The sequence below is a fragment of the Buchnera aphidicola (Brachycaudus cardui) genome, from assembly GCF_005081945.1.
GTDB classification, from domain to species: domain Bacteria; phylum Pseudomonadota; class Gammaproteobacteria; order Enterobacterales; family Enterobacteriaceae; genus Buchnera; species Buchnera aphidicola_AN.
Map to the genome: position 1 here is coordinate 1 of NZ_CP034879.1, position 57,671 is coordinate 57,671.

Genomic DNA, 57,671 nt, shown 5'->3' on the forward strand with positions numbered 1-57,671 from the left:
TTCTTTTATTATCAATGCTACAGACTACTTATCCACAGATTTTGTCTTCACTAATAATAATAATAATTATCATTATATTTTTTTATTTTTTAATAAAGAAATTATAAAAGAAAATAAAAACATCTTTTTTAATATCTTATGTTTAATCTTAACATGTGTTATCTTTAATTAAATATTAGTATTTATATAAAATAATTTTAAATGTACTAAAAAAGGTTTTTTATATGTGTAATTTAAAAAATTTTGATGTAATAGTTATTGGTGGAGGACATGCTGGTACTGAAGCAGCAATGGCTTCATCAAGAATGGGTTGTAAAACTTTATTATTAACTCAAAAAATAACAGATTTAGGCACGTTATCATGTAATCCAGCTATTGGAGGGATAGGAAAAAGTCATTTAGTAAAAGAAATAGATGCATTAGGAGGTATAATGGCTGAGGTTATTGATTATGCTGGTATTCAATTTAGAATTTTAAATTCTAAAAAGGGTCCAGCTGTTAGATCTACTCGAGCTCAAGCTGATAGAGTGCTTTATCATAAGCATGTAAAAAAAAGATTACAAACACAAAAGAATTTGTTAATTTTAGAAGAAGAAGTAAAAGATTTAATTTTTAAAAATTATACTGTTACAGGTGTATTAACAAAAAATGAAGTTAAGTTTTATTCAAGAACAGTTGTTTTGGCTACAGGTACTTTTTTAGATGGTAGAATCCATATTGGATTAAGTAGTTATTCTGCTGGAAGAATGGGAGATAAATCTTCTATGGATTTGTCTATTCGTTTAAGAGAGTTATCTTTAAGAGTGAATAGATTAAAAACTGGCACACCACCTCGAATTGATATTAACACTATTAATTTTAATGATTTATTTATTCAGCATGGTGATGTCCCTACTCCAGTTTTCTCATTTATGGGAAATGTTTTACAGCATCCTAAACAAATACCATGCTATTTAACACATACAAATGAAAAAACACATGAAATTATACGTAATAATTTAGATCAAAGTCCTATATATACAGGTTTTTTAAAAGGTTTAGGTCCTAGATATTGTCCTTCTATTGAAGATAAAATTGTACGTTTTCCTGATAGAAAAGCACACCAGATTTTTTTAGAACCAGAAGGATTATCTAGTGTTAAAATTTATCCTAATGGTATTTCAACTAGTCTTCCTTTAGAAGTTCAAGAAAGAATAGTAAGGTCGATTAAAGGTTTAGAGAAATCTAAGATTATAAGTCCTGGATATGCTATTGAATATGATTTTTTTGATCCCAAAGATTTAAAACTTACTTTAGAAAGTAAATTAATTAAAGGTCTTTTTTTTGCTGGTCAAATAAATGGTACCACTGGTTATGAAGAAGCAGCTTCACAAGGGTTATTAGCTGGTTTAAATGCAGCATTGTATACAATGAATACTGATTCTTGGTTTCCTAGACGCGATCAAGCATATTTAGGTGTATTAATAGATGACCTTACTACACAGGGTACACAAGAACCGTATCGTATGTTTACTTCACGTGCTGAATATCGATTAATATTAAGAGAAGATAATGCAGATTTGCGTTTGACTAATATTGGTCGTAAGCTTGGTTTAATTAACGATACAAGATGGATCCGTTATAATGAAAAAGTTCTAAATATTACTAATGAGACTAATCGTTTAAAAAGAATAAAAATAGATCCTTTATCATCTGATGCTAATGTTCTTAATCAATTATGGAATATACATTTAATAAAAGAAACTAGTGTAATTGAATTATTAAAAAGACCAGAAATTACATATAAAAAATTAAAATCTTTAAATATTTTTCAAGAAGGTATTTATGACTTAGAAGCTATTGAGCAGATAGAAAATGAAATTAAATATGAAGGCTATATTAAAAGACAATCAGAAGAAATCAGTCGACAGATAAAAAATGAACATACCTTTTTATCTTCTATTCAAGATTATAAAAAAATAAAAGGTTTATCTAATGAAGCTGTTATGAAATTAAATGATTATAAACCTCTTTCTATTGGTCAAGCATCGCGTATTTCTGGTATTACACCAGCATGTATATCAATTTTATTGATTTATTTAAAAAAAGAGTCTTATAGAAATTTGTTATAATATATAATTATTCAATGAATTATGCTTATTTAATATTTCTATCGTTTATAAAAATTAAAATTTGATTTTAATAAATTTAAAATACATAATAATTGTGTATTAAATATTAATTTACTTTTTTTGAAAAATTTAAAAAATATTTTTTAATTTTGTAATGTTTGTTTTATTGTATAATCTTTTTTAAAATTATAAAAAATGAGAAAATACTATGATTTTAGAAAAGATATTAGATCCTCAAAAATATATTAGTCATCATTTGAATCATTTACAGATAGACTTGTGTACTTTTAAAATTATTATGCCAGGAACATTTTCTTCTCATTTTTGGGTTTTAAATGTTGATTCAATATTTTTTTCCTTCATATTAGGAAGTTTTTTTTTAATTATTTTTTATATAATAGGAAGAAAAGTTACTCAGAATGTGCCAAGTAAGTTACAAACTTCTATTGAATTAATTTTTGATTTTATTAGTACGAATGTGAATAGTATGTATCAAGGTAAAAATGCTCTTATTGCACCTTTATCATTGACAGTTTTTGTTTGGGTTTTTTTAATGAATCTAATGGATTTAGTTCCTATTGATTTTTTTCCTTTTATTTCTGAAAAAGTATTTAAATTACCAGCTATGCGTATTGTGCCTTCTGCTGATATTAATATTACATTATCAATGTCGTTTGGTGTTTTTATCTTAATTCTGTTTTATACTATTAAAATGAAAGGTTTTATAGGTTTTTTAAAAGAACTTACTTTGCAACCTTTTAATCATCCTATATTTTGTATTGTTAATTTAATATTAGAATTTGTCTCATTGTTATCTAAACCAATATCTTTAGGATTACGACTTTTTGGAAATATGTATGCAGGGGAAATGATTTTTATTTTGATTGCAGGATTACTTCCATGGTGGTCTCAATGTTTATTAAATGTACCATGGGCTATTTTTCATATTTTAATAATTTCATTGCAGGCTTTTATTTTTATGGTTTTAACTATTGTTTATTTGTCAATGGCTTCATCAAAATCTCATGAAAATTAAAATATTCTATGAATTTATTAAAAACTGGAGTGTATAATGGGAAATTTAAATGTTGATATGCTTTATATAGCTGTAGCTATAATGGTAGGATTAGCGTCAATTGGAGCTGCAATTGGAATTGGTATTTTAGGTGGTAAATTTTTAGAAGGAGCAGCTAGACAACCTGATTTAATCCCTTTATTAAGAACACAGTTTTTTGTTGTTATGGGATTAGTTGATGCTATTCCAATGATTGCTGTAGGTTTAGGTTTATATATGCTTTTTGCTATTTCATAATTTTGTACTTTGTTTTTTAAATCAATATTATTTTGATTTTCGAGTAGAATCTTTACGTTTTTTTGAATAACGTAAAGATTAATTTTATTTTAATATAGAAAGGTGCATTGCTGTGAATCTTAATGCGACAATTCTTGGGCAAGCGATATCATTTGTTTTTTTTGTCTGGTTTTGTATGAAGTATATTTGGCCTCCTATTATTTTAGCTATTGAAACTAGGCAAAAAGAAATTAAAGAATCTTTATTTAATGTCCAGCAAGCTCAAGAAGAATTATCTATAATTCAAAAATCAATAGATAAAAAAATTAAAGAGGCAAAAGAAAAAGCATTTAATATTGTTAATGAAGCTAATGAACAAAGATTATTAATTTTAGAAGACGCAAAATCAAAAGCATTGAAAGAAAGTCAAAAAATTCTTATAAATACTCAGTTAGAAATTGATATGAAAATTTTAGATGCACGTAAAAATTTACATAAAGAGATAGTTAATTTATCTATTTCTATGGCTGAAAAAATTATTAAAAAAAATATTGGTAAAGATGAGAATCGCGATTTAGTAGACGAATTAATTACTTCTTTGTCAGAGGTAAAACATTAATGTCTGTAGAAAATACTATTGCTAGACCTTATGCCAGAGCAATTTTTAATATAGCTATTTGTCAGAATTCCATTCAAGAATGGAAAGAAATATTAATATTTCTTAATATGATTGCTTCTTGTCCAAAAATCAGAAGATTTTTATCAGGGTCTCTTTCACCTAAATATTTATCATCAGTATTTATTACCGTTGCTGGTGATATAATTAATAAAAATGCAAAAAATTTAATAAAATTATTAGCTGAAAATCAACGTTTTAAAATACTAAATAATATATTAGAACAATTTTTACAGTTAGAAGCATGTTATAAAAAAATTTTAATTGTTGAATTAAGAACAGCATTTCTTTTAAAAGAAAAACAGATTATTAAAATACGAAAAGTACTAGAAAAATCTTTGTCAAGTAAAATTAAATTTATATATAAAATTGATTGTTCTATACTTGACGGTATTATTATAAAAGTTAATAACATCGTTTTCGATTTATCTGTTAGAAGTTATCTTAAACAATTATCAGATGCTTTAAATTTTTAAGAGAAAAATAATATATGCAATTAAACTCCACAGAAATTAGTAAATTAATTCAAGAAAGAATAGCTCAATTTGAAGTATTCAATGAATCTTATAACGAAGGTACTATTATTTCTGTTAGTGATGGTATTATAAGAATTAATGGTCTATCTAATGTAATGTTAGGTGAAATGATTTCATTACCTAATCATGAATATGCTATCGCTTTTAATATTGAAAGAGATACAGTTGGTGCAGTAGTTATGGGGCCTTATATTCATATTACAGAAGGTATTAAAGTAAAGTGTACAGGAAGAATTTTAGAGGTTCCTGTAGGTGTTAACTTATTAGGACGAGTAGTAAATGCTTTAGGTAGTCCTATTGATGGTAAAGAGTCTATAAAAAATGATGGTTATTTTCCAGTAGAAGCTAATGCACCTGGTGTAATTGAAAGACAGTCTATTAATCAGCCAATACAAACAGGTTATAAAGTTATTGATGCACTAATTCCTATTGGTCGAGGACAGCGTGAGTTAATTATTGGTGATAGACAAACAGGAAAGACTGCACTTGCTATTGATACGATTATCAATCAAAAAAAATCTAATATTAAATGTATTTATGTTGCTATTGGACAAAAACTTTCTACAATTATTAATGTTGTTAAAAAGTTAGAAGAAAATAATGCTTTATCCAATACAATTGTAGTTGTAGCTTCTGCTTCTGAAGCCGCTGCTTTACAATATTTAGCTCCATATTCTGGTTGTGCAATGGCGGAATATTTTCGTAATAAAGGACAGGATACATTAATTGTTTATGATGATCTGACGAAACACTCTATAGCTTATCGTCAGATTTCTTTATTACTACGTAGACCACCAGGTAGAGAGGCTTTTCCAGGAGATATATTTTATCTGCATTCGCGTTTATTAGAGCGAGCGTCTCGTATTTCTTTAAAGCATATTCAAGATATTAATAAAAATAAAAATATCAGACAAACTGGTTCTATTACAGCTTTACCTATTATTGAAACACAATCTGGAGATGTTTCTGCATTTGTTCCTACCAACGTGATTTCTATTACTGATGGTCAAATATTTTTAGAATCGAACTTATTTAATTCAGGGATTCGTCCTGCAGTGAATCCTGGCATATCTGTCTCTCGCGTAGGTAGTGCAGCGCAGAGTAAAATTATAAAAAAATTATCTTCTGGAATTCGAACAGCATTAGCTCAATATCAAGAACTTGCAGCCTTTTCACAGTTTTCATCTGATTTAGATGAAGTTACTCGCAAACAATTAAATTATGGTCAAAAAATTACAGAACTATTAAAACAGAAACAATATTCACCTTTATCTATAGCTGAACAAGGACTTATGCTATTTACTGCAGAAAATAATTTTCTTGATGATATTTCTGTTGATCAAATTCTTACATTTGAAAAATCAATATTGCTTTATGCATATAATCATTATTCTGATTTAATGAAAAAAATTAATGAAGTGGGTGATTTTGATATGAGTATACAAGAAGAATTTATAAAATTAGTTACTAATTTTAAAGACAAGCACTTTTAATGAAATATTTTAATATGTTAAAAAGAGAAAATAGTGACAAGTATAAAAGAAATCAGAAATCAGATAATAAGTGTCATTAATACTAAAAAAATCACCAAGGCTATGGAAATGGTTGCAGCATCTAAAATGCGAAAAACTGAATATAGAATGCAATCAGGTCGGCCATATTCTGATATTATCAGAAAAGTAATTGATCATGTTGTACAAGGAAATTTAGAATATAAACATAGTTATCTAGAAAATAGAGTTGTTAAACGTATTGGAATCATTGTTGTTTCTACTGATAGAGGTCTATGTGGTAGCTTGAATACTAACCTTTTTAAAAAGGTTTTATTTAAAATTCAAAAATTTACTACAACTGATATTCCTTGTGATTTAGTTTTATTTGGTTTAAAAAGTTTATCAGTTTTTAAATTATGTGGTACTCGAATTCTTTCTACAAAAACTCATTTAGGAGAAAATCCTAATTTAGTAGAGTTAATTAGTTCTATAGAAGTGATATTAGATGCATATAAATATAGGCGTATTGATAAAATTTTTATTGCTTATAATAAATTTTATAATAAAATGTTGCAAAAACCTAAAATTATTCAATTATTACCTTTATCTAGATTAAATAGTAAAAACATAAGTAATAAAAAATGGGATTATCTATATGAACCAGAATCTAAGTTGATTTTAGATATATTATTTAAGCGATATATAGAATCTCAAATTTATCAAAGTATTTTAGAAAATATAGCAAGTGAACAAGCTGCTCGTATGATTGCTATGAAAACAGCAACAGATAATAGTGGAAATCGAATTAAAGAATTACAATTAGTATACAATAGAGTACGTCAAGCTAATATTACACAAGAATTAACTGAAATTGTTGCAGGCGCATCAGCAGTTTCAACTAATTAAAAATCAGTTAGAGGTTGTAAACTATAATGGCTACTGGAAAGATTATCCAAATTATTGGTGCCGTAGTTGATGTGGAGTTTCATCAAAATTCAGTTCCAAAAATATATAATGCCTTAGAAGTAAAAAATAAAGAACAAAAACTTATTTTAGAAGTACAACAACAGTTAGGAGCAGGTATTGTTCGAACAATTGCTATGGGTTCTTCTGATGGTTTAAAAAGAGGTTTAGTTGTTGTTGATCTTGAACATTATATAAAAGTACCAGTAGGAGAAGCAACATTAGGACGTATTATTAATGTATTAGGTGAAACGATTGATAATAAAGGTTTATTAAAAAATAAAAATAATAGTTCTGATATAGAATATTGGGAAATCCATCGTACTCCTCCCAGCTATCAAGAACAAGCAAGCTCTCAAGAAATATTAGAAACGGGTATAAAAGTTATTGATTTAATTTGTCCTTTTTCAAAAGGTGGAAAAGTTGGTCTATTTGGCGGTGCAGGTGTGGGTAAAACAGTAAATATGATGGAATTGATTCGTAATATTGCAATAGAACATTCTGGTTATTCAGTTTTTACTGGAGTAGGAGAAAGGACTCGTGAAGGAAATGATTTTTATCATGAAATGAATGATTCTAAAGTATTAGATAAAGTTGCTTTAGTATATGGACAAATGAATGAACCACCAGGCAATAGATTACGAGTTGCTTTTACAGGTCTTACTATTGCAGAAAAATTTCGTGATGAAGGAAAAGATGTTCTATTATTTATTGATAATATATATCGTTATACATTAGCTGGTACTGAAGTTTCTGCATTACTTGGACGTATGCCATCTGCAGTCGGATATCAGCCAACTTTAGCAGAAGAAATGGGTTTATTGCAAGAAAGAATCACTTCTACTAAAAAAGGTTCAATAACTTCTGTTCAAGCTGTCTATGTTCCTGCTGATGATTTAACGGATCCTTCACCGGCAACAACATTTGCACATTTAGATTCTACAGTCACTTTAAGTCGTCAAATAGCATCATTAGGTATTTATCCTGCTATTGACCCTTTAAATTCTACAAGTCGTCAATTAGACCCTTATATAGTTGGTGAAGAGCATTATAAAACAGCATTAGGTGTCCAATCTATATTACAGAGATATCAAGAATTAAAAGATATTATTGCTATTTTAGGAATGGATGAACTATCAGAACAAGATAAATTATTAGTATCAAGAGCACGTAAAATACAGCGCTTTTTATCTCAGCCATTTTTTGTAGCAGAAGTATTCACTGGTTTTCCAGGAAAATATGTTTCATTAAAAGATAATATTCGAGCTTTTAAAGGTATTATAGAAGGTGAATTTGATCATCTACCAGAGCAGTCATTTTATATGGTAGGTTGTATTGAAGAAGTTATAGAAAAAGCTAAAACTTTATAATATTTTTTATAAAAAATTTAGGATATATCTATGAATTTTTATTTAGATGTAGTTAGTGTTAAAAAACGTATCTTTTCTGGATTAGTAAAGAAAATACGAGTATCTGGAAGTGAAGGAGAACTTGGAATTTACCCGGGGCATGTCCAGTTATTAACTATAATTAAACCTGGTATGGTGTGTATTCTTCATAAGAATGGAGAAGAAGAATGTATTTATATATCTGGTGGTATATTAGAAATTCAACCATCTGTTGTATCTATTTTATCAGATATTGCTATTCGTGCAATTGATTTAGATAAAAAATCTATTTTGCAAGCTAAAAAACATGCTGAAAAAAATATGAAAAATGACAGTATTAAAATGAATAAGAATGAAATATTATTAGAAATTTCTAAAGAAATTGCAAAATTACGTGTTCTTGAAATGATGGATAAATCTAAATGAAGAAAAATTTTTCGCGGCTGGTTGTTTCCTGCCGCAAGTATTTTAAAAAATTTACTAGTTAAGCAGTATTTTTTAAATATCAATATTTTCTACTTTTAAAGCATTTTTTTGTATAAATTTTCGTCTTGGTTCTACAGCATCTCCCATAAGAGTATTAAATAAATCATTAGCTGAACTTGCATCTTGAATAGTTACTTGTAACATATTTCTAGTTTCTGGATTCATTGTTGTATTCCATAATTGTTCCGGATTCATTTCCCCTAGTCCTTTATAACGTTGTATAAATAAGCCTCGTTTAGATTGTTTAATTAACCATTCCAATGTATTTTTTATATTATCAATTGGATAGATACTACCTCCTTTTTCTATAAAAACTTTATTTTGAAAAAGAGTATTAAATTTTTCACCTAAATTTGTTATTAATAAATATTCTCCACTTGTTAAAAAATCTTCTTTAAAGTCATATTTTACATGATATGAGTATCTAGATATTTTTATAGTTGGTTCAAAGATATTTTTATTAATATTTTTAATTATTTCTACAGAATAATAATTATTGTTATAATTTTTTTTATTTAACTTGTCTACTAAGGTATTTATCCAAATTTGAACTATTTTTATGTTTTTTAGATTATATAAACGTGGATGATAAATTATTTCATTAAATATTTCTATTGGGAAGTAATATTTACTTTGTTTCATTATTATTTCAATAGAATTATATTCAGATATTATTTTTTTAAATTTTTTAATATTTTTGTTAATATCAAGATCATTATGACTTTTTAATGTTATATCTTTTAAAGCAGTTTTAATTTGATATTTATTCATTTCTTCATCATTTTTAATATATTCTTCTTTTTTTCCTTTTTTTACTTTATATAATGGAGGTTGTGCAATATAAATATGTCCTTTTTCAATTAATTCAGGTAGTTGACGATAAAAAAAAGTTAAAAGCAATGTACGAATATGTGCACCATCTACATCCGCGTCTGTCATTATAATAATATAATTATATCTTAATTTATCTATATTATATTCATTTTTACCAATACCACAGCCTAATGCAGTAATAAGAGAAGAAACTTCTTGAGATAAAAGCATTTTTTCAAATTTAGATTTTTCAACATTTAATATTTTTCCTTTAAGCGGTAGTATTGCTTGATTTATGCGATTTCTTCCTTGTTTTGCAGAACCACCTGCAGAATCACCTTCAACTAAATAAATTTCTGATAGTTTAGGATCGTTTTCTTGGCAATCAGATAATTTTCCAGGTAATGTTCCTAAATCTAGTATTCCTTTTTTTTTGTTTATTTCTTTAGCACGTCGTGCAGCTTCTCTTGTTTTTGAAGCATTAATAATTTTTTGGATAATAGATTTTGTATCATTTGGATTTTCTAAAAGATATTCAATAAGATTTTCATTAATTAACGATTCTATGACTGCTCTTGCTTCAGATGACACTAGTTTATCTTTAGTTTGAGAAGAGAATTTTGGATCGGGTATTTTAATTGATATAATAGCTGTTAGTCCTTCACGTACATCTTCTCCTATAATAGTGGATTTATTTTTTTTATTATATCCTTCTCTTTCTATATATAAATTTAATGTTCGTGTCATACCGGAACGAAAACCAGATAAATGTGTACCACCATCTTTTTGTGGTATATTATTAGTAAAACATAATATATGTTCTTTATGAGAATCATTCCATTGCATAGCAATTTCTAATTCTATTTCATCTTTTATAGAACGAAAATAGAATATACGTGAATGAATTACTGTTTTTTTTATATTTAAAAATTTAATAAATGCTTTAATACCTCCTTTATATTGATAATGATTTTTTATATTGCTTCTGTTATCTTGTAAATAAATAGAAATATTTGAATTAAGAAAAGATAGTTCGCGTAAACGTTTAGATAATATTTCATATTGAAATGTTGTATTATTAGTGAAAGTTTTATAACTAGGCCAAAATCTGATATATGTTCCTGTTATATTAGTTTTTCCAATAATAGAAAGGGGTGTTTCTGGTTTTCCATATTTATATATTTGTTGATATTTTTTATTGTTTTTATAAATTATGAGTTCTAATTTTTCTGATAAAGCATTGACAACAGATATTCCGACACCATGTAATCCACCTGATATTTTATATGAAGAATTATCAAATTTACCTCCTGAATGTAATACTGTCATAATGACTTCTGCAGCTGAAATATTTTCTTCAGGATGGATATCGGTAGGAATACCTCTACCATTATCTTGTACAGAGACTGAATTATCTGAATGAATAATGATTATAATTTCTTTACAATAACCTGACAATGCTTCATCGATAGAATTATCTACGATTTCAAAAACCATATGATGTAAACCACTACCATCATCTGTATCTCCAATGTACATGCCTGGGCGTTTGCGAACTGCATCTAATCCTCTTAAAATTTTAATATTAGAAGAGTTGTATGTATTTATCATAGATGTTCCTATTAATCTAATTAATTTTTAAAAAAAATATTTTAATTAAGATATTATCGTAAATAAATTTTTTTAGCGTTTTAATAGCATGATAATATATAAAGTTGAAGCATCATTTTCTGAATTTATTTGAATAGAATTATTATATTTATTTATAAATAAAAAAATATTATCACTAGTAATAGTATTTAATACATCTAGCATATAATAAACATTAATAGATATTTCTATTTTATTACCAGAATAATTAATATTAAATTTATCTTCTGCTGTTTCTTCTTCTTGATTATCAGAGAGTACTTTAAATTGATTATCTCTAATATGTATTTCTATACCACAAAATTTTTCATGAGATAAGATAGCGACACGTAGTAATGATTGTTTTAATAATTTACAATTCAATACAATAGGATCATTTTTTGTGTTTAGTAAAATGCTGTTATAATCAGGATATTTCCCTTCAATTAATTGACTAGTAAAAATTGATTCTTCTATATATATTCTAATATTATTTTGACCAATTAAAATTCGTATTAATTGAGCTGGAATATTCAATAATTTGTATAATTCAATGATACTTTTTCTTGGAATAATTATTGAAAAAGGAACTATATTTTTTTGTAAAGGAGCTTGTGCCATTCCTAAACGATATCCATCTGTTGCTACAGTATATAATTGTGTACCATTGTGTTCTAATAACATACCATTTAAATAATATCGTACATCTTGTTTACCCATAGCAAATTGAGTTTTTTCTATCATTTTTTTTAAGATATCTGAAGATATAACAAAATCAGAAATATAATGGAAATTATTATGATTAGGAAAATTATCAGCAGGTAAAGTAGTTAATATATAATTAGTATTATGAGAAGCAATATGCATTTTATTTTCATGTAATTGCATATTTATTTCTGATGATCCTAAAGAATTTCGACAAATATCTAAAAGTTTTCGACCAGAAATTGTTGTGGTTCCTGGCGTGTATTTTGTTGATATTTTAATATTAGAAATTAATTCTATTTCTAAGTTGGTTGTTGTTAATGATAAAATTCCATTTTTAATTGTTATTAATATATTTTCTAAAATAGGAAATGAAGTATTTTTAATAATTAAGCGGTTTATTTTTTGTAAATGTTTAATTAAAATATTATTTTTAATATTAAATTTCATATAATTACACTGATAAAGTTCGGATTAAATTTGAAAAGTCTTCTTTAATATCATGACTTTCTTCTCGTAATTGTTCGATTTTACGACATGCATGTAATACAGTTGTATGATCTCTTCCACTAAAAGCATCGCCAATTTCAGGTAGACTATGATTAGTCAACTCTTTTGCCATTGCCATCGCCATTTGTCTGGGACGAGCTACTGAACGTGAACGTCTTTTAGATAGTAAGTCTGCTACTTTAATTTTGTAATACTCTGCTACTGTTTTTTGAATATTATCTATTGTAATTAGTTTTTCTTGTAAAGCTAGTATATCGCGAAGTGCTTCACGAACAAAATCTACAGTAATAGTACGATGTGTAAAATGAGCATTGACGATAACTCGGTTAAGAGCACCTTCTAATTCACGTACATTAGAACGTAGTCGCTTTGCAATAAAAAAAGCTACTTCGTCAGATAATATAATATTATTTTCATCAGCTTTTTTTATAAGAATTGCAACTCTAGTTTCTAGTTCTGGTGGATCTATAGCAACAGTAAGACCCCATCCAAACCTTGATTTAAGACGATCTTCAACGCCATTTATTTCTTTAGGATAGCGATCTGATGTTAAAATAATTTGTTGGTTACCTTCTAATAAAGCATTAAATGTATGAAAGAATTCTTCTTGTGAGCGTTCTTTATTAGCAAAAAACTGAATATCATCAATTAATAATGCATCAACAGAACGATAATATAATTTAAATTTTTCAATAGCATTGTTTTGAAGAGCTTTTACCATGTCTTGTACAAAACGTTCAGAATGCATATAAATAATTTTAATATTGTATTTATATGCTAAAATTCCATTACCTATTGCATGAAGTAGGTGTGTTTTTCCTAAACCTGTACCACCATATAAACACAATGGATTATAAGAATTTCCAGGATTATTTGCTACTTGAGATGCTGCAGCACGTGCAAGTTGATTAGATTTTCCTTCTATAAAATTTTCAAAATTATGTTTTTTGTTAATATTAGAACGATAAGATAATTTTTTAAATACTGGTATCTCGTCCCAAATTGATTTTTTATTTTTATTATTAAAGCTATTCGAAATATTCTTTTTAAACTTTTTCTCTTCGGAATTCTGATATATGTTAAATTTTATTAATGGAATATTAGAACCACAAAATTCTTTTAGTATTATTTTAATATGAATTAAGTACTTATCTTTTACCCAATCTAACACAAATTTATTTGGAGCATATATTTCTAATATGTTATTGTTTAGCTTGGCTTTAAGAGAGCGTATCCACATACTAAACTCTGTAGTTGGTAGCTCATCTTGCAACCGGTCAAGACACTGTTTCCAAAGACAAAGTGACACAGTAGACTCCAATCGAGCAAAATTAATAAAAAATAAAATTTGAAAAATTATTGTTTTTTATATGTTAATTTTGATATACATAATTGTATGTAAACAATGTATATAAAATTATATTTTTTTTACATTAAAAGTTATACAAGCTAATATGGGTGAGTATAACGAAAAGGATGTAATATATTATTGAGATATTTTATTTATCTAAAGAAGTGATTTTTAGATGTATAGTTTATTTTTTTAAAATAAACATAGTTATCATAACAGAATACAATATTAAAAATATTTTTTTAGATAAGTTAATTTAAAATTTATTTCATTAGTAGATGTATTCTAAATAAGAATTACTTGTTAAATCATATTTTTTAAAAGTTTAATTGACTATGTGATTAAGAATATTTACTCTTATCGAAAGTAAATGTTATAAATTATATTTAATAAAAAATTATTAGGTAAATATTAAAATGAAACGAACTTTTCAACCATCAGTATTAAAACGTAATCGATCACATGGATTTAGAATTCGTATGGCAACAAAAAATGGTCGTTATATTTTATCACGTAGACGTGCCAAATTAAGAACACGTTTAACTGTTTCTAGCAAATAGCAGGTTAGTATTGTGTTTGATTATTTCTTTAAAAAAAAATTACGATTATCTAATTCTGTAAATTTTCAATATGTTTTTAGTAAGTCTTCTAAAAAAAATACCTTAGAAATAAGTATTTTAGGACGTTCAAATGTACTAGGATATCCTAGATTAGGTCTTAGTATACCTCGTAAAAATATTAAGAATGCTCATAATCGAAATTTAATTAAACGATTGGTTCGAGAAACATTTCGTTTATTACAACATCAATTAATTTCTATGGATTTTGTTGTTATAGCAAAAAAAAATATTCTTAATTTAGATAATAAAAAGATAATAGATATGTTAAAGAGCTTATGGGCGCATTACCATCGATAATTATTTTAGTTATTTAATTAACAGTTATCTTATAATGCATGTCATTAAATTAATGTCTTTATGCTATATATTTTCATAATACATTATTTCATTTTTTATATCGTTTTAACGATTTATTTTTTATTAAGATAATGTCTTTTAATAGTAGAAAGATATAATTATTTACCTTAAAGTATTAAAGATAATAGTGAATATTAATTATGGAAGTACAACGCAATTTTTTTATTTTAGCTTTTTTATTTGTGTCTTTTTTACTTTGGCAAGCATGGCAAAATCAATCATTTTTTAGGGATAAAGAAAATAAAAAAATGGAGCCTATATTTCATTTTATTGATACAAAAACACATAAAAATCAAATTCTGATTAAAAATGAAGTAGTTAGTTTACTCGTGAATATGTATGGAGGAGATATAGAAGAAGCTAATTTACTTACATATAAAGAAAAATTGCATTCATCTAAACCTTTTAGATTACTTGAAACTACATCTGATTTTGTTTATCAAGCACAAAGCGGATTAATTGGAAAAGATGGTCCAGATAGTTCGATACATAATACTCGACCATTATATCTTGCTGATAAACATGTTTTTGAATTAGAAAAAAATCAAAAAGAATTACGTGTTCCAATACAATGGAATAATAAAAAAGGTGTAATTTATACTAAAACTTTTATTCTTAAACCTAATAGATATGATATCGAAGTAGAATATGATATTTTTAATTCAAGTGAAAATATGTTACACATGAATATGTTTGGTCAAATTAAACAAACGATCAAGTTACCTGAAAAACGTAATATTTATAGTGGAAATTTTGCTCTTCAAACTTTTCGTGGTGCAGCTTATTCTAGTGTTGATAATAAATATGAAAAATATAAATTTGATTCTATTATAAATAATAAAAATTTAAATGTGATGACACAGAATGGATGGATTGCAATGTTACAGCAGTATTTCGCTGTTGCATGGATTCCTGATAATAGAGGTCAAAATACAATATATACTTCTAGTCTAAATGACGGTGTTGCAGCCATTGGTTATACATCACCTTCTATTACTGTTTCACCACACTCAAAATCTTTTATAAAATCAAAATTATGGATTGGTCCTGAGATACAAGAAGAAATGAAATTAGTAGCACCAAATTTAGATTTAACAGTAGATTATGGTTGGTTATGGTTTTTATCTCAACCATTGTTTAAATTGTTAACTATTTTATATAATGTTGTAGGTAATTGGGGAGTTGCTATTATTCTAATTACTTTTATTATGAAAATGATTACGTATCCTTTAACAAAATCACAGTATATTTCTATGGCAAAAATACGTTCATTACAACCTAAAATACAAGAAATAAAAGAATCGTTTGCAGATAATAAACAACGTATTAGTCAAGAAATGATACTTTTATATAAAAAAGAAAAAATTAACCCATTAAGTAGCTTTTTCCCTATTTTTATTCAAATGCCAGTTTTTTTATCTCTTTATTATATGCTTATAGGTTCTGTTGAATTACGTCATGCTCCTTTTATATTATGGATTGAAGATTTATCTAGTCAAGATCCATTCTATGTTCTACCCATAATAATGGGTTTAACTATGTTTTTTATTCAGCAAACATCATCTAATAATATTTCTGATCCTTTTCAAAGAAAGATTATGAATTTTATGCCTATTATTTTTACAGCATTTTTTTTATGGTTTCCTTCAGGATTAGTTTTATATTATATTATTAGTAATTTAGTGACTATTATACAACAAAAGTTTATTTTTTCTAATTTAATAAAATAATTATCTAAAAATATTTTTTTATTTTTATTAAAAATATCAATTTTTAAACTTTTAGTATCTATTTTTAAGAAAAATTTTTATGATTCGTAATGAAACTATTGTTGCTCAAATCACTTATCCAGGAAAAAGTGCTATTGGAGTATTAAGAATATCTGGATCTAAAGCGAGAATAGTTGCCTTAAAGATTTTAGGAAAAGTTCCTCGTGCAAGATTTGCTACTTATTCTAAATTTTTAGGCCAAAATAATATAGTATTAGATCAAGGTATATTTTTATGGTTCCCTAGCCCTTTTTCATTTACAGGTGAGGATGTATTAGAATTTCAAGGGCATGGTAGCCCAGTAATTATGGATTTATTGATTAAAAGAATTTTATCTATTGATAAATTAAGAATGGCTAGACCTGGAGAATTTTCTGAACGTGCTTTTTTGAATGGAAAAATAGATTTAATTCAAGCAGAAGCAATAGATGATTTAATTAATTCAGAAACAGAATTATCTATTCGTGCATCTTTAAATTCTTTACAGGGAGATTTTTCTCGTTATATACAAAAAGTAATAGCTGTACTTATTGAATTACGTACTAATATAGAATTAAGTATAGATTTTTCAGAAGAAGACATTAACATTAATCTGAATAATTTAATTAATAAAAAATTCGTAGAACTACATCGTAAATTTATAAAAATACAGAAAATAACTTCAGAAGGCAGTTTGTTAAAAGAAGGAAAAAAAATAGTAATTATTGGCCCTCCTAATGCAGGAAAATCTAGTTTATTAAATATTTTATCATGTTCTGATAGAGCTATAGTAACTGATATTCCAGGCACTACAAGAGATCTTCTTTATGAAAATATTGTTATTAATGGTATTTCATGCCAATTAGTCGATACAGCTGGTTTACGTGATACAAACAATAAAATAGAACGTCTTGGTATTATCCGTGCTTGGGAAGAAATTCAAAAATCTGATCATATTCTTTTTGTCATGGATAAAACGATGATTGAATCAGAACAAAAAAAAATACGCAATGAATTTATAAAAAATATTTCTAAAAATATTTCTAATAATATTCAAATAACTTTTTTGTTAAATAAAAATGATTTAGTACAAGATGAATATGGTATTAAGATAATAGAGGGTTTATCATGTATTAATATTTCAGCAAAAACAGGTCAGGGTATTGATATACTACGAAATCATATTATAAATATTTCTATTAATAGTAATAAAGAAAGTATTTTTATTGCTCGCAGGCGTCACATTAAGCAAATTGATTTGGCATACAACGAATTTTTAGAGGCTGAAAAAAATTGGAAAGTTTCTAGAAGCTTTGAATTATTAGCTGATTCACTTAATATAATCCATAAATTTTTAGGAGAAATTACAGGTCAATTTACTTCTAGTGACTTATTGAAACATATTTTTTCTAATTTTTGTATTGGAAAATAATTTTTTATAAAAATTATTTTTTTAATATGCCCGGAGGCGGAATTGAACCACCGACACGGGGATTTTCAGTCCCCTGCTCTACCGACTGAGCTATCCGGGCTTTTTTATATTAAATCATCAAATATGAAGTATTGTCAATATTTTTTTATTACCATAATATCACTATATTTATTGAATATTTTTTATTGATGAGTAATTCATTTTGTTTAAACATAATAAAGTTAAAATACAAATAAAAAATAAAAAATAAAAAATAAGATTTACCCTTGAAAGTTGTAATAAAGAACCCTATATTTAAAAGTAATAGAACATATTAGATTAAAAAATAATTTTTTTTAAAATAATTAAGCAAGATTATTGACAGGAGTATTATCATATGAAAATTCGTCCGTTGCATGATCGTGTGCTAGTTAAGCGTCAAGAAGTTGAATCAAAATCTGCAGGTGGTATTGTATTAACAGGTTCTGCTGCAGGGAAATCTACTCGAGGCACAGTCATTGCTATCGGTAAAGGTCGTATTTTAGATAATGGAAATATTAAACCATTAGATGTTCAAGTTGGCGATACTGTTATTTTTAATGAAGGTTATGGTGCAAAAACAGAAAAAATTGATAACGAAGAATTATTAATTTTAACTGAAAGTGACATTTTAGCAATTGTTGAATAGTAAAATATATGCTATATCCATTGAAAAATTTATTTAAGGGAATGTTAAAATGGCTGCTAAAGATGTAAAATTCGGTAACGAAGCCCGAATTAAAATGCTTCGTGGAGTTAATGTATTAGCGGATGCAGTTAAAGTAACTTTAGGGCCAAAAGGTAGAAATGTTGTTCTAGATAAATCTTTTGGAGCACCTAGTATTACTAAAGATGGTGTATCAGTAGCTCGTGAAATTGAATTAGAAGATAAATTCGAAAACATGGGAGCTCAAATGGTCAAAGAAGTTGCATCAAAAGCAAATGATGCAGCAGGTGATGGTACTACAACAGCAACATTATTAGCACAATCTATAGTAAATGAAGGTTTAAAAGCAGTAGCTGCTGGAATGAATCCCATGGATCTGAAACGTGGAATTGATAAAGCTGTTATTAGCGCTGTAGAAGAATTAAAAAATTTATCTGTACCATGCTCTGATTCTAAAGCTATTACACAAGTAGGAACTATTTCTGCGAATGCAGATGAAAAAGTTGGTGCTTTAATTGCAGAAGCAATGGAAAAAGTTGGTAATGATGGAGTTATTACAGTAGAAGAAGGAACAGGATTACAAAATGAATTAGAAGTTGTTAAAGGTATGCAATTTGATCGAGGATATCTATCGCCTTATTTTATTAATAAGCCAGAAACAGGTATTGTCGAGTTAGAAAATCCATACATTTTAATGGCTGATAAAAAAATATCTAATGTGCGTGAAATGTTACCAATATTAGAATCTGTTGCAAAATCAGGAAAACCTCTATTAATTATTTCAGAAGATTTAGAAGGTGAAGCTTTAGCTACATTAGTAGTTAATTCTATGAGAGGTATTGTAAAAGTAGCAGCAGTAAAAGCTCCTGGATTTGGAGATCGTCGTAAAGCAATGTTACAAGATATTTCTATTCTAACTGGCGGTTCTGTAATTTCTGAAGAATTAGCTATGGAATTAGAAAAATCTACTTTAGAAGATTTAGGTCAAGCCAAACGTGTTGTTATTAGTAAAGATACAACGACTATAATTGGTGGTGTTGGAGAAAAACATACAATTCAAAGTCGCATTAGTCAAATTCGTCAAGAAATTCAAGAAGCTACTTCTGATTATGATAAAGAAAAATTAAATGAGCGTTTAGCTAAATTATCAGGAGGGGTTGCAGTACTTAAAGTAGGTGCAGCTACAGAAGTAGAAATGAAAGAAAAGAAAGCTCGTGTTGAAGATGCATTACATGCAACTCGTGCAGCTGTAGAAGAAGGTGTAGTTGCAGGTGGCGGTGTTGCATTAGTTCGAGTTGCAGGAAAAATATCTAATTTACGTGGTCAAAATGAAGATCAAAATGTAGGTATTCGAGTAGCTTTACGTGCAATGGAAGCTCCATTACGTCAAATTGTTTCAAATTCAGGTGAAGAGCCTTCTGTAGTTACTAATAACGTTAAAGATGGTAAAGGTAACTATGGTTACAATGCGGCTACAGATCAATATGGTGATATGATAGATTTTGGTATATTAGATCCTACAAAAGTTACACGTTCTGCTTTACAATATGCTGCTTCTGTTGCTGGTCTAATGATAACAACAGAATGTATGGTTACTGATCTGCCAAAAGAAGATAAAGCTTCTGATTCTAGTTCCTCTCCTGCAGGTGGAATGGGTGGAATGGGCGGAATGATGTAATAAATTATTTTTGATTAAAGTCATTTTAAATTATTTTAAAAATATCTTTCCTCAGACTGAATAATTCTGAGGAAAGTTTTTTATTTTTAATTAATATTTTTTATTAAAAGTGAAAAATGCTATTTAAATGATAATTAATTTATTATCTTTTGATCCAGTATCACATACTAATTTAGGAACTAGATAACCAGATATCATTTTCATCAAATGTTTCATAATAGATTTAGCTTTTGTTAATGATACTGCAAAATGCATTGTACCAGTAACTTGATCTAAAAGATGTAAATAATATGGAAGAATATTATTCTCACATAAAAGATTACTTAATTCTGCTAAAATAGTAGGATCATCATTAATATTTTTTAATAAAACGCTTTGATTAAGTAAAATTACACCAGATTGCTTTAATTTTAATAAACTTTTACTTAAATGATTATTTATTTCTTGTGGATGATTAATATGAGTTACTATAATAATTTTTAGACGAGATTGAAGAAATATTTTACAAAGATTAGATGTTATACGATTAGGTATAACAATAGGTAATCTAGTATGAATTCTTAATCTTTTTATATGATTTATGTCAGATATTGATGTAATAAGCCATGATAATTCATGATCTTTAGCTATTAATGGATCTCCACCTGATAGAATTACTTCATTTAAGTTTTTATTATTTTTTATATATTCAAGTGATTTAATCCAATTTATTTTACTACCTTGATTTTTTTCGTATGGAAAATATTTTCGAAAACAATATCTACAATGAATTGCACAATTAGTTTTTACGAGTAATAGTATGCGGTCATTATATTTATGTAATAATCCTGGTAAAACAATATTTTTTTTTTCTTTTATAGGATCATGAATATATTCTGAAGAATGTAAAAATTCTTGATTATTTATAATTACTTGTAATAACAATGGATCTTTCGGATTATTTTTTTGCATTCTTGATACAAAAGAATATGGTACACGAAATGGAAATAGTGTGTTTGATTTATAGTGATGATATTCAGGATGTTTTTTTAAATTTAAAATTTGTAATAATTTTTTAGGTTCAGTAATAGAATTCGATAATTCATATAACCATTGATCTTTTAAAATTACATTTTTTACTGTTATTAGTTTCATATATTTTATAGCAAGAGAGGTGGACATGATAGTATATCATAGCAATAATTTTCGTTCAGGTTGTAAGATTATATTTGAAAATGAACCTTGTTTGATAGAATCTAGTCAGTTTGTTAAACCTGGAAAGGGTCAGGCTTTTGTTCGTGTAAAATTAAGAAAATTATTAACTAAACAATTGATAGAAAAAACATTTAAATCTACAGATTCTTTAGAAATAGCTGATGTTATAGAGTATATATTATCTTATTTATATAATGATGGTCATTTTTGGTATTTTATTAACAATAATACTTTTGAAGAATTATCAGTAGAAAAAAAAATTATTGGTACTCATAAAAAATGGCTATTAGAACAAGATACATGTATTGTAACTTTATGGAATAATCAACCAATTTCTGTTACACCTAATACTTTTGTAGAAATAAAAGTCATACAAACAGAGGCTACTTTAAAAGGTGATACAGTTAATACTGGGGTGACTAAATTAGCTGTATTAAGTACAGGTGCTGTTGTAAGAGTCCCTCTTTTTGTTCAAGTAGGATCATTAATTAAAGTAGATACTCGATCTGGTGAATATGTATCTCGAATTCAATAAAAAAATTTTATATAGTTTTTAATATTCATTACCTTTAACATATTGTCTATAACTGTCCCATTCAAAAGTTAGCCATAAACTATTACCTAGGCGCATTCTATCGATAACTCGTTCACCTAATAAAGTTTTCATTCCTTTATGGTCTAAATTAGATAACATCCCAGTAGAGCGTTTAGATGATGATCGTCTATCAACTATTTGATTAATAATTACTTTTTCATAACGTGATTCTGTTTGCATGCCAATTTCATCTATCATTAACAAATCAACACTGCTAAGATTATGTAATAATTTTTCTTCAGTAATATTACTAGTACCACTAAATGTTCCTTTCATATTAGACATTAAATCAGCTACTGTTACGATTAAAATACTTTTTCCGTGTAGAATCAAGTAGTTTCCAATAGCTGATGCTAAATGATTTTTACCAGTTCCTGGTTTTCCTGAAAAAATAAAACTAGCAATGTTTTTATTAAATTCTTCTGCATATCGTTTAGATGCTTCTAGTACTTTTCTTTGACCGTCATGTTCAATTTTATAATTATCAAATGAGCAATTCATATATAGTTCTCGAATACCTGATCTTCCTAATACACGTTGCATTTTCATTGCTTTATTTTCTCGTAATATAGATTCAGAAGATAGTCTACCTTGTTCTTGATTCCAAGATAATAAATCTTCGTCATTATCAAATTTTGGTTTGATATGATTAGGCATAAGACGTTGAAGTCTTTTAAAGAATTCAGTATAGAATGTCATTATTTGCCTCTAAATCCACTTGGTACAGTTTTATCAGGTGTTGGAATATAAGTGATATCGCGTTTTTTTTGTGAAAATTGATTCAGAGATCTACTTTTCTGTAAACTTCTAGCAAATTTTTGTTGCCATTGTATATGATGAAAAAAACAACCTTCAGCTTGCCAATAAGTAATAAAACATGCTAATTCTGATTTTGATATTTCTTCAGTTAATATAATTCCCCATAGTGCAGATTTACGAATAAAATCTTTATCAGGTCTCCAATTTTGATGCATGGAAAATTTTTTATATGTGTTTTTTTTTAGTCTATCTTTACATGATAGATTATATTCAACATCAAAAATTTTTTGTAAAAAACATGGCGTAATTGCATAAAATACAGCCTTATTGTCTTTTAAAATTTCTATAATTCCATTATTTGATGTTTCTAATATTTTAATAGGATTTTTACAAAATAAATCAAGATTTGTACTAGTAGAAAGTAGAATTTTCATAAATATTTTTTACCTTTTTATTTTAAATATATTAATTATTATATAATATGAAATATTTGAATGTAAAATATTGTGATAATTATTCATTTTAGGTATTAAAGATATATAGATAACATTCTATGTGATTTGTAGTTTTTTTTTTATATAAAATCCAATGTTTTGGGATTATCAAATCTTGATTTTTTTCTTTTTCTATATAAATTATAGATGTTTTTTTAATCCATCTTTGTTTTTCTAGTACAACAATAGTTTTTTCAACTAATCCTTGATGATAAGGTGGATCAATAAAGATTATATCATATGGTTTTCCAGTTTTATTTAACCAACTAAAAGCATTAGTATGTATTAGTTCTAAGTTATTTATATTTAATTTTTTAATGTTGCTTTGAAGAGTAAAAAAAGTTTTTTTTTCTATTTCCAGTAAAGTTAAAAAAGCAGCACCACGAGATATAGCTTCTAATCCTAGCGCACCACTTCCAGCAAAACAATCGAGGCATCTTGAGTTTTTGATATATTTAGATAACCACTGGAATAGTGTTTCCCGTATTCGATTAGTAGTAGGACGTACATTTAAAATATTGTTAAAAGATATTTTTCTACCTTTAAATTTTCCAGAAATAATATAAACTTTACCTTTTTTAAAAAAATTATTGTTCATTTTATTAGTTTGTTTATGTTGGTGATATAATTTATTTTATTATTCATAATAACTCAAATAAATATTTTATTTTTTTTTAAAGTTTTTAATAGATTTTTTTAAAATAATTTTTTTATAAAGAACAAGGTAAATAAAATGAAAGATAGTAAAAAAAATAGTTTTTTTTCTTGGTTAAGTTCTAAAATAAAAACAAGTAAAGAATTAGATATAAAAGAAAATCATCAAGAACAAATAAAAAAAAATAATTGCTCATCATACAAGAAAATCATAAATGAAGAAAAAAAATGTATTGATAGTAATGAAAAACTGTATATTTCGAAAAACTTATTGAATCCAAAAAAAGAAATTATAGAAAAAATAAATTTTTTTACACGTTTAAAGACTCGTTTAAAAAAGACAAAAAAATTTCTTGGTGATGGAATTAATCAAATTTTTTCATCAAAAAAAATTGACAAGATTCTTTTTACAGAATTAGAAGAAAAAATGTTACTTGCCGATATTGGAATTAATACTACTAATCATATTATTAAGAATTTAATTAAAGATATAAATCGTAAAGATTTAAAAAGTTCTGAAAAAGTATACTGTTTATTAAAAAAAAATATGTATAGTATTTTAAAAAAAGTTGAAAAACCTTTAAAAATATCTGATCATATAACGTTTATTATTTTAGTTGTAGGAGTAAATGGTACTGGTAAAACAACAACAGTTGCCAAATTGGCAAAAAAATATAAATCAGAAGGAAAATCTGTTATATTAGCTGCTGCAGATACATTTAGAGCTGCAGGAATAGAACAATTACAAACATTAGGTAAATTAAATAATATACCAGTAATAGCACAACATACTGGAGCTGATCCTGCAGCAGTGATATTTGATGCAGTACAATCAGCGAAATCAAAAAAAATAGATATCTTAATTATTGATACAGCAGGACGCTTACATAATAAATTGCATTTAATTGAAGAATTAAAAAAAATAGTGAGAGTTATCAAAAAAATAGATCCATCTGCACCACATGAAAAAATGTTAATTGTTGATGCTTGTAATGGACAAAATACAATACAACAAACAAAAATATTTCATGAAGCATTAGATTTAACAGGTTTAGTAATTACTAAATTAGATGGCACAGCTAGAGGAGGTGTAGTTTTTTCATTATCTGATCAATTTAATATTCCTATTCGTTATATTGGAATCGGTGAGAACACTCAAGACTTAGGTGTTTTTAATAGTACAGAATTTATTAACGCAATATTTAGTGAAATATAATATATGTTTTTATCTTAATACATGTGTTTAAAATATTTTATTTATAAAATTAATTTATATAAATCTTTGATTTATACTCTTAATTAAAGTATTATAAAAATGTCCCACATATTCATAATTTAGTAAGTATAATTCGTTGATGCGGGAATTCAAATGATTAATAAAGTGCAGATTTTATCTGTAACACCACCAGGTAACTTAGATACTTATATTAGAATTGCTAATTTATGGCCAATGCTATCAATTGAAGAAGAACAATCATTAACTAAACGTTTACGTTATAATAGTGATTTAGATGCCGCAAAAACATTAATTTTATCTCATCTCCGTTTTGTAATTCATATTTCACGAAACTATTCAGGATACGGTTTACTTCAAGCTGATCTAATACAAGAAGGTAATATTGGATTAATGAAAGCAGTACGGAGATTTAATCCAGAAATAGGAGTACGTCTAGTTTCTTTTGCTGTGCACTGGATTAAATCTGAAATACATGAATATGTTTTACGAAATTGGCGTATTGTTAAAGTAGCAACCACAAAATCTCAAAGAAAATTATTTTTTAATTTAAGAAAAACAAAAAAAAGACTAGGTTGGTTTAATGAGGAAGAAATTAAAATAGTCGCTAAAGAATTAGGTGTTAGTAGTAGAGATGTAAGAGAAATGGAATCTCGTATGTCTGCTCAAGATGTTACTTTTAATCCGTTACCAGAAGATGATTTTATAGATGGTAAAAGTAATAGTAACATGCAATATTTACAAGATAAAAAATCTAATTTTGCTAATGGATTAGAACAAGATAATTGGGAAGAACATGCTACTAATAAACTTAGCGATGCGTTATTAAGGCTAGATGAACGTAGTCGTGACATTATTCACGCACGTTGGTTAGATACAAATAAAAAAAATACTTTACAAACTATAGCAAATAACTATGGAATTTCTGCAGAACGTGTACGACAATTAGAAAAAAATGCAATGAAAAAGTTAAGAATAGCTATAGAAAATTAATTAAATATTTCAAAAAATTATTTATAAAGTTTTTATATAGAGTATGAGATTAAGTTTTTTTAAATTGAAAACTCATACTCTTTTCTAAAAAAATAATCAATTTTTTTCTATTTATAAACATTAAAATAATAAATAAAACTTTATTCTACTGTTACTGATTTAGCTAGATGTCTCGGTTGATCAATATCTTTTCCTTTACTCAAAGCAATATAGTAAGCAAGAAGTTGTAAAGGAATAATATAACAAATAGGTGCTATTAATTCTTCTATATACGGAAGTTTAATAATATTAATATTTTCTTCATAATCAAAATCTTGATCTGAAAAAACATAAATAATACCTTCTCTCGAACATATTTCTTTTATATTATTTTTAATTTTTTCTAATAATGCATTATTAGGTGCAACGATAATCACTGTCATATTTTTATCAATAAGAGCAAGTGGTCCATGTTTAAGTTCACCAGCTGGATATGCTTCAGCATGAATATAAGAAATTTCTTTTAGTTTTAAAGCTCCTTCAATTGCAATAGGATATTGTTCGCCTCTTCCAAGAAATAATATATTTTTTTTATTAGATAATTTATTAGCAATAGTTTTGATTAATTCATTTTTTTTTAAAATTTCTTCAATTTTATCAGGTAATGTATTCAAAACTTGAATAATGTTTTTTGAGACTAAGTAATTTTTTTTAAAATTTGCTATTTTAGATACTAACATAAGTAAAACAGTTAATTGAGCAGTAAAAGATTTTGTTGAAGCTACTCCTATTTCTATTCCAGCATGAGTTAATATGCAAAAATCAGACTCTTTGACTAAAGAAGATCCTTCCATATTACATATAGTTAAGTTACCTAAATATCCTAGTTTTTTAGAGTGTCTTAATGCTGATAAGGTATCAGCAGTTTCACCTGATTGAGATAGAGTAATTAAAAAACTTTTTCTTTTTACTGCTAATTTTCTTGAAGAAAATTCAGAAGCGATTTCTACATCACAAGGAGTATTAGCTAGTGCTTCAAACCAATATCTTGAGACCATTGCTGCATTATATGAAGTACCACATGCAACTATTTGAATATGTTCTGCATGATAAAAAATATTATTTTTTTTTAATTCTGGAAAATATATTGTATTATTTTTTTGTAGATAATGTTTTAAAGTATTTTTAATAGATCTTGGTTGTTCATATATTTCTTTTTCCATATAGTGAGAATATTTTCCTTTTTTTACTGACTGATATTCTACATGAGATCTAGTTATTTTTCTTTGAATTTTAAAGTTTTTTTTATTAAAAATATTAATTTCTTTTTTTTGAATAATAGCAATATCACCTTCTTCTAAGTATATAAAACGTTTTGTTATATGTAATAATGCGATTTGATCAGAAGCTACAAAATTTCCTTCCATTCCTAATCCTATAACTAATGGACTTCCAGATCTAACTGCTATTAATTGTGATGGATTGTTTTTATCTATTACTACCATGCTATAATTGCCATGTAATTGTTTTATGCTTTTTTGTATGACTGTATGCAGAGAATCTTTTTTTTTCTTTTGTTCCCAATGTAATAAATGTGCAATGACTTCTGTATCAGTATCAGAAGAAAATATATACCCTTGTTTTTGTAAAAAAATACGTAATATTGCATTATTATTAATAATGCCATTATGCACAACAATAATATTTGAAGATATATGTGGATGAGTGTTTTCTTTTGAAATTCTACCATGAGTGGCCCATCGGGTATGAGCCATACCAATACTACCAAATATTTTTTTTTTATTTACTTCTTTAATAAGTTCGTCGACTTTTCCAACACAACGAATTCTAATAATATTATTATTATAATCTATTACAGCTAATCCTGAAGAATCATATCCACGATATTCTAATTTTTTAATACTATCAATAAGAATATTGATAATATTAGATTGTGTTACTGCAGCAACAATACCACACATATATTAATACCTTTTTAAGTTTTTATTAAAACGTCTTATTTTGAAAATATAAATATATTTTTGAAATAAGTTTTAATCATGATTTTTGATCAAGTTTATTAGGACGTATCCAATTTTTTTTATATTTTTGCTCTTTAGAGTTATAAACTAAACAGGACGTATTGACATCTTTAATTAAAGTAGTACCTGCTGCGATAGTTGTGTTTTTTATAATTTTAATAGGTGCAACTAACTGTGTATTAGAACCTACTAAAACATTATCGCCAATAATAGTTTTGAATTTATTCACTCCATCATAATTACATGTAATACTACCGGCTCCAATATTTACTTTAGAACCAATTTCAGCATTGCCGAGATAACTTAAGTGTTTTACTTTAGATTGTGTTTTAATGGTAGTATCTTTTATTTCAACAAAATTACCTATTTGTACCTCTTGATCTAATAAAGTATTCATTCTTAAGTGAGCAAAAGGACCTATAATACAATTTTTACCTATTTTAGCATGTTCTATTATTGTATATGCTTGAATATTAGTATTACTATCAATGATACTATTTTTGATAATACATCCTGCACCAATTTTAATATTATCACCTAAGATGACGTTATCTTCAAAAATAACACCGGTATCTATTTCAATATTTTTCCCATGTTGTAACGTTCCTCTTAAAATAAAATGAGAAGGATCTTTTAATATAATTCCAGCAATTAATAATTTATTAATTTGTTCTTTTTGAATAATTTTTTCTAAAATAGATAGTTGCAATTTATTATTTACACCAAGTATCTCTTGAGCTTTTAAAGGTTGAATGCTTTGAATTACATTACCTTCAAGATAAGCTAAAGAGATAATATCAGTAGCATAAAATTCTTGCTTTTTGTTTTTATTATCAATTTTTTTTAACCATCTTTTTAAATCTTTACTATTAGCTATAAAAATTCCAGAATATATTTCTTTTATTTTTTTTTGTTCATAAGTTGCATCTTGTTCTTCTACAATGCCACTAATCTTACCTTTTTTTCTTATAATACGACCATATCCGCTAGGATTTTTTACTTTCATAGTTAATAAACTAATGATTGATTTTTTTTTAGAAATTTCTAATTTTTTTATTGATTCGACTGAAATTAATGGTACATCTCCATATAAAACTAGTACATTTTCATTATCTGAAAATTTTTTTGAGGCTAATAATATAGCCTGTGCTGTTCCTTCTGGTTTTTTTTGTATTACCCATTGAATTGATACGTTATGAACATTAGATAATTCAATTTTTTTCTCACCATTGTAAACTAATATAATTTTTTTTGGTTTTATAGATTGTGCTGTCTGAACTACATGTTCTAGCATTGTCTGACCTCCTAAAAAATGTAACACTTTAGGATAATCAGAGTTCATTCTACTTCCTTTTCCAGCTGCAAGTATTACTACACTGATTTCTTTCTTTGACATAAAAAACCTTTTTTATAATATATGCATTGATATTAAATAAAATTTTTTAATTAAATAAATGTAATTATTAATAATACGTTGATATTTAATAATATTAATTTAAGAAATTAAGAATTTTTTAATAAGTGATTTTTTAGATGCGGGTATACAGTATATCTGTCTACATAATATATTTATTATGATAAAATATATTATACTTTCTCCTAAGGTTGTTTTTATGTATCAAATTATTGCAGTAGATTTAGATGGTACTTTACTTTCTTCAGAGAATCAAATAACAGAATATACTAAAAAAATTATTAAATTTTTAATAGAAAAGAAATTTTATTTTATTCTTGCCTCAGGACGTCATCATACAGATGTTATACAAATTAGAGATATTTTAAATATTAAATCTTTTATGATTACTTCTAATGGGGCCAGTGTTTATAATCTAGATAATACGTTAATATTTAATAATAATTTAGACGAAGATATTTCTATTAAATTATGTAATATAGTATATGCAGATCAAGATATTATTACTCAATTATATCAAAATAATAAATGGTATATAAATAATAATAAAATAGATAATAATTTTTGTCCGGCTCTTACTAATTTAAAGTATGAATATTTTCATTTAGATAGATTACAACCTAGTAATATTAGTAAGATTTTTTATACAAGTAAAAATATTAAAAAATTATATGATCTTGAAAAAAAAATTATTAGCAATTATAGTGATCAAGTAAATATTAGTTTTTCAGTTCCAGGTTGTCTTGAAGTTATATCTAGTAAAACTTCAAAAGGTTATGGATTACAATTAATATCTAATTTATTAAATATTCCTTTAGATAATTTTTTTTCTTTTGGAGATGGAATGAACGATCTAGAAATGCTTAGTATTTCTGGAAAATCATATATTATGCAAAATGCAGATGAACGTTTAAAAAATGCTTTACCGAATGCAGAAATTATTGGAAGTAATAATAATAATGGTGTTGCAATATGTTTAAATAAAATTTTTCTTCAAAAATAACAACATATTATAAATAATAGAAAAAAATAATATGTTTAAATTTTAATTTTTTTAAAAAATCGTGGTTGTAATACACCACGAATAAATTTTAAATTATTTATAGCATGTAAGCGTATAGAATGAATAAAAGTTTGTATTACTAATTCTTTTTGTTCACCATTTCGTATCGCAGCATAAAGTCTTCCCCATATGCCATTTCCTATTTTCTTTGTTACAATTAAACCTTGACGTTCAAAATTGTCTACTACCCAATGTGGTAGTGCGGCAATTCCCATTTGTGCTGATACCATTTGAATTAAAAGTAATGTATTATTAACGTTTTTAAAAATAGGTATAATACCAGATGGTTGTAAAAAATATTTCCATATATCTAATCTATGTCGTTCAACAGGATAAGTCATTAATATTTCAGATTCTAAATCTTTTGGAAGAATATTATTTTTTTTTAAAGCAAGAGGATGATTAGGTGATAAAACTAAACGCACTTCAAAATCAAACATTGGTGCATAAAATAAATTACTTCTTGGAAATACTTCAGAAGTAAGTACAATATCTATTTTTCCTTGTTGAAGAAATGGTTGAGGAGTAAATGTCATATCTGAATAAAAATCTATTTCTACTTTCGGCCATTTTTTTTGAAATATTTTTAATGCTGGTGTTAACCATTGAATACAGCTATGACATTCAATGGCTAATCGAATGATCATATGATGTGAGTCTGTACATTTTTGTATTGATTTTTGTATTTTAGGTAGTATTTCTTCAGATAATTGCAGTAAAATTTTACCTTGAATAGTAAATTTTATAGGATGGCTTTTTCTAATAAATAATTTAAATCCTAATTTTTTTTCTAGTTCATTGCACTGATGCGATATTGCAGATTGTGTTTGATGTAATTGAATAGCGGCTGCACTTAATGATCCATTATTCTTGAGTGCTTGCAGTGTTCGGAGATGTTTAATTTCAATCATGAGATTCCTTCATATCAAGAATTAACTATTTACGCTTGCTAATTTTCTTTAATACTAGAATTATAGATTATCTATTTTTTTAAATAAATCAATTATAAATTATTTATAAAAATATTTTATAATAAATAATAGGAAATATAATATGGCAATTTTAAATCATACTCTCGGATTTCCAAGAATAGGTTTAAATCGTGAATTAAAAAAAGCTCAAGAAGATTATTGGTCTAGTAAGATTTCACGTAAAGATTTATTGTCAGTGGGATATGAAATAAGAAAAAGACATTGGCAACAACAAAAAGAATCTGGAATAAATTATATACCAGTTGGAGATTTTGCTTGGTATGATCATGTATTAAGTACTAGTATGATGTTAGGTAATATTCCAGAAAGACATAGTAAAATTAATGATTCTATTGATTTAGATTGTTTATTTAATATTGCACGAGGTTGTTCTCCAGATATTTCAGCATCAGAAATGACTAAATGGTTTAATACTAATTATCATTATATTGTTCCTGAATTTTATAAAGATAAAATTTTAAAATTTTCTTGGAGACAAATTTTAGATGAAGTAGATGAAGCATTATTATTAGGACATAAAGTTAAACCTATACTTTTAGGTCCGATTACATATCTTTGGTTAGGAAAAGTAAAAGGAAAGTATTTTGATCGTTTAGATATTCTAAAAGATATTATTCCAATATATCAAGAAGTGTTACAGGAATTAGCAAAGCGTAATATTGATTTTGTTCAGATAGATGAACCTGCTTTAGTGTTAGAATTACCTAAAAAATGGCAAGAATCTTATTCTTACGTTTATAATAAATTGCATGGAATAACACAAATATTATTAACAACATATTTTGATAGTGTTGAACATAATATAAACTTTATTCGTAATTTGCCGGTACAAGGGATTCATATTGATTTAGTTTTTGGAAAATATAATATAGTTGATTTTAATACTCAATTACCATCAGAATGGATATTATCTTTAGGAGTCGTTAATGGTCGTAATGTTTGGAAGTCTGATCTTATAAAATGGTTTAAAGAGATTTCAAAAATTTTACAACATCGTAGAAAAATTTTAATTGGTTCTTCATGTTCTTTATTACATACACCAATTGATTTAAAAACAGAAAAACATTTAGATGAAGAAGTAAAACAATGGTTTTCTTTTGCTGTACAAAAATGTAAAGAATTATCATTATTATCAGATGCTTTAAATAATAGTAATATTGATTCTATTCAAGAATGGAGTGCTCCTATTTATGATCGTAGTTTTTCAAAAAGAGTTCATAAAATTGAAGTAGAAGAACGTTTATCAAAAATTTCAAGTAATGAGTTTCAACGTATAGACTCTTATCATTCACGTGCTATAGAACAAAATAAAAAGTTTAATTTACCTATTTTACCAACGACAACTATTGGGTCTTTTCCGCAAACTATTAATATAAGACAATTACGACGTGATTTTAAATTAGGATTAATTAATCAAGAAGAATATTCTATTAATATTAAAAAAAATATTAAAAAAGTAATAAGAGCACAAGAATCATTAGATATAGACGTTTTAGTGCATGGTGAGGCTGAACGAAATGACATGGTAGAGTATTTTAGTGAGTATTTAGATGGATTTGTATTTACAGATAATGGATGGGTACAAAGTTATGGTTCACGTTGTGTAAAACCTCCTATTATTATTGGTGATATTAGTCGTCCGAAACCAATTACTATAGAGTGGTCTAAATATGCTCAGTCTTTAACGTATAAACCAGTAAAAGGTATGTTGACAGGTCCTGTTACTATTTTATTTTGGTCTTTTCCGAGAGAAGATATAGAATTAAAAAAAATTGCAACACAAATTGCTTTAGCTCTACGTGATGAAGTACTAGATTTAGAACAAGAAAAAATAGAAATAATTCAGATTGATGAACCAGCATTACGAGAAGGTTTACCTTTACGTAAAAGCGCTTGGTCTGAATATTTATCTTGGGCAGTCAATGCATTTCGTTTAAGTTCATCATCTGTAAAAAATACTACACAAATTCATACACATATGTGTTACTGTGAATTTAATGATATAATGGATTCTATTGCTTTATTAGATGCTGATGTAATTACTATTGAAACAGCTCGTTCAGATATGGAGTTATTAGAATCATTTAGAGATTTTCAGTATCCTAATGAAGTTGGACCTGGAGTTTATGATATTCATTCATCAAATATACCTAGTATAGAATCTATTTCTATTTTATTGACTAAAGCCATGAAATATATTCCTATTAAGCGTATTTGGGTTAATCCAGATTGTGGTTTAAAAACAAGAAATTGGATTGAAACTATGTCTGCATTAAAAAATATGGTAGAAGCAACAAAAAAAATAAGAGAAAAAATTAAAAATAAAAATTTTATTTAAATTATTTTTTATACATTAATAATATGAATTAATATTAAATCATCTTTTAGATGTCATATATATCTAAATGATGATTTAATAATTATATATTTTTCTATATATTATAAAAATAAAAGAAATTTTCTTCTAAAAGAAAAAATAATTTTTTAATGTTTAAAATGTCTCTTATTAGTGAAGATCATTGATATATTATGATCGTTTGCAGCTTGTATTACTTCCTTATCTCTTATAGAACCACCTGGTTGAATAATACAACTAATTCCAAATAAAGCTGCGCTATCAATTCCGTCTCTAAAAGGGAAAAAAGCATCAGAAGCCATAGTTGCACCCATAATATTATTACGACCTTGATCCTGAACTTTAATATTTGCTAATTTAGTTGAATAAATTCTGCTCATTTGACCAGCGCCTATACTTATAGTAGTTTGGTTGCGACCGTATACAATTGCATTAGATTTTACAAATCTAGCTACTTTCCAACAAAATACAGCATCTTTTTGTTCTTGTTCTGTAGGGTAACGCTGTGTAACACATTTCCATTTTTGATCATCTACATCACAAGTGTCATGTTCTTGAACTAGTAATCCATTCGTAATTCTTTTAAAATCTAGTCCTATTTTATTTTTCTTTATTGAACCACTTATAAGTACGCGTATATTTTGTTTTTTTTCTAATGTTTTTAATGCTAAATTGCTTATTTTAGGAGCAATAATAACTTCAACAAATTGTGTATTAATAATTGCTTTAGCAGTATTTTCATCTACTGATGAGTTAAAAGCAACAATACCTCCGAATGCTGAAATAGAATCAGCTTGATATGCTGATAAGTATGATTCTAAAAGACAATGACTTACTGCAACGCCACATGGATTTTGATGTTTTACAATAACACATGCTGGTTCTTGAAAATCTTTTACACATTCTAAAGCAATATCAGCATCAGAGATATTATTATATGATAAAGACTTACCTTGAATTTGATTAGTAGTACTGATTGTACCGGATTGTAATATGTTTTTTTCTATATAAAAAGATGCTTTTTGATGTTGGTTTTCTCCATATCTTAAATCCTGTTTTTTTATAAAAGAAAGTTTTATTTCTTCAGGAAATAAATCTTTTCTATAATTGTTATTCAAGGTATTCTTTTTTAGGAAATATTCTGAGATGTTTTTTTCATAATTTAATGTATATTGAAAAGCTTTAGTTGCTAAGTACAATCTTTTTTCTATATTAAAAGTATTATTAATAATAGAATTGATAATTAATTCAACATCATAAAGATCTACTATTACTATAACATTTTGATAATTTTTTGCAGCTGCACGTACAAGTGTAGGTCCACCTATATCAATATTATTGATAATATCATCTATATTATTTGTTGTAATATATTTCCCTTCTTCAAATGGATAAAAATTTACGATAACTATATCTATTGGTTCTATATTATATAGTTTCATAATATCTTGATCTTGTCTTGGTCTTCTTAAAATACCACCCATAATTTTAGGATGTAGTGTTTTTACACGTCCGTTCATTATTTCTGGAAAATTTATATAATCTGATATTTCTGTAATAGGTATTTGATTTTTTTTTAAAATTTCAGATGTTCCTCCTGTTGAAAATAGATTAATTTTATTTTTTATTAATATTTGTGCTATTTTTAAAATATTAGTTTTATCTGAAACACTAATTAAAGCATTTTTTATTATTTTTGATAAGGGCATAATATATTGTCTTTTTTAATAAATAATTGAATATTTGATATTTTATAAATAAAAGTATTTTATATTTTTTATATTAATATGGATGAGGTTTTTTTTAGAAAATTTTTTAGGGGCACTATGCCCCTATATAAATACTTTAAAATATAAGCTTTTTAAAATTATTTAATTTCATTTTTTAGTGTTTTACCGGATGTAAAACTAGGAACTTTGGTGGCGGGAATTTGTATTTCTTTGCCTGTTTGAGGGTTACGTCCTATACGAGAAGCTCTTAAATTAACTTTAAAAGTGCCAAATCCAACTATTTGTACAGATTCACCTTTTTTTAAAGATTCAATTATAGTAGATAACGTTGCTTCTAAAGTGGATTTAGCTTGTATTTTAGATAAATTAGATTTTTTAGAAATGATATTAATTAATTGAGTTTTATTCATTATTTTTCCTTTTTTATTTGAATGTAAAAAATTAATAATTTAGATATTATTTTTATAAATTTAGATAGAAAAATTTATGTTAAAACGTATTTTGATATGTAAATTTTTTCTATATATTTGATATAAAAAGAAAAAATATATCTTTATTTATCATATTATAAAATTTTATTTTAATAAAAAATAAATATAAAAATAAAGAAAAGTAAGATAAAATTGATTAAATTAAAAAAAATTTTTAATGTATAATATACATCGTCATAATAAAACAGATAGCATATACTTTTAAAGTAATAATTTTTTATATATGAAAATTAATATTAATTTTTTATTAAAATATTTATTTTACTCAATCAAATAATTTATTTCTATACAGCAATAAAGCAACTAATACACATCACTAATTTGATGAATTAAGAAGTATTAAATTAATATTTTTAAAAATTTTTAATTATAGTTCGGAAACAAATAATACTATAATATTATTTATTTTAATAAATAAGCTGATTATATAATTATTACTATTTTTAAATGTATAAATTAATATTTTGTTATCATACTGATTGATATACTAATTAATCAATATAAATTATTATTTTTTTGCTTTGGCTGCTTTTAAGAGCAGCCATAATTTAGATATATTTAAAAAATATTAAGTATAATTATTTTTTGTAAGAGTAGAATTTAATAATTCTGAAAGACTAGCAGAAGCTTCCTCAACACTAATTTGAGAGCTATTAACTACTAGATTACTATGTTTTTTTTCACGACGTTTTAAACGTTCTTTATGATATGCATATCCTGTACCTGCAGGAATTAAACGTCCAACAATAACATTTTCTTTTAATCCTCTTAATTCATCTCTTTTTCCTGCAACTGCAGATTCAGTTAATACTCTTGTAGTTTCTTGAAATGAAGCTGCAGATATAAAAGATTCTGTAGCAAGTGAAGCTTTTGTAATACCTAATAAATCTCTTGAAAAAGTAGCAGATATTTTCTTTTTTTTATCTAATATACGATTTGAAATTTTTATACGAGAAAATTCAACTTGTTCACCGTTTAAAAAATCAGAATCTCCTGATTTTACTATAGTAGCTTTACGAAGCATTTGTCTTATAATGACTTCAATGTGTTTATCATTAATTTTAACACCTTGTAGACGATATACTTCTTGTACTTCATTAACAATATATCTAGTTACAGCTTGAACACCTCTTAAACGAAGAATATCATGTGGTGATTCAGGGCCGTCAGACACAACATCTCCTCTTTCGACTCTTTCTCCTTCAAATACATTTAATTGTCTCCATTTTGGTATCATTTCTTCGTAAGGATCACTACCGTCTACTGGTGTTATAACTAGTCTTCTTTTACCTTTTGTTTCTTTTCCAAACGATATAATACCACTAATTTCAGCTAAAATAGCTAGTTCTTTTGGTCGTCTAGCTTCAAATAAATCTGCTACTCTTGGAAGTCCTCCAGTAATATCTTTAGTTCCTCCTGATTCTTGAGGTACTCGCGCTAAAGTATCACCTGAACTGATTTGAACTCCATCATCTAACTGAACAATAGCTTTTCCAGGTAAAAAGTATTGAGCTGGCATATCTGTTCCTGCAATAAGAACGTCTTGTCCATTACAATCAATTATTTTTAATGCTGGTCTTAAATCTTTACCAATAGACATTCTTTCTGCGGTATCTAATATTACTATAGAAGTTAATCCTGTTAATTCATCTGCCTGTCTTGTAATACTTTGACCATCTATCATATCTACAAATCGAACAAAACCATTAACTTCAGTGATTACAGGCATAGTATGAGGATCCCATTTTGCTACTGTTTCTCCAGAGTTAACTTTTTCACTATTTCCTTTAGCCATAATTGCTCCATAAGGAACTTTATAAGTTTCTTTTGTTCTTCCAAAATTATCAATAATATTTAATTCTACATTTCTAGAAGTAATAACTATTTTCCCTGCAGAATTAGTTACGAATTTAGCATTATTAAGGTGTATAACACCTTGATTTTTTACTTGAATACTAGATTCTGCTGCAGCTCTAGATGCTGCACCACCAATATGAAAGGTTCGCATAGTCAATTGTGTTCCGGGTTCTCCGATAGATTGAGCAGCAATGACTCCGATAGCTTCTCCTTTATTGACTAAATTACCTCGTGCTAAATCTCTACCATAACAATAAGAACAAACACCAAAATCAGTATCGCAATTAACTACTGATCTTACTTTCACATTATCTATAGAATTATTTTCTAAAATATCACACCATTTTTCGTTCAGTAGTGTGTTTCTTTGAATTAAAATATTTTGAGTATTAGGAATGATAACATTATCTGCTGTAATACGGCCTAAAACACGTTCACGTAATGGTTCTTTTACATCACCTCCTTCAATTAATGGAGTCATTAAAATTCCTTCATGTGTACCACAATCATCTTCTGTAACCACTAAATCTTGTGCTACATCCACTAAACGACGAGTTAAATATCCAGAATTAGCAGTTTTTAATGCTGTATCAGCTAGTCCTTTACGTGCTCCATGAGTAGAAATAAAATATTGTAATACATTTAAACCTTCTCGAAAATTAGCTGTGATTGGTGTTTCAATAATAGATCCATCTGGTTTTGCCATTAATCCTCTCATCCCAGCTAATTGACGAATTTGTGCAGCAGAGCCTCGGGCACCTGAGTCAGCCATCATAAAAATACTATTAAAAGATATTTGTTTCTGTTTTTTACCTTTTTTATTTATTACAGTTTCTGTAGATAAATTTTCCATCATTGCTTTAGCTACTCTTTCATTAGATGCTGCCCAAATATCAATAACTTTGTTATATCTCTCACCTGCTGTAACTAATCCAGATTGAAATTGTTCCTGTATTTCAGCAACTTCAATTTCTGCTTCATTAATAATATTTGCTTTTTTTTCTGGTATAACCATATCATCAATACCAACTGAAGCTCCAGATCTTGCTGCATAAGCAAATCCAGTGTACATTATTTGATCAGCAAAAAAAACAGTAGGTTTAAGTCCTAAAATACGATAACAGGTATTGAGCATTTTAGAGATATCTTTCTTTCCTAAAGTTTGATTGACAATACTAAATGGAAGACCTTTAGGAACAATCATCCATAAAATTGCTCGACCTACAGTTGTATGAATTATTTTTGTGACTGAAGTAAAATTTTTATCTTTATTTTTTTGATATTCTATTATTCTTACTCTTACTAAAGAGTGCAATTCAGCAATGCCTAAACGATATACTTTTTCTGCTTCATTTGAACCATTTAATAGCATACCTTCACCTTTGCCATTAATTTTTTCACGAGTCATATAATACAACCCTAAAACAACATCTTGAGAAGGTACAATAATAGGTTCTCCATTAGCTGGTGAAAGAATATTATTAGTAGACATCATTAAAGCTCTAGCTTCTAATTGTGATTCTAGAGTCAATGGAACATGTACAGCCATTTGATCTCCATCAAAATCAGCATTATAAGCTGCACATACTAATGGATGTAGTTGAATTGCTTTACCTTCGATGAGTACAGGTTCAAATGCTTGTATTCCTAATCTATGTAAAGTAGGTGCACGATTTAAGAGAACTGGATGTTCACGAATAACTTCATCTAAAATATCCCATACTACTGCTTCTTCTCTTTCTACCATTTTTTTTGCTGCTTTAATAGTAGTAGCTAAACCACGTACTTCTAATTTTCCATATATAAATGGTTTAAAAAGTTCTAATGCCATTTTTTTAGGTAATCCACATTGATGTAAGCGGAGATAAGGACCTACAGTAATTACTGAACGACCTGAGTAATCTACACGTTTTCCTAGAAGGTTTTGTCGGAATCTTCCTTGTTTTCCTTTAATCATATCAGCTAATGATTTAAGAGGTCTTTTATTAGATCCTGTAATAGCTCGTCCTCTTCTTCCGTTATCTAATAAGGCATCTACCGCTTCTTGTAACATTCTTTTTTCATTTCGTACAATAATATCTGGAGCAGCTAAATCTAATAAACGTTTAAGACGATTATTTCTATTAATTACTCTACGATATAAATCATTTAAATCAGATGTAGCAAATCTTCCTCCATCTAATGGTACTAACGGTCTTAGATCAGGTGGTAATACTGGTAATACAGTAAGAATCATCCATTCCGGTTTATTATGAGATTGAATAAAAGCTTCTAACAATTTAATTCTTTTCGTTAATTTTTTTCTTTTTGTTTCTGAATTAGTATCATGTAATTCAGTTCTTAGCGTATCGCATTCCTGTATTAGATTCATGTCTTTTAATAGACATTGAATCGCTTCTGCTCCCATTGTTGCATGAAATTCATCTCCAAATTCTTCTAAAGCATCTAAATATTGTTCTTCTGTTAAAATCTGGTTTTTTTCAAGAGTAGTCATACCAGCTTCTATAACAACATAAGATTCAAAATATAATACTCTTTCAATGTCTCTTAAAGGCATATCTAACAATAAACCTATACGCGATGGTAAAGATTTTAAAAACCAAATATGAGCTGTAGGTGAAGACAGTTCTATATGACCCATTCGTTCACGTCTTACTTTACTTTGTGTAACCTCAACTCCACATTTTTCACAAATAACACCTCGGTGTTTCAATCTTTTATATTTACCGCATAAACACTCATAATCTTTAACTGGACCAAAAATACGAGCACAAAATAGCCCATCTCTTTCAGGTTTAAATGTACGATAATTAATTGTTTCAGGTTTTTTTACTTCACCAAACGACCAAGACCTAATCATATCAGGTGAAGCTAATGAAATTTTGATAGCATCAAAATCTTCATTTTTAGTTTGGGATTTAAGAAATTTTAGTAAATCTTTCACGCATTAGCTCCCGTCGGAGTGAAACTTGTAGGGTAATAAATCTATAAATATTTTTACTGTTTTAGAATAGTTTAATTATATCATTCGCTTTCTAATTCAATATTAATACCTAACGAACGAATTTCTTTTAATAAAACATTAAACGATTCTGGCATACCAGGTTCCATTTGATGATTACCATCTACGATGTTTTTATACATTTTAGTTCTTCCATTCACATCATCAGATTTTACAGTTAACATTTCTTGTAATGTATAAGAAGCTCCATATGCTTCTAGCGCCCAAACTTCCATTTCACCGAAACGTTGTCCACCAAATTGAGCTTTACCGCCTAATGGTTGCTGAGTAACTAAGCTATAAGAACCAGTAGAACGAGCATGCATTTTATCATCAACTAGATGATTTAATTTTAACATATACATATAACCCACTGTGACTGGTCTTTCAAATTTTTCCCCTGTTCTGCCATCAAAAAGTGTAATTTGTCCAGATGTAGGTAAATCTGCAAATTTTAAAAATTTTTTTATTTCATTTTCCTGTGCACCATCAAATACAGGCGTAGCAATAGGCATACCATTTTTTAAATTATTTGCTAAACATAAAATTTCTTCATTAGAAAAAGTGTCTAGATCTATTTTTTGGCGTAAATTATCTCCTAAATTAAAAGCTTTTTGAATAAACTGTCTTAAATTAGATATTTTTTCTTGTTTTTTTATCATGTTATTAATTTTATTGCCGATACCTTTAGCTGCCATTCCTAAATGTGTTTCAAGTATTTGTCCAATATTCATGCGAGAAGGAACACCTAAAGGATTTAAGACGATATCGACTGGTATACCATTTTCATCATAAGGCATATCTTCAACAGGATTAATCTTAGAAATAACTCCTTTATTTCCATGTCGTCCTGCCATTTTATCACCAGGTTGAATTTGACGCTTGACTGCTAAATATACTTTTACTATTTTTAAAACACCTGGAGCAAGATCATCTCCTTGTGTGATTTTTCGACGTTTTATTTCAATTTTTTTATTAAATTCTTCTTTTAACTCATTATGTTGTTTTGCAAGTTTTTCTATTTCTTGTTGTTGGTCTTTTTGTTTTATTTCGATTGATAACCATTTTTCATAAGATAAATTATTAAGTTGATCTATTTTAATATCAAAAGATATAAGAATTTTTTTAATATGAGTAAATAAACTAGATTCAAATATTTTAAATTCTTCTGTCAGATCTTTTTTTACTTTTTTAAGTTGCATGTCTTCAATTTCTAAAGCTCTTTTATCTTTTTTTACACCATCTCTTGTGAATATTTGCACATCGATTACAGTGCCTGATACTCCATTAGGAACTCGTAATGAAGAATCTTTTACATCTGATGCTTTTTCACCAAAAATAGCTCGCAATAATTTTTCTTCTGGTGTCAGTTGCGTTTCTCCTTTTGGAGTTACTTTTCCTACTAAGATATCACCTCCAGTTACTTCAGCTCCAATATATACAATTCCTGATTCATCTAATTTTGATAGAGCAGCTTCTCCTACATTAGGTATATCTGCACTAATTTCTTCTGGTCCTAATTTAGTATCTCTTGATATACATGACAATTCTTGAATATGAATTGTAGTAAAACGATCTTCTTGAACAATTCTTTCTGATACTAAAATAGAATCTTCAAAATTATATCCATTCCAAGGCATGAATGCTACTCGCATATTTTGTCCTAATGCAAGTTCGCCTAAATCAGTAGATGGTCCATCAGCTAAAACATCACCTTTTTTAATTTTTTCACCTAAATTGACACAAGGTTGTTGATTAATACAAGTATTCTGATTAGATCGAGTATATTTAGTTAAATTATAAATATCTATTCCAGCTTCTTCTGAATGCATTTCCTTTTCATTAACTTTAACAACAATACGAGAGGCATCTACATATTGAATAAATCCACTTCTTTTAGCTACAGCAGTAACACCTGAATCTACTGCGACTGCTCTTTCCATTCCAGTTCCCACTAAAGGTTTATCTGCTTTAAGAGTAGGTACTGCTTGACGTTGCATATTTGCACCCATTAATGCTCTATTTGCATCATCATGTTCAAGAAAAGGTATTAAAGATGCACCTACAGATACAATTTGTTGAGTAGAAACATCCATATAATTAACTTGATTGCAATTGAATAAACTAGATTCGCCTTTATGTCTACAAGTTACTAAATCATCAGTAAAAAAACCATTTTTATCAAGATTAGTATTTGCTTGGGCAATGATATAATTACCTTCTTCTATAGCAGATAAATAATTTATTTCTTCAGTAACTAATCCATTTCGTACTTTTCTATACGGTGTTTCTAAAAATCCATATGAATTAGTTTGAGCATAGACAGATAAAGAATTAATTAGTCCAATATTAGGACCTTCTGGTGTTTCTATAGGACATACTCGTCCATAATGTGTTGGATGAACATCTCTAACTTCAAATCCTGCTCTTTCTCTTGTTAAACCGCCTAGTCCTAATGCTGAAATTCGTCTTTTATGTGTAATTTCTGATAAAGGATTATTTTGATCCATAAATTGAGATAATTGACTAGATCCAAAAAATTCTTTAACAGCAGCTGATATTGGTTTAGCATTTATCATGTCTTGTGGCATAATAGTATCTAAATCACCAATAGATAATCTTTCTTTTACTGCTCTTTCGACTCTTACTAAACCAATTCTAAATTGATTTTCTGCCATTTCTCCTACTGATCTAATACGTCTGTTACCTAAATGATCAATATCATCTATTTCTCCTTTTCCATTTCGTATATCAATTATTTTTTTTATAACATCAATGATATCTTCTTTGTTTAAAGTAGATGATCCTTCAATTTCTTGACGTAGAAGAGATCTGTTAAATTTCATTCTACCAACAGAAGATAAGTCATATCGATCTTCACAAAAAAATAAATTTTCAAATAAATTTTCTGTTGCTTCTTTAGTAGGAGGCTCACCAGGTCTCATAACTCGGTATATTTCTATTAAAGCACTTGTACGATCATGAGCAGAGTCTATACGTAGTGTTTCTGATATATATGGACCATGATCTAAATCATTAGTAAATAGTGTTTCAATAAGATTAAAACCTGATTGTTGTAGTTTTTCTAATATTTCTAGAGATAATTCAGTATTAGCAAAAATAATTATTTCACCTGTTTTTTTATCAAAATAATTTTTAGATACAATTCTTCCTAAAATATATTCTACTGGAACATTGATAGATTTAATTTTATTATTTTTTAGTTCTTGAATATGTCTAGCAGTAATACGACGACCTTTTTCTACATATATTTTGCCATCTTTTTGAATATCAAAAGATGCAGTTTCACCTCTTAGTCTTTCAGGCACTAATTCTAATTGAATTATATTTTTTTCGATCTGAAAAATATTTTTTTCAAAAAATAGATTCAAAATTTCTTCTGTATTATAATTTAGAGCTCGTAATATAATACTCACTGGTAGTTTACGACGCCTATCAATTCTCACAAATAAATTATCTTTTGGATCAAATTCAAAATCTAACCAAGATCCTCTATAGGGAATAATACGTGCATTATAGAGTACTTTTCCTGAAGAATGTGTTTTGCCTTTATCACTATCAAAAAAAACTCCAGGACTACGGTGCAACTGAGAAACTACAACTCTTTCTGTTCCATTTATTATAAATGTTCCATTATCAGTCATTAGTGGTATTTCACCCATATAAACTTCTTGTTCTTTAATATCTTTAACATTAGCTTCTAATGCATCACGTTCATAAATGACAAGACGTAATCTTACTCTTAAAGGCGCTGAATAAGTCGCACCTCTTATTTGACATTCTTTTACGTCAAATATTGCTTCTCCTAAACGATAACTAACATATTGAAGTTCAGAATTCCCATTATAACTTTGAATTGGAAAAACAGAACGAAAAGCTGCTTCTAATCCATGTTGACCCTCTAAATCTGGTTCAATAAATTTTTTAAAAGAATCTAGTTGAATTGAAAGAAGATATGGTATATCTAAAACTTGAGGACGTTTGCCAAAATCTTTACGAATACGTTTTTTTTCAGTATAAGAGTAAACCATAGGGTTCCTAAGCTCGCTGATAGATAAGTTAAAATAAATTTATCTTTTTATCTGAAGGGAGAGATATTTTCAATATTTCTTAGAGAATTTTGATTGTTTTTTATAATTACTTTTATTAACCTATGATGAAATGTTTTTGAAGAAGAAATTGAATTTTGTTTCATCAAAAAGGCTGGTGAGTAAAATCACCAGCCGTGCTTGAAAATTAATTAAATTATAACATTAAATATTTTTTTATTTAATCTCTATTTCTGCACCAACATCTTCTAATGTTTTTTTGAGTGATTCTGCATCTTCTTTACTAATGTTTTCTTTTAAAACTGTTGGAGCTGATTCTACTAAGTCTTTAGCTTCTTTTAGCCCTAGTCCAGTTGCGCTTCGTACGGTTTTAATTACAGATACTTTATTTGGTCCAATCACTTTTAAAAAAATATCAAATTCTGTTTTTTCTTCCTGTAAATCTTTTTCATTATTATTATTGGAATTAATAGGCATACTAGCAGAAACTCCAAATTTTTCTTCCATTGCAGAAATTAGATCTACAACATTTATAACTGACATTTCCGATATAGCGTTTAAGATTTGTTCTTTAGTAATAGACATAACAATAATTCCTAATAAGAATTAGAATTATTTTAGATGTATTGAATACATCAAAAATAATAACCTTTAAGAGGTTTCTTTTTTCTTTTTTATAGCAGATAATGTATAAATAAGTTTTCCAGCAATTGACATCTTTAATATAAATAAAAGTTTTATTATTGCTTCTTTATAAGTAGGCATATCTGCTAGTTGATTAATTTCTACAATAGAGAGTAATTTCCCTTCAAAAGCTGCTCCTGTAATTTTGAAATGTGTATTTTTTTTTGAGAATTCTTTAAATAATCTAGGACCACTACCTGGATGTGTCATAGAATAAGCAATGAAAGTAGAGCCTTTTATTTTTTTTTTTAAACATTCAAAATTAGTATTTTTAATTGCTAAAGATAGTAGAGTATTTCGAACAATACTCATTTTCACTCCAATTTCACGTCCAGATTTTCGTAATTGATTTATTTTATTTACTGAAATACCTTGAGAATCTGCAGTCACAGCTGATAGTGCAATATTCGATATTTTATTAATTTTTGAAACAATTATTTTTTTTTCATTAAGATTTAATGCCATTTATCAGATTCTCCTCTAGAGAGAAATACTTTTTTTTAAACAGCATATAAGTATTATCACAATATGACCATAAAATAAATTTCTTAAAGTGATAAACATATAATGTTAGAAATAATTTTATATACTGATTAAAAAATGGGGATACTATTATAGATAATTTTTTTTATATCGTAAAGTGAAAATCATTTGATTAAATAGCTAAACTAGATTGATCAACAATTAATCCTATACCCATAGTAGTCGATAGTACTATTTTTTTGATGTATATTCCTTTTGATTGAGGAGGTTTTGATTTTTTGATAGATTCTAAAAATACATTAAAATTTTCTTTTATATGATTTTTATCAAAACTAATTCTACCAAGTGTAGAATGCACAATACCGTATTTATCATTACGATAACGAACTTGTCCTGTTTTAGCATTTTTGATAGCTTCGCCAATATTACTTGTTATTGTGCCTAATTTAGGATTTGGCATTAAACCACGTGGTCCTAATATTTGTCCTAACTGTGTTACGACTTTCATTGCATCAGGTGAAGCAATAACAACATTGAAATTTACACCTTCTTTTTTTATTTTTTCAGCTAAGTCTTCCATTCCTACTAGTTCTGCACCTGCTTTTTTAGCTATTTCAATATTATCACCTTGAGTAAATACAGCGACTCTAATAGATCGTCCAAGACCATTAGGCAGAACTGTTGAACCTCGAATATTTTGATCAGATTTTTTTGAATTGATACCTAAATTGATAGCGATATCGATACTTTCATCAAATTTTACTTTTGATGATTGTTTTAATAATACTATTAATTCATCAATGTTATATGATTGCTGTAAATTAATATTATTTTTAATATTTTTTATGCGTTTAGTAATTTTAGTCATCTATTATTCCTCAATAATTAAACCCATAGATTTAGCAGTACCTTCAATAGAACGCATTATGCTTTCAATATTAGAACCTGTCATATCACAATTTTTAATTGTTGCTATTTCTTTAATTTTTGATCGATTTATCTTCCCTATTGGTTCTATTTTTGTTTTACTAGATCCTTTTTTTATATCAGAAAATTTTTTTAATAAAATAGAAGCTGGAGGTGTTTTTGTAATAAATGTAAATGAACGATCAGAATAAACTGTAATAATTACTGGTATAGGTAGTCCTTTTTCTATGTTTTCTGTTTTTTTATTAAATAATTTACAAAATTCCATAATATTAACACCTTTTTGACCTAATGCAGGTCCAATTGGTGGGCTAGGATTAGCTGTTCCTGCTGGAACTTGAAGTTTAATATAAGATTGTATTTTTTTCGCCATTTTTTTTATTCTCTAAATAATATATAAAATATTTTTGTTTTCATAAAAAGAAGAATATTTTAGTTTTTTTCAACTTGTCTGAAATCGAGTTCTACAGGAGTAGACCTTCCAAAAATTGAAACAGAAACTTTAAGTCTACTTTTTTCATAATCAACTTCTTCTACAACACCATTAAAGTCTGAGAAAGGACCATCATTTACACGAATCATCTCTCCAGGTTCAAACAAAGTTTTAGGTCTTGGCTTATCACCAATTTGACGTAGTCTATTAATAATAATTTCTACTTCTTTATCACTAATAGGTGAAGGTTTATCTGATTTTCCACCTATAAATCCTAGTACTCTAGGAACATTTCTAATTAAATGCCAAGTAGAGTCTGTCATTATCATTTGAATTAAAACATATCCAGGAAAAAATTTATATTCACTTTTTCTGCGTTGTCCACCTCGAATTTCAATCACTTCTTGAGAAGGGACCATTACTTCTCCAAATAAATTTTCCATTTTATTTAATTTTACATGTTCTCGTATTGATTGTGCCACTCGACCTTCAAAACCAGAAAAAGCTTGTAATACATACCATTTTTTTTTTGCACTCTGATGCATTTTTTAGAACCTTAAACTAATAATAAATGCTATTAAACGGAATATAATATTATCTACACTCCATAAAAGAAGAGATATAACAATTGTTACAGAAATCACGATAAGTGTAGTATATAAAGTTTCTTTATATGTAGGCCATATTATTTTTTGCATTTCTTTTTTTGACAGTTTGATATATGAAGAGATAGATTTTCCTTTTTTTGTACATAATAAGATGCTAATAGCACAGAGAAATAAAAACGATATAATAAATATTCGAATAAGTAAGTGTATTTCGTGAAAGTAGTAGTTAATTATAAAAGATAGAATAAAGAATATAGATACAGATAACCATTTTATTTTTTCTAAAATTTTAGATTCATTTTGATGATAGGTATTTTTTTTCATAGCTTCTCCTAAAATTATAAAATAATATAGAAAAAATATGCTAATGTACTAAACATTTATTCTTCTTTATTTATATAAAAATTTTTGTGTTAATAGAAAGTTGAAAAAAGTAAAATATTTTTAAAATAAGTCTAAAATTTTTTTAAAGGAAATTTAGCATGATTTAAAAATAAATTATTGGGTGAGATTGATGATAAATGATTTTACATTAAAAAATTAAAGTAAAATATTAAAAGAAAATAAAGTAGGTTTATTTTTTAATAATAAATATGAATAAATATATGCTGATACCCAGGATTGAACTGGGGACCTCACCCTTACCAAGGGTGTGCTCTACCTACTGAGCCATATCAGCAATTTATTTTAGCGGTCAGCGGGAATTGAACCCGCATCATCAGCTTGGAAGGCTGAGGTAATAGCCATTATACGATGTCCGCATTTTTATAATCTTTTTTGTAATATATATTAATATAATATATATTGTGGTGGGAGAAGGATTCGAACCTTCGAAGTCTATGACGGCAGATTTACAGTCTGCTCCCTTTGGCCGCTCGGGAACCCCACCTGAAAAATAAATATTTATGCCGGCTACCGGAATTGAACTGGTGACCTACTGATTACAAGTCAGTTGCTCTGCCTGCTGAGCTAAGCCGGCATTTTTTATTAGTTTTTAATTAAAATAAGAAATATTTTAAAAAAATAATTTCTAAGAATTCATATTATATAATTTTTCATTTTTATTGCAAGTTTTTTATAAAAAATTTTATTTTATTGGGAATAATATAATTATTTTTTTAGTGTTTTTTATTTTTTTACTTAAAAATATCTGATGCTTTTATTTTTCTTTTTGATCCGATGAAATCGACTTCAGGTTCTAAACGTATATGAAATTTTTTTAAAATATGTGAATATATTTTTTTTGCTAATTGAAGTACTTCTTGCGAAGTAGCTTTTTTTATATTAATCAATATCAGTTTGTTTTGCTTATGTATAGCTGCATCACCAATTTGAATATTTTTATATTTACAATTTTCAATTAGCCATCCTCCAGAAATTTTTACTGATCCATTTATTTGAGGATAATTTGGAAGATTGTATAAAGATATTAGTTGTTGAGCATGTTTTTTTGAAATAATTGGATTTTTAAAAAAACTTCCAGCATTACCTATTTTTTTAGGATCAGGTAATTTTTTTATGCGTATTTTACATATAATATTAAATATTTTATATGCTGTAATATATTTTGATTTGATATAATTTGATAATGCAGAACATGTAATAGGATGCCATTTTTTTGATATTTTTATACCAACTGCAATAATAATAGATTCTGCGTGGTATTGACGTTTAAAAATACTATTTCGATAAGAAAAATCACATGAATTTGAATTGATTCTTATCGTATTATTTTTATTTGAAAGAATATTATTGTTTAAAGATATAATATCAACATACTGACAAATATCTTTAAACTCTAACCCATAGGCACCAATATTTTGCATTGCTGCTGATCCGATACAACCAGGAATTAATGCTAAATTTTCTAATCCTAAAATACCTACATTTAATGTGTATTTAACTAAATCATGCCATTTTTCTCCTGAATATACATGTATTAACCAGGAATTATTTTTTTCTATAATTTTAATGCCTTTAATTCGATTAATAATAATTATTCCTCTATAATTTTTTAAAAAAAGTATATTACTTCCTTCTCCTAAAATAATATAAGGAATTTGAGATATTTTACAAATTTGCAATATATGAATTAATGATTGAATTGTTTTAATAAAAATAATTTTTTTTGCTGTTACATCCATTCTAAATGTGTTTAAATCTTTTAATGACTGATTAGAAGAATATTTTTTTTTATACATATGTAATCAAATAATAATATTATTTAGTTATTATATTAAGAATTAGATGTTTTTAATTATATAGTAATTTTAAATTATTTTTTAACTATATAGTAATTTTAAATTATTTTTTAACTATATAGTAATTTTAAATTATTTTTTAATGGAGTGATAATAATGCAGAATTTTTCCAAATATCATCAAAATATAGTATATCAAAAAAAAGAGAATCTTGGTCACATTATAAACTGTTCTTTTGAATTTTTTCCTCCTAAAAGTATTAATTTAGAAAAAAATCTTTGGTTTTCAGTTGAGCAACTTAGTAAATTAAAACCAAAATTTTTTTCTGTTACTTATGGTGCAAATAGCGGTGAACGTCTAAAAACATATGAAATTGTAAAGAAAATAAATAAGAAAACACAAGTGATTACAGCTGCACATTTGACTTGTGTGGATTCTACACCTGATGAATTAAAAAGAATAGCACAAGATTATTGGAATAATGGGATTCAAAGTATTGTGGCATTAAGAGGAGATACATTAAAAAAAAATTATAGGCATAAAATGTATGCTTTAGATTTAGTTATTTTATTAAAAAAAATTGCTGATTTTGATATTTCTGTAGCAGCTTATCCTGAACTTCATCCAGAATCAAAAGATGCTAAATTTGATATTATGAGTTTAAAAAAGAAAATTGATGCAGGTGCAAATAGAGCAATTACTCAGTTTTTTTTTAATGTTGAAAGCTATCTTCGTTTTCGCGATAATTGTATTAAAAATAATATAAATGTTGAAATTATACCAGGTATCTTACCAGTTTATAATTTCCAACAATTACAACGTTTTGCAGAGATGACTAATGTTCACATTCCTAAATGGATGTTTGAAATATTTTATGGACTAGATGATGATATAGCTGTACAGAAAATTATAGGTTCTAGTATAGTTATAGATATGGTGAAAAATCTATCTTCTGAAGGTGTTAAAAACTTTCATTTTTACACTTTAAATCAATCTGAAGTAATTTATTCTGTTTGTCGTATGTTAGGTTTATAAAAAATTATTTTAATAACAAAACGTATATATTAATTTATTCAAAATATTTTTAGTTGGTTGAATAAAAAAAGTATCTAAATACTCGTCTGGTTGATGTGCCTGTTCGATAGAACCAGGACCTAGTATTAAAGTAGGTGCTATTTTTTCAAAAAAGGGTGCTTCTGTACAGTAATTTACGGCTTTACTATTTAAATTACATAATTTTTCTACTATTTTTATAGCCTTATTTGTATGACAACATTCATAAGCAGGAACAGAAGCAAAAAGTTTTTTTATAACAATACGATTAGACCATCGAGTCATAATAGACTGTAACTTTGCTTGAATTAAAATTTCAATTTGTGTTAAAGTCAGTCCTGGTGTGGGTCTTATTTCAAAATTTAATGTACATAAAGAACAAATTCGATTAATTGCACCACCTCCATTTATATAAGATAAATTCATAGTTGGATATGGAACAGAAAAATTTTTATGTTGATATTTTTTTTTTAGATATATTTTTAAATCAAGCAATTTTTCAAGAATATTATGTAAAATTTCAATACTATTAATACCATTATCAGGATTACTAGAATGTCCAGTTTTTCCTATTATTTCAATAGAATAAGATAAATGTCCTTTATGTGCATTAATTAACTCTAAAGATGTAGGCTCTCCAATGATTATACAATCTGGTTGAATAATATTAGATTGTATAAAGTATTTTGCTCCAGACATATCTGTTTCTTCATTGGCAGTGGCAAGAATATAGATTGGTTTTTTTATTTTTTTTATATCTATAAAGGATAATACTTCTAGTATACAAGCAAAAAAACCTTTCATGTCTACTGTTCCTAATCCATAAAATTTATTATCACTTTCAGTTAAAATAAAAGGGTTTTTTGTCCATGTATTTTCATCAAAATCAACAGTATCTGAATGTCCAGATAGAAGCAATCCTCCATATCCTGAACCAATTCGAGCCAGCATATTAAACTTATTAGTATTTGGGATATGATCAATTTTTATTGAAAATTTCAAGTCACATAAATAATTAGACAATAAATCAATAAAATTTTTATTGCTTTGATCTATTAATTGATTAGTGCTACTAATTGTAGGAATTTTAATCAAGGATTTATATATTTCAATAAACGAAGGTATTTTTCTTATCATATAATATTTAATTAATATCTATCATGATTGATATTAACAATATTTTATTCATAAATACATAATTTATCAATATTAATAATATCAAATATATTTTTGTTATAAAATTTAATACAATATTTTTATAAATAGTTATTGTGTTTATTTAAGGTTTATTTATTTTATGTTGAATGTATTAATTGTTGGTGCTAGTGGATATGCTGGTGCAGAGTTAGTGAATTATATGCATCGTCATCGATTTGCTAATATAAAAAAAATATTTGTCTCAAAAAATAGTTTAGATATAGGTAAAATGTTTTCAGATGTTCATCATCAGTTTACAGATATGATACATTTACGATTTGAATCTATAAGTGATTTTAATCTAGTAGATCAAGATATTAATGTTGTCTTTTTAGCCACTGATCATAATGTTAGTCATGATATGGTCCCATTTTTTTTATCTTCTGGTTGTATCGTATTTGATCTTTCAGCTGCATACAGAGTACGAGATTGCAAGATTTATACAGATTATTATAGATTTATTCATAAATATAAAAAAATTTTAGAAAAATCTGTTTATGGATTAGCTGAATGGAAAGAAAAAGAAATAAAAAAAGCATCTTTAGTTTCGGTTCCAGGATGTTATGCAACCTGTGTTCAGTTAGCATTAAGACCTCTAGTAGAAGAAAAGATTCTTTGTAGTCAGAATATACCAATTATTAATGCTATTAGTGGTGTAAGTGGTGCTGGTAGAAAATCTAATATTACAAATAGTTTTTGCCAAGTTAGTTTACAACCATATAATATTTTTACTCATCGTCATACTCCTGAAATTATAGAACATTTAGGAATTCCAGTAATTTTTATCCCTCATCTTGGTGCATTTTATCGTGGAATAATCACTACTATTACATGTAAATTAAAAGATAATATTCAAGAAGTTGATGTATATAATATTTTCTATAAATTTTATAAAAATAAACCGTTGATTCGTATATATAAAAAATTTTTACCCAGCATAAAAACAGTTGAAAAAATGCCATTTTGTGATATTGGTTTTACCATTAAAGATAATTATATTGTGATTGTAGCTGCTGAAGATAATTTATTAAAAGGAGCTGCAGCTCAAGCAGTACAATGTTTTAATATTCGTTTTGGTTTTCCGGAAACAGAATCAATTCTTTAATTAACAATGAGATATTTATGATGAATCCTTTAGTTATTAAATTAGGTGGTGTTCTTTTAGAAAGTGACGATGCTATGATGCGTTTATTTAAAGCTTTAGTTGATTATAGGAAATCTTATAAACGTCATATATTAATCATCCATGGAGGAGGTCGTTTAATTGACGATTTAATGGAAAAACTTTCTTTACCAGTTAAAAAGAAAAATGGTTTGCGTGTTACTCCTTATGATCATATTAATATTATTACAGGTGCGTTGGCTGGAACTGCTAATAAAACTCTTCTTGCATGGGCATTGAAATACCATATTAACGCTGTAGGGTTATGTTTAGCAGATGGAAATAGTGTTAATGTAGAAATGCTAGATCAAGATTTAGGGCATGTAGGTAAGGCTAAACCAGGGTCACCATTATTTTTGACAAAATTATGTGACGAAGGAGTATTACCTATTGTTAGTTCTATAGGAATTACAAATGATGGTTTATTAATGAATGTTAATGCTGATTTAGCAGCAACTGCTTTAGCAACTACTTTACAGGCTAATTTAATTTTATTATCTGATATCAGCTCAATATTAAATGGAAAAGGACAAAGAATTGAAGAAATTAATAGTGAAAAAGCTAAACAATTAATTACACAAGGCATTATAACCAATGGTATGATTGTTAAAGTAAATGCAGCTTTAGAAGCGGCACGTATTTTACAGCGTCCTGTAGATATAGCAAGTTGGCAAAATACAGATTCGCTAGAATTATTATTTAATGGAATGAATATTGGTACTCGAGTTTTTGTATAATTTATTATAACTTAGTAGGTTTACAATGATTAGTAGAAAAATTAATAAAGTAGTTTTAGCATATTCTGGTGGTTTAGATACTTCAGCAATTATTCCATGGCTTAAAGAAAATTATAATGTTGAAGTCATTGCTTTTGTTGCTAATATAGGGCAATCAAAAAAAGATTTATTTGGTATTGAAAAAAAAGCGTTAAAATCAGGTGCATCTAGTTGCTATGTGTCTGATGTAAAAGAAGAGTTTATCAAAAATTATGTATATCCTATTTTAAAAACTGGTGCCTTATATGAAGGTAGCTATTTATTGGGTACAGCACTAGCTCGACCTATTATTGCACAAAAACAAGTAGAACTTGCATTAAAAGTTGGAGCAGATGCACTATGTCATGGCGCGACTGGTAAAGGTAATGATCAAATTCGATTTGAAATGTCTTATGCAGCATTAGCGCCTAATTTACATGTTATTGCTCCATGGAGAGAATGGAAGCTACATTCAAGAGAATCATTATTAAAGTATTTAGAGGAAAGAAATATTTCTACAACAGCAACATTAGAAAAAATTTATAGTAAAGATGAAAATATTTGGCACATTTCGACCGAAGGTGGTTTACTTGAAGATCCTTGGAATCGATCTAATAAAGATTGTTGGAGTTGGACAGTAGAGCCTGAAGATGCTCCAGAAGAGGCTGAATATATTTCATTAAGATTGAAAGAAGGTTCAGTGGTTGCAATTAATAATCAAGAATTAAACCCATTAAAATGCGTAGAAAAATTAAATCAAATTGGTTCTAAACATGCAATTGGTAGAATTGATATCATTGAGAATAGATTAATTGGTATTAAGTCTAGAGGTTGTTATGAAACACCAGGCGGAACTATTATTACAGCAGCTATAAAAGCGATTGAACAGTTAGTTTTAGATCGTGAAAGTTTTCAATGGAGAGAAAAAATTGGCTTAGAAATGTCTTTAGTGGTTTATGATGGACGTTGGTTTTCTCCAATACGAGAATCTTTACAAGCTGCTGCTGATTCACTATCATCTTCAATCAATGGAGAAGTTATATTAAAGTTATATAAAGGTAGTGTTACTTCTGTCCAAAAATATTCTCCTAATACATTATATTCTCCAGAATATGCTACTTTTGGAAAAGATGAGGTTTATAAACAGTCTGATGCTGATGGTTTTATTCGTCTTTTTTCTCTTTCTTCGAGAATACGTGCAAAAAATAAATTAAAATAGTTTTGTAAAATATAGTGATCAACTATAAGATTAATATTATTTAATTACAGTTTTATAGAGAAAAAACATGGTGCTTTGGGGTGGACGATTCATTAACGAATCTCATAAATTATTTAAAAAATTTAATACATCTTTATCTTTTGATTATATTTTAGTAAAAGAAGATATAATTGCTTCAATTGCTTGGTCTAAAGCTTTAATGAAGAGTAATATTCTTACGGCAGAAGAGCAAATAAAAATAGAATCTGGACTACTTTCTTTATTAACAGAAATTAAAGATAATATTAAAAATATTCTTACAAGTGACTGTGAAGATATTCATAGTTGGGTTGAATTAAACCTTATTAATAAAATTGGACAATTGGGAAAAAAATTACATACAGGTCGTAGTCGAAATGATCAAATCACTACTGATTTAAGATTATGGTGTAGAAATGAAGTTCATATTATATTAAGTAATCTTGTTAATTTACAGAAACATTTTATTTTAATTGCTGAAGCTAATTATAACGTTATCATACCAGGATATACTCACTTACAACGTGCTCAGCCTATTACTTTTTCATATTGGTGCCTAGCCTATGTAGAAATGTTAAGACGAGATGAAAGTCGCTTAAAAGATGTTTTAAAACGATTAAATATTAGTCCTTTAGGTTCTGGCGCTCTTTCTGGAGCCGCATGGAAAATTGATCGTGAAGAATTAGCTGCTTCTATGGGTTTTAACTCAGCAAGTAATAATGCACTAGATAGTGTTTCTGACCGAGATTATGTTATTGAATTATTATCCTGTGCTTCTATTTGTATGATGCATTTATCTCGTTTTTCTGAAGATTTGATTTTTTTTAATTCTGGAGAAGCAAATTTTATTGAATTATCTGATTTAGTTACATCTGGTTCATCATTAATGCCACAGAAAAAAAATCCAGATGCATTAGAGCTTATTAGAGGTAAATGTGGTCGTGTTTATGGTTCTTTGAATTCTATTTTAGTGGTATTGAAAGCTCTTCCTTTATCTTATAATAAAGATATGCAAGAAGATAAAGAAGGTTTATTTAATTCAATAAAAACGTGGAATGATTGTCTTTGTATAGCAGTATTAATTTTGAAAAATATAAAAATCAATACTGAATGTTGTCGACAAGCTGCAGAAGAAAGTTATTCTAACGCAACAGAAATTGCTGATTATTTAGTAAAAAAAGGTTTAACTTTTCGTGAAGCACATAATATATCTGGTCAATTAGTACTTCGAGCAATTAGTGAAAAAAAATCTTTAAATAATTTACAGTTATCTGTATTTAAAATTTATAGTAATCTTATCGAAGATGATATATACAAGAATATTACTTTAGAATCTTGTCTTGAAAAAAGATTATCTAAAGGAGGTGTAGCACCATGTCAAGTACATCAAGAAATTATAGACGCAAAGAAAAGATTAAATATTAATTGAAAAATATTTTATTAAAAAAAGATATAGTTATTAACTAGCATTTAAAATTTTTTAAATGCTCAGTTAATGATTTTATTTTATAATATTTAAAGTATAAGTATATAGGATATAT

Annotated in this window: 47 protein-coding genes and 5 tRNA genes; 25 read left to right on the forward strand and 27 right to left on the reverse strand. The window is 26.9% G+C overall.

What is annotated here, in order from left to right:
• Window positions 1-224: 224 nt before the first annotated feature.
• The 9 genes from mnmG (at window position 225) to D9V67_RS00045 (ending at window position 8,884) form a co-directional block, all read left to right on the forward strand.
• On the forward strand, window positions 225-2,111 hold the full coding sequence (gene mnmG, locus D9V67_RS00005) for a tRNA uridine-5-carboxymethylaminomethyl(34) synthesis enzyme MnmG (protein ID WP_158358853.1): 1,887 nt from the start codon (window positions 225-227) through the stop codon (window positions 2,109-2,111).
• A gap of 208 nt (window positions 2,112-2,319) precedes the next feature.
• Window positions 2,320-3,147, forward strand: a complete 828-nt coding sequence (gene atpB, locus D9V67_RS00010; RefSeq protein ID WP_158358855.1) for a F0F1 ATP synthase subunit A — start codon at window positions 2,320-2,322, stop codon at window positions 3,145-3,147.
• 36 nt (window positions 3,148-3,183) lie between these two features.
• Window positions 3,184-3,423 carry a F0F1 ATP synthase subunit C gene (gene atpE, locus D9V67_RS00015; RefSeq protein ID WP_025368667.1) on the forward strand — a complete coding sequence of 80 codons (240 nt, stop codon included), beginning with the start codon at window positions 3,184-3,186 and terminating at the stop codon, window positions 3,421-3,423.
• A 112-nt stretch (window positions 3,424-3,535) separates the two neighbouring features.
• Window positions 3,536-4,021: a F0F1 ATP synthase subunit B gene (locus tag D9V67_RS00020; RefSeq protein ID WP_158358857.1), complete on the forward strand. Its 486-nt coding sequence runs from the start codon at window positions 3,536-3,538 to the stop codon at window positions 4,019-4,021.
• On the forward strand, window positions 4,021-4,554 hold the full coding sequence (locus D9V67_RS00025; protein ID WP_158358860.1) for a F0F1 ATP synthase subunit delta: 534 nt from the start codon (window positions 4,021-4,023) through the stop codon (window positions 4,552-4,554). Before D9V67_RS00020 ends, D9V67_RS00025 begins: the two co-directional genes overlap by 1 nt.
• A 14-nt stretch (window positions 4,555-4,568) precedes the next feature.
• On the forward strand, window positions 4,569-6,107 hold the full coding sequence (atpA, locus tag D9V67_RS00030; RefSeq protein WP_158358863.1) for a F0F1 ATP synthase subunit alpha: 1,539 nt from the start codon (window positions 4,569-4,571) through the stop codon (window positions 6,105-6,107).
• Between the two features lie 33 nt (window positions 6,108-6,140).
• Window positions 6,141-7,013, forward strand: coding sequence for a F0F1 ATP synthase subunit gamma (gene atpG / locus D9V67_RS00035; RefSeq protein ID WP_158358865.1), 873 nt, complete (start codon window positions 6,141-6,143; stop codon window positions 7,011-7,013).
• Window positions 7,014-7,039: 26 nt separating this feature from the next.
• Complete coding sequence (gene atpD / locus D9V67_RS00040; protein WP_158358867.1) at window positions 7,040-8,440, forward strand: F0F1 ATP synthase subunit beta; 1,401 nt, start codon at window positions 7,040-7,042, stop codon at window positions 8,438-8,440.
• A gap of 24 nt (window positions 8,441-8,464) precedes the next feature.
• Window positions 8,465-8,884 carry a F0F1 ATP synthase subunit epsilon gene (locus tag D9V67_RS00045; protein WP_222836984.1) on the forward strand — a complete coding sequence of 140 codons (420 nt, stop codon included), beginning with the start codon at window positions 8,465-8,467 and terminating at the stop codon, window positions 8,882-8,884.
• 72 nt (window positions 8,885-8,956) lie between these two features.
• On the opposite strand, the gene gyrB is transcribed toward D9V67_RS00045, so the two are convergent.
• The 3 genes from gyrB to dnaA all read right to left on the reverse strand — a co-directional run bounded on the left by gyrB (window position 8,957) and on the right by dnaA (window position 13,910).
• Window positions 8,957-11,368, reverse strand: coding sequence for a DNA topoisomerase (ATP-hydrolyzing) subunit B (gyrB, locus tag D9V67_RS00050; RefSeq protein ID WP_158358871.1), 2,412 nt, complete (start codon window positions 11,366-11,368; stop codon window positions 8,957-8,959).
• Between the two features lie 72 nt (window positions 11,369-11,440).
• Window positions 11,441-12,541, reverse strand: coding sequence for a DNA polymerase III subunit beta (gene dnaN / locus D9V67_RS00055; RefSeq protein ID WP_158358873.1), 1,101 nt, complete (start codon window positions 12,539-12,541; stop codon window positions 11,441-11,443).
• 4 nt (window positions 12,542-12,545) lie between these two features.
• Window positions 12,546-13,910: a chromosomal replication initiator protein DnaA gene (dnaA, locus tag D9V67_RS00060; RefSeq protein WP_158358875.1), complete on the reverse strand. Its 1,365-nt coding sequence runs from the start codon at window positions 13,908-13,910 to the stop codon at window positions 12,546-12,548.
• A 458-nt stretch (window positions 13,911-14,368) separates the two neighbouring features.
• On the opposite strand from dnaA, the gene rpmH reads away from it, so the two are divergent.
• The 4 genes from rpmH (at window position 14,369) to mnmE (ending at window position 18,109) form a co-directional block, all read left to right on the forward strand.
• Window positions 14,369-14,512 carry a 50S ribosomal protein L34 gene (gene rpmH / locus D9V67_RS00065; protein WP_025368677.1) on the forward strand — a complete coding sequence of 48 codons (144 nt, stop codon included), beginning with the start codon at window positions 14,369-14,371 and terminating at the stop codon, window positions 14,510-14,512.
• Window positions 14,513-14,524: 12 nt separating this feature from the next.
• Window positions 14,525-14,869: a ribonuclease P protein component gene (gene rnpA, locus D9V67_RS00070; protein ID WP_158358877.1), complete on the forward strand. Its 345-nt coding sequence runs from the start codon at window positions 14,525-14,527 to the stop codon at window positions 14,867-14,869.
• 200 nt (window positions 14,870-15,069) lie between these two features.
• A complete protein-coding gene (gene yidC / locus D9V67_RS00075) occupies window positions 15,070-16,659 on the forward strand; it encodes a membrane protein insertase YidC (protein ID WP_158358879.1) in 1,590 nt (529 codons plus the stop codon).
• 79 nt (window positions 16,660-16,738) lie between these two features.
• On the forward strand, window positions 16,739-18,109 hold the full coding sequence (gene mnmE / locus D9V67_RS00080; RefSeq protein WP_158358881.1) for a tRNA uridine-5-carboxymethylaminomethyl(34) synthesis GTPase MnmE: 1,371 nt from the start codon (window positions 16,739-16,741) through the stop codon (window positions 18,107-18,109).
• Between the two features lie 27 nt (window positions 18,110-18,136).
• On the opposite strand, the gene D9V67_RS00085 is transcribed toward mnmE, so the two are convergent.
• Window positions 18,137-18,209: transfer RNA gene (locus D9V67_RS00085), tRNA-Phe, on the reverse strand.
• 276 nt (window positions 18,210-18,485) lie between these two features.
• Between D9V67_RS00085 and D9V67_RS00090 the strand changes: the two genes are divergently transcribed.
• Window positions 18,486-18,776, forward strand: coding sequence for a co-chaperone GroES (locus tag D9V67_RS00090; protein ID WP_158358883.1), 291 nt, complete (start codon window positions 18,486-18,488; stop codon window positions 18,774-18,776).
• Window positions 18,777-18,825: 49 nt separating this feature from the next.
• Window positions 18,826-20,472 (forward strand): chaperonin GroEL, encoded by a 1,647-nt coding sequence (gene groL / locus D9V67_RS00095; protein WP_158358885.1) that lies wholly within the window; start codon window positions 18,826-18,828, stop codon window positions 20,470-20,472.
• 123 nt (window positions 20,473-20,595) lie between these two features.
• Here groL and epmB read toward each other — a convergent pair whose 3' ends face one another.
• Window positions 20,596-21,606 (reverse strand): EF-P beta-lysylation protein EpmB, encoded by a 1,011-nt coding sequence (epmB, locus tag D9V67_RS00100; RefSeq protein ID WP_158360057.1) that lies wholly within the window; start codon window positions 21,604-21,606, stop codon window positions 20,596-20,598.
• Between the two features lie 25 nt (window positions 21,607-21,631).
• Between epmB and efp the strand changes: the two genes are divergently transcribed.
• Entirely contained in the window at window positions 21,632-22,201 is a 570-nt protein-coding gene (gene efp, locus D9V67_RS00105) for an elongation factor P (protein WP_158358887.1), read from the forward strand.
• An 18-nt stretch (window positions 22,202-22,219) separates the two neighbouring features.
• On the opposite strand, the gene dnaC is transcribed toward efp, so the two are convergent.
• From dnaC to rsmD, 3 genes are all read right to left on the reverse strand, one after another.
• Window positions 22,220-22,960 carry a DNA replication protein DnaC gene (gene dnaC / locus D9V67_RS00110; protein WP_158358889.1) on the reverse strand — a complete coding sequence of 247 codons (741 nt, stop codon included), beginning with the start codon at window positions 22,958-22,960 and terminating at the stop codon, window positions 22,220-22,222.
• On the reverse strand, window positions 22,960-23,454 hold the full coding sequence (dnaT, locus tag D9V67_RS00115) for a primosomal protein DnaT (protein WP_158358891.1): 495 nt from the start codon (window positions 23,452-23,454) through the stop codon (window positions 22,960-22,962). Before dnaT ends, dnaC begins: the two co-directional genes overlap by 1 nt.
• An 88-nt stretch (window positions 23,455-23,542) precedes the next feature.
• A complete protein-coding gene (rsmD, locus tag D9V67_RS00120) occupies window positions 23,543-24,112 on the reverse strand; it encodes a 16S rRNA (guanine(966)-N(2))-methyltransferase RsmD (protein ID WP_158358893.1) in 570 nt (189 codons plus the stop codon).
• Between the two features lie 135 nt (window positions 24,113-24,247).
• Here rsmD and ftsY point away from each other — a divergent pair, with 135 nt between their 5' ends.
• A complete protein-coding gene (gene ftsY / locus D9V67_RS00125) occupies window positions 24,248-25,384 on the forward strand; it encodes a signal recognition particle-docking protein FtsY (protein ID WP_158358895.1) in 1,137 nt (378 codons plus the stop codon).
• Between the two features lie 153 nt (window positions 25,385-25,537).
• Complete coding sequence (rpoH, locus tag D9V67_RS00130; RefSeq protein WP_158358897.1) at window positions 25,538-26,395, forward strand: RNA polymerase sigma factor RpoH; 858 nt, start codon at window positions 25,538-25,540, stop codon at window positions 26,393-26,395.
• Window positions 26,396-26,535: 140 nt separating this feature from the next.
• Here the strand turns inward: rpoH and glmS are convergent, their stop codons facing one another.
• The gene (gene glmS / locus D9V67_RS00135; protein ID WP_158358899.1) at window positions 26,536-28,356 is read right to left on the reverse strand and encodes a glutamine--fructose-6-phosphate transaminase (isomerizing); all 1,821 of its coding nucleotides are present in this window, start codon (window positions 28,354-28,356) and stop codon (window positions 26,536-26,538) included.
• Between the two features lie 76 nt (window positions 28,357-28,432).
• Window positions 28,433-29,812, reverse strand: a complete 1,380-nt coding sequence (gene glmU / locus D9V67_RS00140) for a bifunctional UDP-N-acetylglucosamine diphosphorylase/glucosamine-1-phosphate N-acetyltransferase GlmU (RefSeq protein ID WP_158358901.1) — start codon at window positions 29,810-29,812, stop codon at window positions 28,433-28,435.
• A gap of 217 nt (window positions 29,813-30,029) precedes the next feature.
• On the opposite strand from glmU, the gene D9V67_RS00145 reads away from it, so the two are divergent.
• Window positions 30,030-30,833, forward strand: a complete 804-nt coding sequence (locus tag D9V67_RS00145) for a Cof-type HAD-IIB family hydrolase (RefSeq protein WP_158358904.1) — start codon at window positions 30,030-30,032, stop codon at window positions 30,831-30,833.
• 35 nt (window positions 30,834-30,868) lie between these two features.
• On the opposite strand, the gene metR is transcribed toward D9V67_RS00145, so the two are convergent.
• Window positions 30,869-31,804 (reverse strand): HTH-type transcriptional regulator MetR, encoded by a 936-nt coding sequence (gene metR, locus D9V67_RS00150; protein WP_158358906.1) that lies wholly within the window; start codon window positions 31,802-31,804, stop codon window positions 30,869-30,871.
• 142 nt (window positions 31,805-31,946) lie between these two features.
• Here metR and metE point away from each other — a divergent pair, with 142 nt between their 5' ends.
• Window positions 31,947-34,223 (forward strand): 5-methyltetrahydropteroyltriglutamate--homocysteine S-methyltransferase, encoded by a 2,277-nt coding sequence (gene metE, locus D9V67_RS00155; protein WP_158358908.1) that lies wholly within the window; start codon window positions 31,947-31,949, stop codon window positions 34,221-34,223.
• Window positions 34,224-34,369: 146 nt separating this feature from the next.
• Here the strand turns inward: metE and purH are convergent, their stop codons facing one another.
• The 15 genes from purH to murB form a co-directional block, all read right to left on the reverse strand.
• Window positions 34,370-35,950 carry a bifunctional phosphoribosylaminoimidazolecarboxamide formyltransferase/IMP cyclohydrolase gene (gene purH / locus D9V67_RS00160; RefSeq protein WP_158358911.1) on the reverse strand — a complete coding sequence of 527 codons (1,581 nt, stop codon included), beginning with the start codon at window positions 35,948-35,950 and terminating at the stop codon, window positions 34,370-34,372.
• Between the two features lie 158 nt (window positions 35,951-36,108).
• A complete protein-coding gene (locus D9V67_RS00165) occupies window positions 36,109-36,381 on the reverse strand; it encodes an HU family DNA-binding protein (RefSeq protein WP_158358913.1) in 273 nt (90 codons plus the stop codon).
• Between the two features lie 649 nt (window positions 36,382-37,030).
• Window positions 37,031-41,263, reverse strand: a complete 4,233-nt coding sequence (rpoC, locus tag D9V67_RS00170) for a DNA-directed RNA polymerase subunit beta' (protein WP_158358915.1) — start codon at window positions 41,261-41,263, stop codon at window positions 37,031-37,033.
• 80 nt (window positions 41,264-41,343) lie between these two features.
• Entirely contained in the window at window positions 41,344-45,372 is a 4,029-nt protein-coding gene (gene rpoB / locus D9V67_RS00175) for a DNA-directed RNA polymerase subunit beta (RefSeq protein WP_158358917.1), read from the reverse strand.
• A gap of 234 nt (window positions 45,373-45,606) precedes the next feature.
• Window positions 45,607-45,975 (reverse strand): 50S ribosomal protein L7/L12, encoded by a 369-nt coding sequence (gene rplL / locus D9V67_RS00180; RefSeq protein ID WP_158358919.1) that lies wholly within the window; start codon window positions 45,973-45,975, stop codon window positions 45,607-45,609.
• Window positions 45,976-46,041: 66 nt separating this feature from the next.
• Window positions 46,042-46,539: a 50S ribosomal protein L10 gene (rplJ, locus tag D9V67_RS00185; RefSeq protein WP_158358921.1), complete on the reverse strand. Its 498-nt coding sequence runs from the start codon at window positions 46,537-46,539 to the stop codon at window positions 46,042-46,044.
• A gap of 190 nt (window positions 46,540-46,729) precedes the next feature.
• On the reverse strand, window positions 46,730-47,425 hold the full coding sequence (rplA, locus tag D9V67_RS00190; RefSeq protein ID WP_158358923.1) for a 50S ribosomal protein L1: 696 nt from the start codon (window positions 47,423-47,425) through the stop codon (window positions 46,730-46,732).
• 3 nt (window positions 47,426-47,428) lie between these two features.
• Window positions 47,429-47,857: a 50S ribosomal protein L11 gene (gene rplK, locus D9V67_RS00195; protein ID WP_158358925.1), complete on the reverse strand. Its 429-nt coding sequence runs from the start codon at window positions 47,855-47,857 to the stop codon at window positions 47,429-47,431.
• 59 nt (window positions 47,858-47,916) lie between these two features.
• Window positions 47,917-48,462 (reverse strand): transcription termination/antitermination protein NusG, encoded by a 546-nt coding sequence (gene nusG, locus D9V67_RS00200; protein ID WP_158358927.1) that lies wholly within the window; start codon window positions 48,460-48,462, stop codon window positions 47,917-47,919.
• A gap of 3 nt (window positions 48,463-48,465) precedes the next feature.
• Entirely contained in the window at window positions 48,466-48,849 is a 384-nt protein-coding gene (gene secE, locus D9V67_RS00205) for a preprotein translocase subunit SecE (protein WP_158358928.1), read from the reverse strand.
• Window positions 48,850-49,131: 282 nt separating this feature from the next.
• Window positions 49,132-49,204, reverse strand: a tRNA-Thr gene (locus D9V67_RS00210).
• A gap of 10 nt (window positions 49,205-49,214) precedes the next feature.
• Window positions 49,215-49,286 (reverse strand) — tRNA-Gly (locus D9V67_RS00215).
• A gap of 46 nt (window positions 49,287-49,332) precedes the next feature.
• Window positions 49,333-49,414, reverse strand: a tRNA-Tyr gene (locus D9V67_RS00220).
• A gap of 17 nt (window positions 49,415-49,431) precedes the next feature.
• Window positions 49,432-49,504 (reverse strand) — tRNA-Thr (locus D9V67_RS00225).
• Between the two features lie 157 nt (window positions 49,505-49,661).
• Window positions 49,662-50,726, reverse strand: a complete 1,065-nt coding sequence (gene murB, locus D9V67_RS00230; protein WP_158358931.1) for a UDP-N-acetylmuramate dehydrogenase — start codon at window positions 50,724-50,726, stop codon at window positions 49,662-49,664.
• A gap of 156 nt (window positions 50,727-50,882) precedes the next feature.
• On the opposite strand from murB, the gene metF reads away from it, so the two are divergent.
• Window positions 50,883-51,761, forward strand: a complete 879-nt coding sequence (gene metF, locus D9V67_RS00235) for a methylenetetrahydrofolate reductase (RefSeq protein ID WP_158358933.1) — start codon at window positions 50,883-50,885, stop codon at window positions 51,759-51,761.
• Between the two features lie 9 nt (window positions 51,762-51,770).
• Here the strand turns inward: metF and argE are convergent, their stop codons facing one another.
• Window positions 51,771-52,916: an acetylornithine deacetylase gene (gene argE, locus D9V67_RS00240; RefSeq protein ID WP_158358935.1), complete on the reverse strand. Its 1,146-nt coding sequence runs from the start codon at window positions 52,914-52,916 to the stop codon at window positions 51,771-51,773.
• Between the two features lie 160 nt (window positions 52,917-53,076).
• Here argE and argC point away from each other — a divergent pair, with 160 nt between their 5' ends.
• The 4 genes from argC to argH all read left to right on the forward strand — a co-directional run bounded on the left by argC (window position 53,077) and on the right by argH (window position 57,559).
• Window positions 53,077-54,081, forward strand: coding sequence for an N-acetyl-gamma-glutamyl-phosphate reductase (gene argC, locus D9V67_RS00245; RefSeq protein WP_158358937.1), 1,005 nt, complete (start codon window positions 53,077-53,079; stop codon window positions 54,079-54,081).
• Between the two features lie 20 nt (window positions 54,082-54,101).
• Window positions 54,102-54,875, forward strand: a complete 774-nt coding sequence (argB, locus tag D9V67_RS00250; protein ID WP_158360059.1) for an acetylglutamate kinase — start codon at window positions 54,102-54,104, stop codon at window positions 54,873-54,875.
• A 25-nt stretch (window positions 54,876-54,900) separates the two neighbouring features.
• Window positions 54,901-56,112 carry an argininosuccinate synthase gene (locus D9V67_RS00255; protein ID WP_158358939.1) on the forward strand — a complete coding sequence of 404 codons (1,212 nt, stop codon included), beginning with the start codon at window positions 54,901-54,903 and terminating at the stop codon, window positions 56,110-56,112.
• Between the two features lie 67 nt (window positions 56,113-56,179).
• Window positions 56,180-57,559, forward strand: coding sequence for an argininosuccinate lyase (gene argH / locus D9V67_RS00260; RefSeq protein WP_158358941.1), 1,380 nt, complete (start codon window positions 56,180-56,182; stop codon window positions 57,557-57,559).
• Window positions 57,560-57,671: the final 112 nt, after the last annotated feature.

Coding starts and splice junctions, on each gene's coding strand:
- mnmG (WP_158358853.1), top strand. CDS start 225: ATGTGTAATTTAAAAAATTTTGATGTAATAGTTATTGGTGGAGGACAT.
- atpB (WP_158358855.1), top strand. CDS start 2,320: ATGATTTTAGAAAAGATATTAGATCCTCAAAAATATATTAGTCATCAT.
- atpE (WP_025368667.1), top strand. CDS start 3,184: ATGGGAAATTTAAATGTTGATATGCTTTATATAGCTGTAGCTATAATG.
- D9V67_RS00025 (WP_158358860.1), top strand. CDS start 4,021: ATGTCTGTAGAAAATACTATTGCTAGACCTTATGCCAGAGCAATTTTT.
- atpA (WP_158358863.1), top strand. CDS start 4,569: ATGCAATTAAACTCCACAGAAATTAGTAAATTAATTCAAGAAAGAATA.
- atpD (WP_158358867.1), top strand. CDS start 7,040: ATGGCTACTGGAAAGATTATCCAAATTATTGGTGCCGTAGTTGATGTG.
- gyrB (WP_158358871.1), bottom strand. CDS start 11,368: ATGATAAATACATACAACTCTTCTAATATTAAAATTTTAAGAGGATTA.
- dnaN (WP_158358873.1), bottom strand. CDS start 12,541: ATGAAATTTAATATTAAAAATAATATTTTAATTAAACATTTACAAAAA.
- rpmH (WP_025368677.1), top strand. CDS start 14,369: ATGAAACGAACTTTTCAACCATCAGTATTAAAACGTAATCGATCACAT.
- yidC (WP_158358879.1), top strand. CDS start 15,070: ATGGAAGTACAACGCAATTTTTTTATTTTAGCTTTTTTATTTGTGTCT.
- mnmE (WP_158358881.1), top strand. CDS start 16,739: ATGATTCGTAATGAAACTATTGTTGCTCAAATCACTTATCCAGGAAAA.
- D9V67_RS00090 (WP_158358883.1), top strand. CDS start 18,486: ATGAAAATTCGTCCGTTGCATGATCGTGTGCTAGTTAAGCGTCAAGAA.
- groL (WP_158358885.1), top strand. CDS start 18,826: ATGGCTGCTAAAGATGTAAAATTCGGTAACGAAGCCCGAATTAAAATG.
- epmB (WP_158360057.1), bottom strand. CDS start 21,606: ATGAAACTAATAACAGTAAAAAATGTAATTTTAAAAGATCAATGGTTA.
- efp (WP_158358887.1), top strand. CDS start 21,632: ATGATAGTATATCATAGCAATAATTTTCGTTCAGGTTGTAAGATTATA.
- dnaC (WP_158358889.1), bottom strand. CDS start 22,960: ATGACATTCTATACTGAATTCTTTAAAAGACTTCAACGTCTTATGCCT.
- dnaT (WP_158358891.1), bottom strand. CDS start 23,454: ATGAAAATTCTACTTTCTACTAGTACAAATCTTGATTTATTTTGTAAA.
- rsmD (WP_158358893.1), bottom strand. CDS start 24,112: ATGAACAATAATTTTTTTAAAAAAGGTAAAGTTTATATTATTTCTGGA.
- ftsY (WP_158358895.1), top strand. CDS start 24,248: ATGAAAGATAGTAAAAAAAATAGTTTTTTTTCTTGGTTAAGTTCTAAA.
- rpoH (WP_158358897.1), top strand. CDS start 25,538: ATGATTAATAAAGTGCAGATTTTATCTGTAACACCACCAGGTAACTTA.
- glmS (WP_158358899.1), bottom strand. CDS start 28,356: ATGTGTGGTATTGTTGCTGCAGTAACACAATCTAATATTATCAATATT.
- glmU (WP_158358901.1), bottom strand. CDS start 29,812: ATGTCAAAGAAAGAAATCAGTGTAGTAATACTTGCAGCTGGAAAAGGA.
- D9V67_RS00145 (WP_158358904.1), top strand. CDS start 30,030: ATGTATCAAATTATTGCAGTAGATTTAGATGGTACTTTACTTTCTTCA.
- metR (WP_158358906.1), bottom strand. CDS start 31,804: ATGATTGAAATTAAACATCTCCGAACACTGCAAGCACTCAAGAATAAT.
- metE (WP_158358908.1), top strand. CDS start 31,947: ATGGCAATTTTAAATCATACTCTCGGATTTCCAAGAATAGGTTTAAAT.
- purH (WP_158358911.1), bottom strand. CDS start 35,950: ATGCCCTTATCAAAAATAATAAAAAATGCTTTAATTAGTGTTTCAGAT.
- D9V67_RS00165 (WP_158358913.1), bottom strand. CDS start 36,381: ATGAATAAAACTCAATTAATTAATATCATTTCTAAAAAATCTAATTTA.
- rpoB (WP_158358917.1), bottom strand. CDS start 45,372: ATGGTTTACTCTTATACTGAAAAAAAACGTATTCGTAAAGATTTTGGC.
- rplL (WP_158358919.1), bottom strand. CDS start 45,975: ATGTCTATTACTAAAGAACAAATCTTAAACGCTATATCGGAAATGTCA.
- rplJ (WP_158358921.1), bottom strand. CDS start 46,539: ATGGCATTAAATCTTAATGAAAAAAAAATAATTGTTTCAAAAATTAAT.
- rplA (WP_158358923.1), bottom strand. CDS start 47,425: ATGACTAAAATTACTAAACGCATAAAAAATATTAAAAATAATATTAAT.
- rplK (WP_158358925.1), bottom strand. CDS start 47,857: ATGGCGAAAAAAATACAATCTTATATTAAACTTCAAGTTCCAGCAGGA.
- nusG (WP_158358927.1), bottom strand. CDS start 48,462: ATGCATCAGAGTGCAAAAAAAAAATGGTATGTATTACAAGCTTTTTCT.
- secE (WP_158358928.1), bottom strand. CDS start 48,849: ATGAAAAAAAATACCTATCATCAAAATGAATCTAAAATTTTAGAAAAA.
- murB (WP_158358931.1), bottom strand. CDS start 50,726: ATGTATAAAAAAAAATATTCTTCTAATCAGTCATTAAAAGATTTAAAC.
- metF (WP_158358933.1), top strand. CDS start 50,883: ATGCAGAATTTTTCCAAATATCATCAAAATATAGTATATCAAAAAAAA.
- argE (WP_158358935.1), bottom strand. CDS start 52,916: ATGATAAGAAAAATACCTTCGTTTATTGAAATATATAAATCCTTGATT.
- argC (WP_158358937.1), top strand. CDS start 53,077: ATGTTGAATGTATTAATTGTTGGTGCTAGTGGATATGCTGGTGCAGAG.
- argB (WP_158360059.1), top strand. CDS start 54,102: ATGAATCCTTTAGTTATTAAATTAGGTGGTGTTCTTTTAGAAAGTGAC.
- D9V67_RS00255 (WP_158358939.1), top strand. CDS start 54,901: ATGATTAGTAGAAAAATTAATAAAGTAGTTTTAGCATATTCTGGTGGT.
- argH (WP_158358941.1), top strand. CDS start 56,180: ATGGTGCTTTGGGGTGGACGATTCATTAACGAATCTCATAAATTATTT.